The following is a 44,419-nucleotide window of genomic DNA, read 5'->3' on the forward strand; positions in this document are numbered from 1 at the left end:
CGACTGGTCGCAGGCTGCATTCATGGGTGACGACTGGCCGGACCTGCCGGTGATGCGCCGCGTCGCATTCAGTTGCGCCCCGGCCAACGCCCATGCGGAGGTCAGGGCCCTGGCCGCCCATGTCACCCAGGCCCGCGGCGGCGACGGCGCGGTGCGTGAGTTTTGCGATCTGCTCATGGTGGCCAGTGGCCGTTATGCAGACCTGCTCCAGGAGTACACGCGCTGATGGCTGCCAGCCCGTCCCTGGGTCCTGCCGCAGGCCCTGTGCCTGCCTGGCGCATTGCGCTGGACAAGGCGTCGCGGCTGTGGGAGCGCAGCGCCATCTACATTCCGGTGCTGTTGATGGGCCTGCTGGCACTGGGTACCTACTGGCTGGTCAGGAACACCCCTGCCTCCTTGTCGTCCGGAGGTGGCCAAAAAGCGGTCAGCGCCGAACCTGACTACTACATGCGCAAGTTCGGCATCAAGACCTTTGATGAAACCGGCCAGCTCAAGAGCGATGTTTCCGGTGCCGAGCTGCGCCACTATCCTGAGACCGACACGCTGGAGATCGACCAGGCGCTGATCCGCAGCTACAGCCTGGAGGGGCGGCTCACGACCTCGACCGGCGACCGCGCGCTCACCAACGCCGACGGCTCGGAGGTCCAGCTGATAGGCAATGCACGCGTGGTGCGCGACGCCACTGTGGACGCCACCGGCAAGGAGGTTCCGAGGCTCACTTTCCGCGGCGAATTCCTGCATGTATTTGTTAACGACGAACGCGTCAAATCCCACCTGCCGGTGGTCATCACGCGCGGCAGCGACGAATTTGCGGGCGACACGTTTGCCTACGACAATCTCGACCGCGTGGCGGACCTCAAAGGCCGCGTCAAGGGGATACTGATGCCGCGCAAGGCTGCGGGCGCTGTCCCCTGACACCATGCGCGCATGGGTTCACCTGACAGTGCTGACCGCGTTGTCCTGCCGTTAAAAAAGCCAGATCACCGAAATCCAGCCGGAGCGTTCCATGTCAAAACTCGTTTTTATCACCGGCGCCTCCAGTGGCATTGGCCAGGCTCTGGCCTTGCGGTTTTCCCAGGCGGGTTTCCGGCTGGCACTTGCGGCGCGCCGGACGGAAGAGGTTAAATCCTGGGCTTTGACGCACGGCATCAGCGCAGACAGCTACCAGATCTATAGCGCAGATGTTTCCAGCAGCGACAGCATCGTGGCAGCGGGGCAGGCCTGCATCACGGCGCAGGGCGTCCCTGATGTGGTCATTGCCAACGCGGGCATCAGTGTGGGCATGGACACCGCAGTGCGCGCGGACCTGGATGTGATGGCACAGACTTTTGCCACTAACAATATTGGCCTGGCGGCCACTTTTAACCCCTTTGTCGATGCAATGGTGCAGCGCGGTTCGGGCACGCTGGTCGGTATCGGCAGTGTTGCTGGCATACGCGGTCTGCCGGGACACGGTGCCTACTGCGCCAGCAAGGCTGCCGTGATCAGCTACTGCGAGAGCCTGCGTGGTGAGCTGCGGCCTTCAGGGGTGAAAGTGGTGACCTTGTGCCCAGGTTACATCGACACGCCGTTAACGCAGCAAAACCGCTACGCAATGCCCTTCCTGATGCAGCCGGCAGCCTTTGCCGACCAGGCCTTTGCGGCAATCCAGGCGGGCGCGAGTTACCGCGTGATTCCCTGGCAAATGGGCCTGGTGGCCAAATTGCTGCGACTGCTGCCCAACGCCGTGTTTGACAAAGTGTTGGCGGGCAGGCCGCGCAAACATCGCCAGCAAGCAGGTTAGACCCGTGTAGGGCGCTACTGGATTTATAGCTGCTCACGCCCGTGGATCGTGGGCTGCAATGCAAAAAGGCTTCAAAACCGAAGTCTTGAAGCCTTTTAAGCTGTCTTCAGCCAGAAGCTGAAGTGGCCGGGAGTCAGGGCTTAGTAGCCGCCGCGTCCACCGCCAGAGCCGCCGGAACGGCCACCGCCGCTACCGCCGCCGCCGTAAGGACTGCGGAAACCGCCGTCGCTACCGCCGCCGCCGGAACGGCCGCCGCCACCACCGTAGCCGCCGCCGCCGCCACCACCACCACCGTAGCCGCCACCACCACCGCCGCCGAAGCCGCCGCCAGTGCGGGGGGGACGTGCTTCCATTGGACGCGCTTCGTTGACGACAACGCTGCGACCGCCCAGAGGCTGGCCGTTCATGCCGGCAATCGCTGCCTGGGCTTCGGCATCACTGCCCATTTCCACAAAGCCAAAGCCCTTGGAGCGACCCGTGTCGCGTTCCATCATGACTTTAGCGCTGGTGACAGCGCCGAATTGGCCGAAAGATTGTTGCAAGTCTTCGTCGCGCACCGAGTACGGCAGATTGCCGACGTATAGTTTGTTGCCCATGAAGGGACTCCTCTAAAACACAATAACAAAAGCGATGGGGTCCCGAAAGCACAACAAATCTAACGTACCGCTGTAGCGCGCGAAACTGACCGATCACCTAACCTGTGTGGATGTTATCCACACCCGCATATTATGCGTCAGATATGCAGAAGACAAGCCGCCACTGCTGTTGGCAGACTGGGGCAAACCCGCGCCAATACTGATCAAACGGCCTGTTTTGCCCTTGAACGCGTTGCCCGGCGCGGAAATCACGCTTTCGAGGCTAGGGAAATAGACGGGTGTTTGCGGGAAGCCCCTTGTTTCGAAAGCAGAACGAGATAAGTTTGCGCACACTTTCCACTTAGGTTTTGTCGCGTGGTGCAAGGCGCAAAAACCAGAGGAGCACGAGAGTCAAACAAACACATTTTTACGCTTTAGTGCGAATACACGCTATTTTTGCAAACGGTGACATTTTCCGCTTTCGGGTTTGAAACCTGCGGTCCGGTCTTATTCAGGCGGTCTTGCGGCGGCCGGTATGACGTCCTCGCCACCGTCCGCGTAGCGGCGCCAGCGTTGCATCGCAAGTCGCATGGTGACCAGCTGGTTCTCAAATTGTGGGCAGGCCTTGCATGCCAGCAGGTGCAGGCGCAAGGCCACGGTGTTGGACAGGCCCAAGGCGCGATCCTCCCGCGCCACCAGCAATGCCGCGGCCTGCTTGCAGGTGCGCATCAGGGGAAGAGACTGCCTTTTCATGATGGCGATTCAATGGGTGTGTTGGCCAAACCAATGAATGGCCAGGCATTCGCGCAAACGCAGGCGGGCACGGTGAAGCTGGACATACAAGTTGGTCGGCGTAAGCGACAGTTCCTTACAGACTTCTTCGCAGGACAGCTCCAGCCATTCGCGCATCAGGAACAGGCGCCCCAAGGCTGGCGGCAGGCGCTCGACGCAGGCATCGAGGACCTTGAAAAACTGGCTTTGCGCCAGGGTTTGCTGCGGGTCGCCCCAGTCACCGGGCGGGTTGGCGAAGTGGCCATCGGCCTGGAAGGCGAGCTTGTCCAGTTCATCGGCTTCGTCGTCGGCCGCATGGTCGGGAAGCGAAACCTCACGGGCGTTGCTGCGGATCAGGTCGATCACCTTGTGCTTGAGTATGCCGACCAGCCACGTCTTGAGCTGCGAACGGTTGCCAAACGATTGCGGCTTGGACAATGCCGCTAGCAGGGTTTCCGAAACGGCGTCTTCCGCCCAGGCATCGTTGCGAAGCTGCAGCCTCGCAAACCGCATGAGGTAAACCCGGTGTTCAACCAGTTGCTCTTCAAAGGTGGCCATGGGTGGCAAGTCTAGCCGCACAACAGCGCGGGTGCGCAGAAAAAAAGCGGACAGGCGTGTAAGGATTCCGGCGGATAGGCGACCAACTGCTTTGCACTGTCTGCAGTTGCAGCCCACCAAGGACACCCCATGGACCTCGCTCATCGCGTATCGCCACCCGTCGGCGCTCTCCGCGTTTCCCCTTTCGGCCGGACGCGCTCTGGTTTTGCAGTGATCGCCTTTATCGTGCTAGGCATGGCTGCATCCTCGCAGGCGCAAACGCCGCCCACTTCTGTGAAGGCGGAAAGTGCTGCCGCAGCACCGCACATCGAAGGCAAAACGGTGGAGGGCAAGCCCTTCAGGCTCTCCTCGCTCAAGGGCAAGGTGGTGTTGCTGCTGTACTGGTCCACCGACTGTGCAGTATGCCGCGACAAGATGCCGGAACTTCGCAACAACTACGAGGGCTGGGCCGCGAAGCCTTTCGAAATGGTGGTCGTCAGCACCGACAAGCGCATGCAGGATGTGGTGGAGTACGAGCGCATCATTGCGCGCACGGTGCCCATCCGGCAGCGTTTTGTCCAGCTCTGGATGGGCGAGAGCAGCTACAGCGACAACCTGGGCAAACACGCCCAGCTGCCGGCGGCTTACCTGATCGACAAGTCGGGAAAAATTGTCGAGCGTTATGTCGGCCGGATTCCGCCCGAAGCCTGGGACCGCATTGCCGATTTGCTGTGACCCGCTGAAGCGCATAAAAAAACTGTAAGAAAGCCGGCGCGTACCGGACCAAGCTTTAACCAGACGGAAACACCACTGCGCTGGTTGGAGTTTTTTTAACCTGTTCGAATCAACTGGAGATTTTCAAATGAACCAACGCGCCCTGATTGCTGCAGCCGCAGCTTCCCTGCTGTCCACCATGCTGGTTGCCACACCCGCTGTTGCCCAGGAAAAAGAAAAATGCTATGGCATCACCAAAGCCGGCATGAACGATTGCGCCAATCTGAGCGGCACCCATTCCTGCGCCGGCCAGTCCAAGGTCAGCGACGACGCCAACGAATGGAAATACGTCGCCAAGGGCACTTGTGTTGGCATGAAAGGCATGACGGCAGACCAGGCCAAGATGAAGACCAAGCCGATGATGGACAAGCCCATGATGGACAAGAAAAGCTGATCGCCATTTGTGTTGTCTCATGAGGCGAGGCGGCCAATGCGCACTATGAACGGCTTCGCCCATGCCACTGACTCCCCGCCCGCCAGCATCGGCATCGGCTGGCGGCACCCGCACTATGCGGAGTTGCTTGAAACGCATCCTGCGCTCGATTTCCTCGAGGTGCATTCCGAAAACTTTTTCGCCGAAGGCGGCGCCGCGCTCGCGGTGCTGCAGCAGGCGCGCGCGGCCTACCCCGTCAGCCTGCATGGTGTTGGCCTGGCGTTGGGGTCTGCCGCCGGCGTGGATAACTGGCATCTTGAGCAGCTGGCGCGCCTGGCAGAACGCATCGAGCCGGTTCGCATCAGCGACCACGCCTGTTTTGCACGCGGTCTTGTCAACGGCCAGATCGCGCATGCAGCTGATCTGTTGCCCATTCCTTTCAATCAGGCGTCGCTCGACGTGTTCTGCAGCAATGTGCAGCAGGTGCAGGATCGGCTCCAGCGGCCGCTGCTGATCGAAAACCTGTCGGTCTACATCACGCTCGCCGGCAGTGACCGCAGTGAAACCGACTTCCTGACCGGGCTGGTGCAGCGCACCGGCTGCAGCCTGCTGGTGGATGTGAACAATATTTACGTCAATGCGCTGAACGCGCGTATGGCGAACGGGCCGGATGCCCCCGACCCGCTGAACGCTTGCCGCAGCTGGCTCGACCAGCTGCCTTTGAGGAGCGTGGGCGAGATCCATCTGGCCGGCCATTGCGTGATGGACGACATCGTCATTGATGACCACGGCAGCCGTGTGGCGGCGGAGGTCTGGCAGTTGTATGCCCATGCCATCGGGCGTTTCGGTGCGCTGCCTTCGCTGATTGAATGGGACACCGCCATCCCGCCGCTGCCGGTGCTGCTGGGCGAAGCCGATCGCGCGCGTTTGCTGACCCGGCAGACGGAGGCCGCGGCATGAGCGCGACATCCGCCCTGGCGGCACAGCAGCAGGCCCTGCTGCAGGCACTGTATTTGCCCCGCCATGCGGACGCTATAAAAATAGTAGCTACTCATGTCCGCCCGGAAAGGGCTGGAGGCCAGAATCATCTTGAACGCGGGTTGCAGGCCTACCGCAGCAACGGCCACGCGCTGGCGCAGCGGGTTTTGTCTGCAGCTTATCCGGTGTTGGCCCAGCTGATGGGCGAGGAAAATCTGGAGGGTCTGTCACGGCACTTCTGGCAAAGGCAGCCACCGACGCGCGGCGACATGGCGCAGTGGGGCGCCGGTTTTCCGGCTTTGCTCGAAACGCTTTCAGAACTCATGCAGCAAGAGCCTTACCTGGCCGATGTGGCGCGTGTTGAATGGGCCTTGCACGCGGCCGCCACGCAGGCCGACGGTCAAACCGACCTGCCCTCGTTCGCCCTGCTCGAAAGCCGAGATCCGACCGGCCTGGCGCTGGTGCTGAGCCCGGGTGCGCAGTGTCTGCCCAGCGTGTTTCCCGTGGTCAGCATTGTCCGGTCGCATCTGGCGGGCGAGCCCACGCTCGAAGAAGCCGGCGCGCGCGTACGCATGCAGATGGCGGAAACCGCGCTGGTCTGGCGGCAAGGCCTGAAGCCGGCATTGCGGCATGCGCAAGCCGGCGAAGCGGTTTTTATCGCCGCACTGCAAGAAAACCGCTCGCTGGCCGACTCACTCTCAGCCACACCCGAGCTCGACTTCCAGCAATGGCTTGTACCGGCAGTACACACCGGCCTGCTGTTGGGCGCTCGCGCCTTGTGACCCCATTTTGAGAGACAACACCATGAACACCCTCACTACCTCCCCGCTGAAAAAAGTGCTGGGACTCTGGAGTCGTTTCAGCGCCGCCCTGGACACGCTGCAGCCCGCCGCCGCATTGGCTGCCCGCATTTATCTCGCGCAGGTTTTCTTTCTCTCGGGCCTGACCAAGCTGCGCGACTGGGAAACGACGGTAGCCTTATTCACCGACGAGTACCAGGTGCCCCTGTTGCCGCCAGCCGCCGCCGCATTCATGGGCACAGCTGGTGAACTGGTGCTCCCGGTGATGCTGGTGCTCGGTCTGGGTGGGCGTTTCGCGGCGCTGGGGCTGTTTGTGGTGAACGCAGTGGCGGTCATCTCGCTGAGCGAGATCGCGCCTGCGGCTTTGCAGCAGCACGTTTTCTGGGGTTCACTGCTCGCCGGACTGGCGATCTACGGCGTGGGCCCCTGGTCGCTGGATCGCTGGCTGGCACCCAAAACACGGTGAGCCGGGCGCTTTCATGTGACAGAACGGGCCCCAGCTCAATAAACGCGGGCGTAAGTCGCTATCAATTCAGGAGTCAATTCGACTTGACCGCGTCACGCCGCGATATCTCATGGTCTTGAACCCCGCACGCTGGAGAAACGGTTCCGGGACAAGAGCGGTCACGCAGACTGGGTTGCTTGCCCTACGACGACATACCAGGCGACCAATGCGCCACAAAGCAAAGCTCCGGGCAGGTAGGCGGCCGTGCGGCGATAGGCAAATGTTGAGACGACCGCAACGATCGCCATCAGCGGAACGAAGTTGATGGAAATGATCGTACGTAGCGCATCGAACATGTGGAACTCGAGCATCCGATGCGTGCTGAGCAACAAACCGTACTGCACAGCGAGGAACAATACGAACCCTCCCGCCAGCGCGACAAAGGACACCAGGTACTGACCGCCGGCAGTTGCCACGTGCGACGTCAGGACGGTATGCAGTGAACGCAGTGCAACCATGAAAAAGACGGTGAACGCCAGGAAGTACACCGGGAAGGCAGCCGCCTGCCACCGACTCATCGGTTTGAAGGCGATGAACCACACCCGGAAGTCCACGTTGAAGACGAACTGAACTGCGGCGACAAGGGCGTAGGCCATCGCGAATGTGGTCGCAGCCAAAGCCGCAGCGCGCAGCGGTTGAACGAGGGCCGGCGCTTTCGGTGTCCCAGGTAAGAAGCCGGCAGCGAAGAGTATCGCCGCGTTGCACAGAGCCCAAAATGCAAGCTCATTCGAAAACAGTTGTGGTAGCAAGGGCGTCGCGGGCAGCAGCGCCCCCCCCCAGACGGCACAGTGGCAGGAACGTCACCGCAGGAACCAACGCGCCGATCACGAGCGACACCCACCATCGCGCGTTCCGCGGCGCAGCGGCGGGTACCGGTGCCTGAGCCCGCAGTGGGGCGAAGAAGGGAAGTGCAAGCAGCACCCCAAAAGCGCCTGGGATGAAGATAACAAGACCGATCAGTGCGACCAGCGTGCCCGCCTCCTTCCAATACCAGGTCTGATCGTCGGAAGGCCTTGGTGTGCCCCCTTGCAACGTGCGCTGGAACCAGTCCAGGCTGTGGCCGATCGCAGTGGGTGAAATGTGGTCCATGGGGTGTGTGATGGCCGGCGTGTACAACACGCGCGCCGTTCCAGCCTGGATGTCCCCATAGGTTTGGCCTGGCACAACCGGCGCATCCGTGCCAAAGACCTGCTGGAGTTTCTTGCTGTTCGCGACTCCGGCGGCAGTAGCAACCTGCCACATGATGCCGGGGAACTCGTCGTATTGACTGAACACCACCGCCAGGTTGCGCGGAAAGCTCGGCGAGCCTTCGGGGGCGAAGGGCTTTCCGGTGCTCGAACCTTCCAGGACAAGCGCCTTGTAGGCATCCGGCATTGCCGCCGCCGCATTCACAACGGTCCACCCACCCATACTGTGGCCTTCGAGCCCGACATTGTCCTTGTCGACCATGTCAAGGCTGCGCAAGTATTTGAGCCCATCGATGCCGCCAAACGCATTGGCGAATGCCGGTGGAGCGCTGTAGCCGTGCCCGGTCTGGTCCAGCGCAAGGACAACGTAGCCTCGACGGGCAAACTCGATGGCAAATCCGCTCTGGGCCTCGCGCGAGTTGAAGTATCCGTGTACCGCGAGGATCCCCGGCGCCGGCGTCTTGGCGGAAGCGTTTGGAGGAACATAAAGGTGTGCGCTCATCGGTGTGCCATTGGTGCCCGTGAAACGCACGTCCTGTATCTTGATGCCGCCCGCGGTCTGGATCCAATGCGCGAGCAGCGCCCCGAACAGAACAATAAGCAACCCGATCAGAACCAGCCGCCACCGTCCGCGCTCAGGCACGTGTTGTTGATTCATATAGTCTCCTCTTTGCCTCGTCAGAAGGCGTCGTTATGGATGGATTTGGATAGACGGGGCCACGTGAGTTCACTCGATTGGGATCCCTCCTTCAAATCTAGGTCCAACGCATTAGCGTGTCTTGACCAAAACAGACAGTTTGTACATTCGAGCCAAACTCGGTCCCGCCTTGTTCCAACACCCAGGGGTGCCGCCGCGGCACACTTGGGGTTCCAGAAGATTGCCGTCTGCTTGCTGTGGGACCTAGAATGAAGTGTTCTCGACATACGCCATGCACATCGCTCCTTTAATCGGACCCCATGGGCTCTATACGGTATCCGTATGGCCCCGGTCACTGCTTGGCAGCGAACGCGTTGGCTGGCAGGGTGCGTATTTTGCAGATGTCTACGGCGCCGCGGAAGGCATTGTTGACCACGGGCACGAGCGATATTGCATCCAGCGGGGGATGCACCACGAAGAACGGCGGTCGCTTGGTGCGCGTTCGTGGCGCAGCTTCGAAATGGGGTTCTCCGTCTGGACGCGCGAGGACGAGCAACGCTTCCACTGGCGCCGCGGGGGCCGGTCACAGTTTCTGTTCATTGCACCCGAGCATGTCCATGTGCTGCTTGGGGACACGCGGCCGCTCGCGGCCTTGGGGCAGCAAGCGGCTGCGCGCTCCCGAACACTGGCGCTTTTGTTCGATGCCTTGCAAGCTGATCTAGCCCAGGGCAGCCCTGCAGGCCCGCTGTTCGGCGAGTCGCTGATTGCGGCGCTGGTTGCCCACTTGTCCGGCATGGAAGCTCAGGCGGTCAATCGCCGCGAAGCTCGTGCATGCGACGGCGCAATTGATTTGATCGGTGCTCGTTTCGCCGAGCCAATTACCCTGAAGGAGCTTGCGGACACGGCCGGTTTGAGCATGCGCCAGTTCACACGTGCATTTCGCCAAGCCACGGGTCGATCACCCTACCAGTATGTTCTTCAGCGCCGTGTCGATGAGGCAAAGACTCTTATTGGCAGAGGTTTACCTCTTGCAGACGTGGCAGTGCAATGCGGCTTCACGGATCAAAGCCAGCTCAATCGCATGTTCCTCCGTCACGCGGCGGTGACGCCAGGTCAATATCGAAACAGGCTCTTGCTGTAATGAGGTCAAGGCCGAAGCGATATCATTTGGAGAGACCAGGCAATCTTGCAGCAATCGCCATGGGATGGCGTTTTGTCGGTCGCGCTTCTTCGCCGTGTTACCAGTTGACCTCGCGGTCGGGTGTGGAGCCAATGCGGTGAATTGACAGGTCAGCGCCTTCGTATTCTTCTTCCTGAGTCATGCGCAGCCCCATGGTGGCCTTGATCACGCCGTAGACCGCAAAACCAGCCAGCAGGGCCCAGCCGATGCCCATCACGGTGCCGATCAGCTGCGCACCCAAGCTCACGCCACCCAGCCCGCCCAGTGCCTTGCTGCCGAAAATTCCTGCGGCAATACCGCCCCAGGCACCGCACAGGCCGTGCAGCGGCCAGACACCCAGCACGTCGTCAATCTTCCAGCGGTTCTGCGTCAGTGTGAACATCACGACAAAAACCGCCCCAGCGACGCCGCCGGTAACCAGCGCGCCCAGCGGGTGCATCAGGTCTGACCCCGCGCACACGGCCACCAGGCCGGCCAGCGGACCGTTGTGCACAAAGCCCGGGTCATTTTTGCCGAAGGCCAGCGCGGCGAGCGTGCCGCCCACCATGGCCATCAGTGAGTTGACGGCAACGAGACCGGAGATCTTGTCTATGGTCTGCGCACTCATGACGTTGAAGCCGAACCAGCCCACAGTCAGAATCCATGCGCCCAGCGCCAGGAAGGGAATGCTGGAGGGCGGATGCGCCGAAATCCCGCCGTCCTTGCGGTAGCGGTTGCTGCGCGCGCCGAGCAGAATCACTGCCGGCAAGGCCAGCCAGCCGCCGATGGCGTGAACCACGATGGAGCCGGCAAAGTCATGGAACTCGGCGCCGGTCCATGCCTTGATCCAGGCCTGCACGCCGAAGTGCTGGTTCCATACAATGCCCTCGAAAAACGGATAGACAAAACCGACGATCACGGCAGTGGCCAGCAGCTGCGGATAAAAACGCGCCCGCTCCGCAATGCCGCCGGAGATGATGGCCGGAATGGCCGCGGCGAAGGTCAGCAGAAAGAAGAACTTGACGAGTTCGTAGCCGTTCTTGGCCGCGAGCTCTTCGGCACCGACAAAAAAGCTGGTGCCGTAAGCCACGCCGTAACCGACCACAAAATAGACCACGGTGGAGACCGAGAAGTCCACCAGGATCTTCACCAGCGCATTAACCTGGTTTTTCTTGCGAACGGTGCCGAGTTCCAGAAAAGCGAAACCGGCATGCATGGCCAAAACCATGATGCCGCCCAACAGGATGAACAAGGCGTCCGAGCCCTGTTTTAGTGCGTCCATAAGCTCCTCCTCGAATGATTTGATCTGTTTTAGTGCGAAAGCCGATTGCATGGCGCAACAGCACCAAAATCAAGCAAAAACTGCGCCAGACAGGTGCGCACCAATCTGGGTCTTGAGAAAACTTGAAAAGGAGGCGCGCGATGAGGCCCATCGGCAGCCGGTTGAACATCCATGAACAGCTCTTCGCCGAGCGAATGCACATCTGCCGACCCTGCTTGCGCTGTGGTCGTCTCGGTGATTGAACCGTCGAGGCGCGCATCGGCCATAAGCTTGATCCCACTCCCAAGGTCAGCAGTTGCCGGCGTAGTCCGGCTGTCTGTGCGGCTTGAGTTCAGGTATCTATCTCGATCAGGAGAATCCAATGGTCAGCAAAAATACGATTTGTCTCTGGTACGACGGCGCCGCGCTGGATGCCGCGACGTTTTACGCCGAGACCTTCCCGGACAGCGCGGTTGGCGCGGTCAATCACGCACCTGGCGACTATCCCGACGGCAAGCGGGGCAATGTCCTGACAGTCGAGTTCACGGTGATGGGTATTCCCTGTCTGGGCCTGAACGGGGGCCCGATGTTCAAGCACAGCGAGGCGTTTTCTTTCCAGGTTGCAACCGACAACCAAGCCGAAACGGACCGCCTGTGGAACTCAATCGTGGGAAACGGTGGGCAGGAAAGCGCGTGCGGCTGGTGCAAGGACAAGTGGGGACTGTCGTGGCAGATCACGCCGCGCGCCCTGACGGCCGCGATCACCGATCCTGATCGGGCGGCGGCCAAGCGCGCGTTCGACGCCATGATGGGGATGAAAAAAATCGACATCGCGGCAATCGAATCGGCGCAGCGCGGGTGACGCTATTTCGCCCGAGGCGGAAAGCCGGTCATTGTCGCGAGGGCTAACGAGGCGATGGGGCAGGTCAGCGATGGTCGAAAGCTCCGGCTGATCAGCACGAGGCCCATAAGCCGCGTTGGACAACTGCCGAGCAAGGTGGCGCACCACATTCGCTAGAATGGGTGCTTGTCATTGGGGAGTAGCCACCCTGCACTTCTGCAAGGGGCTTGCGTCAACAGACTTGTCCGGCCGCATGGCGGACATGGCGCAAGCGGCTCCAGGTACTGGAACCCAGCGAGACCTTTGACTGCACAGCCTCCGCTTCAGGCCGGGGACGCCGTGCAGTCATGGTTTACCGGCCGGAGTTCCTCATGCAAGCTTTCCTCGTTTCCACCGGCATCGTCGCCCTCGCCGAAATGGGCGACAAGACCCAGCTTCTCGCGCTGGTGCTGGCCGCGCGTTTTCGCAAACCCTGGCCCATCGTGCTCGGCATTTTTGTGGCCACCGTCGCCAACCATGCCATGGCTGGCGCCCTCGGTGCCTGGCTCACCGCCATGATCAGCCCGCAAACCCTGCGCTGGATTCTGGGCGTGTCCTTCATCGCCATGGCACTGTGGATGCTGATTCCCGACAAGCTCGATGAGGGCGACGCCGCCGGACGCCTGCCGCGCTTCGGCGTCTTCGGCACCACCACCATGCTGTTCTTCCTGGCCGAAATGGGCGACAAGACACAGATTGCCACCGTGATGCTGGCCGCCCGTTACGACGCCTGGTTTGCCGTGGTGGCCGGGACCACGCTCGGCATGATGCTGGCCAATGCGCCGGTGGTCTGGCTGGGCGCCCGTGTCACGCGCCTGGTGCCGCTGCGCGTAGTGCACATTGTTTCTGCCCTGATTTTTGCGGCATTGGGGCTGGCGGCACTGCTGTTCAAGGCCTGATCCTAAAAAACCACCAGCTTGCAAGTAACCGCAGGAGCGTTCCATTCCAGCAAGGGCCGCGGATCTGGCTCTGCCAGTCCGCAGGCGCAGCGGCCCCCTCGGGGGCGGGGCGCTACACGCAGTGAGCAACCGTGGGGGTATACTTTCTCTAGCGCCGATTTGCTCAGCTTGCGGGCGCTTAAAAAGTACGGCTAAAGACGAACATCCATGAACCCGGACTCGCTTTTAGCGATGCCGGGTTTTCTTTTGTTCGCTGTTTTTTGGGGTCTTCCATCTTGCTAGTTGCCACGCCGCAGTCCATGCATTTTGCCGACGTTTTGCAGTTGCAAAGCGGTGCATCCCTCCGCGCCTACGACCTCGCCTATGAAACCTACGGCACGCTCAATGGCGACAAGTCCAATGCGGTGCTGATTTGCCACGCGCTCAACGCTTCGCACCATGTGGCTGGCGTTTACGTTGATGAGCGGGGCGTCGCGCTGCCCAAATCGGAAGGCTGGTGGGACACCATGATCGGTCCCGGCAAGCCGGTAGACACAGATGTATTTTTTGTCATCGGTGTGAACAACCTGGGTTCGTGTTTCGGCTCGACCGGCCCGATGCAGGTCAACCCCGACAGCGGCGAGATTTATGGGGCTGATTTTCCCGTCGTTACCGTGCAGGACTGGGTTCATGCCCAGGCCAGGCTGCTTGATGCGCTAGGCATCCAGACCTTGGCCGCGGTGATGGGCGGCAGCTTGGGCGGCATGCAGGCGTTGAGCTGGACACTGCAATACCCTGATCGCGTGCGCCATGCCGTGGTGGTGGCCAGCGCGCCCAACCTGACGGCCGAGAACATTGCCTTCAACGAGGTGGCACGCCGCGCCATCGTGACCGATCCCGACTTTCACGGTGGCCACTTCTACCGTCACGGCGTGTTGCCCAAGCGCGGCCTGCGCATCGCCCGCATGATCGGCCATATCACCTACCTCAGCGACGACGTGATGAATGAAAAATTCGGCCGGCAGCTCAGGCAGGCGGTCGTGGAAACCGCCGGCCTGGAGACCGGTTCTGCGGAAGTGCCGGCGAGGGCGGGAAGCTATAGATACAGTACCCAGGACGTCGAGTTCCAGATCGAAAGTTATCTGCGCTACCAGGGCGACAAGTTCAGCGAATACTTCGATGCGAATACCTATCTGCTGATCACACGGGCGCTGGACTACTTCGACCCCGCCAGCGAACATGGCGGCCAGCTCACGAAGGCGCTGGCAACGGCCAAAGCCAGATTTCTGCTCGCGAGTTTCAAGACCGACTGGCGCTTTTCGCCGGCGCGCAGCCGCGAGATCGTCAAGGCGCTGCTCGATAACCAGCGCGATGTCAGTTACGCCGAGATTGACGCGCCGCACGGGCACGATGCCTTTTTGCTTGATGATCCACGGTACATGGGCGTCGTGCGCTCCTATTTTGAGAGCAAGGTGGCGCCATGAAGAAACCTGCTCCGGTGCTCTCTGCGGACCAGTTGCTGATTGCCCGCCTTGTCCCGCAAGGTGCACGCGTGCTCGACCTTGGTTGCGGTGACGGCGCCATGCTGGACCACCTGATTCGCGAGCGCGGCTGCACCGGTTACGGCGTGGAGATAGACGACGCCAACATCCAGGCCTGTGTGGCGCGCGGCGTCAATGTCATCCAGCTCAACCTGGACGAGGGCCTGGCCATGTTTGGTGACGCGAGTTTTGATGCGGTGCTGCAGATCGATACCCTGCAACACCTGCGCAATGCCGAGGTCATGCTGCGCGAAACGGCACGCGTGGGACGCACCGGCATCGTCGCCTTCCCCAATTTCGGCCACTGGCCGAACCGGATGGCCGTGTTGCGTGGTCGCATGCCGGTGACCAAGGTGCTGCCCTACCAGTGGTACGACACGCCGAACATCCGGGTTGGCACGCTGCGCGATTTTGCGGCGCTGGCGCAAAAAAACCGGCTGAACATCCTGGACAGTTTTGGCTTGCAGGATGGCCAGGAAATCCGCTTCTGGCCCAATGCACGTGCCAGCCGGGCGGTGTTCAAGTTTCAGCACGGTTAGGCGCTGGCTGGCGGGCGCCCGGCGCCAATGCTATTATTTGCGCATCGGGATTTCAGCCTCCCGACTCTTCACAGATAGACGGTGTCCCGTCCAAGCGCTGGCAACTCATAGGAGTATTCCGTGGACACCTCTGCCTTTTCCGTTCCCTTTTCCGTTCCTTCCATTTCACCGCAAGAACTCGCATCCCGCATGGGACGCGCTGACATGCCTTTGCTGCTCGATGTTCGCCGAGAAGGCAAATTCCTCGAAAGCAGGCGCTTGCTTGCAGGCGCCCAACGCTGCAAGCCGGAAGACATCAACGCATTCGCCGAGTCACAGCCTCGATGCGAGGTGGTGGTGTATTGCGTTTACGGCCACAACGTAAGCAGTGATGCGGTGGCCGTCTTGCGCGCCGCTGGCTGGAATGCGCGTTTATTGGCAGGTGGCATCGAAGGTGGTGAAGACGGGGTCGATGCACCGGAAGACATCGCGCGGTGGCGTGCAGCCTGCCTGCCCACCATCGCCAAACGGAGCGATTTGGGGGTCACCGGAGAGCACGCTTCGCGATGGATCACGCGCGACCGGCCCAAGATCGACCGCATCGCCTGTCCGTGGCTGCTGCGCCGCTTCATCGACCCGCGCGCCGAGTTTTTCTATGTGCCCGACGCGCAGGTTTTCGACGAGGCCACCCGCCTCGGTGCGGTCGCGTACGACATTCCCGCTGCGCCCATTTCGCACGAGGGTGAACGCTGCAGCTTTGATGAACTGCTGGCGGCGTTTGACCTGCGGGACGCGGCGCTGTACCGCCTGGCGCGCGTGGTTCGGGGCGCAGATACCAATCGCTTGGACCTCGCCCCCGAATCTGCCGGCCTGCTGGCGATGTCTCTGGGCCTGTCGCAGCTGCACACCGATGACCACGCCATGCTGAACGCCGCATTGCCGCTGTATGACGCTCTCTATGCCTGGTGCCGCAGCGCCGCTGCTTCAGTGTGGCAGGGAACCCCTTTAGAGACGCACAACTGGCCCCCCGAGGCCAAGGCTGCCGCATGACGCAGGCCCGCACCAACTTACCGCCGCAAGTCACGTTTCATGAAGCCTTGCGTTTCTGGCTCAAGCTCGGCTTCATCAGTTTCGGCGGGCCAGCCGGGCAGATTGCCATCATGCACCGCGAGCTGGTCGAGCAGAAACGCTGGATCTCGGAGAAGCGGTTTTTGCACGCACTCAACTACTGCATGATGCTGCCCGGGCCGGAAGCCCAACAGCTGGCCACTTACATTGGCTGGCTGATGCACCGCAGCTGGGGCGGCGTGATGGCCGGCGCGCTTTTCGTGTTGCCTTCGCTGTTCATCCTGATCGCCTTGAGCTGGGTGTACGTTGCCTTTGGCGACGTGCCGCTGGTGGCCGGGCTGTTCTACGGCATCAAGCCGGCGGTGGCCGCCATCGTCTTGCAGGCGGTGCACCGCATAGGCAGCAAATCATTGAAGAATCCGGTCAAAGCCCCGGTCCCCTGGGTGGTGGCAGCTATCAGTTTCATAGCAATTGCAATCCTCCACGTGCCTTTTCCCTGGGTGGTGCTGGGCGCTGCGCTGACCGGCTGGTTATGCGCGCGTTTTGCGCCCGGACAATTTGCCGCCGGTGGTGCCCACGGGGGCACGCTGGCAGCGCATGCGCCCACGATGATTGATGACAACACGCCCACACCCGAACACGCGCGGTTCAGCAAGGCCAGGCTGGCGAAGGTGTTGGCGGCCGGCGCCGTGCTCTGGCTTTTGCCGATGGCTGCGCTGATGGCCTGGCAGGGCTGGAACGGGGCGCTGACGCAGATGAGCTGGTTTTTCACCAAGGCGGCGCTCCTGACTTTTGGCGGTGCCTATGCGGTGCTGCCTTATGTCTACCAGGGCGCTGTTGAGCAGTTTGGCTGGCTCAACGGGCCGCAGATGATCGACGGCCTGGCGCTAGGCGAAACCACACCAGGACCCTTGATCATGGTCGTGGCCTTTGTGGCCTTTGTGGGCGGCTGGACGAAAGAGGTGCTGGGGCCGGACGCCTTGTTCCAGGGCGCCGCCCTGGCGGCGTTGCTGGTGACCTGGTTCACCTTTCTGCCGTCCTTCATTTTCATTCTGGCCGGCGGGCCGGTGGTGGAGTCCACGCACGGCAAGCTTCACTTCACCGCGCCGTTGGCGGCCATCACGGCGGCTGTGGTTGGCGTGATCGCCAGCCTCGCTCTGTTTTTCATAGCGCATGCCCTTTTCCCGACGGGGGCTTCAACCGGTTTTTCTTCAAGGATGGAATGGCCGGCGCTGCTTATCATGGTCGCGGCCGGGGTCGCGTTGCTGCGTTACAAGGTGGGCGTGATTCCGGTGATTGGCGCTTGCGCACTGGCTGGCCTGCTGCTGCGCCTGACCGGCCTGGTCTGAAACCGCACGGCGTCGCGTTATGCTTCCGCCATGCAAGGTTCTCTGGAAACAAGGCCCGTCGGCCCCGCGCTGAAGCTGGTGGAGCGCCTGTTCGGCAACTGGGTCCGCCAGGTCAGTGCGGCCACCCTGCGCGCCGACGCGATGGCCGCGGTGCTGGGCGCTGTACTGGTGTTGCCGCAGGGTATTGCTTTTGCCACGCTGGCCGGGCTGCCGCCTGAGTACGGCCTGTACACCGCCATCGTGCCCTGCATCATTGCGGCGCTGTTCGGCTCCAGCTGGCATGTGATGTCCGGGCCGACCAATGCCAATTCGCTGGCGCTGTTTGCCATGCTGTCACCGCTGGCGCTGGCTTTCAGCCCGGCCTACATCCAGATGGCGCTGGCCGTCACGGTGATGGTGGGTGTCATGCAGTGGCTGATTGGCGCCCTGCGGCTGGGCACGCTGGCCAATTTCATTTCGCCGGCAGCACTGTTCGGCTTCACTTCGGGCGCGGCTGTGCTGATTGCCATTTATGCCTTGCCCGACTTGCTGGGCCTGCCTGCTGCGGCGGCGCATGGGGCGGCGGCGGTGCTGCTGCACGTGTTTGCCCAGCTCCAGTCCGTGCAGCCGGCGGCACTGGCCGTTGCGGGAGCAACCTTGGCCACGGCCCTGCTGGTGCGGCGCCTGCGCCGCAACTGGCCCTACATGCTGGCTGGCCTGGTGGTCGCGACTGCGCTGGCCTGGGCCTGGACGTCTTACGCAGGCGCGGCGGCCGTGCCGCTTCGCACCATCGGCCAGATCGACACCCCCTGGCCGAAATTTGCCGTTCCGCATGTCAGCTGGGCAGCGCTTTCAGAGTTGCTGGGCCTGGCGTTTGCGCTGACCATCGTGGCGCTGGGGCAGTCGATCTCGATTGCCAAGGCGGTGGCCGTGCGGTCCGGCCAGCGGATTGATGCGAACCGCGAATTCCGCGGCCAGGGCCTGTCCAACATCGTGGGTGGTTTCTTTTCCTCCTACGTGTCCTGCGGCTCGCTGAACCGGTCCATGCCGAACCTGGAAGCCGGCGCGCGCACGCCGTTGGCGGCGGTGTTTTCTGCCGTGTTGCTGCTGGGCCTGGTCGCGGTCAGCGCGGGTTTACTGGCGCAGATCCCGATGGCCGCGCTGGCGGCGCTGCTGGTACTGGTGGCCGTGTCGCTGCTGGACCTTCATCGCTGGAAGCAGCTGTTCACGCTGAGCCGCACCGAGTTTGGTGTGGCGTTCGCCACGCTGGTGGCAACCGTCAGCATCCGGCTGGAAATTGCGATCTTGCTGGGCACGCTGCTGTCGCTGATGTCTTTTCTGTACCGCACCTCCAAACCGGCGATGCGCACCATGGGTTTTGACAGCCGGGCGCCGGACCGGCAGTTCGTGGTGATTGACGACAACGCCGGCCGCAGCGCCCCCTCCGAGGGCAGCGAAGCACACGCAGTGGCAGGCGTGAGGGCCTCTTCCCTATCAGCCGGGGCCGCGGAACCGGCTTCGCCGGGCCGCAGGCGCAGCGCCCCCTCGGGGGGCAGCGCAGTACGCGAAGCGACAAGCGTGGGGGCCATATTCCTTCCGGAATGTCCCCAGCTCAAGTTGCTGCGCATGGAGGGGGAGGTGTATTTCGGCGCCACGCAGCACGTGGCCGATACGCTGCACGCATTGCGCCATGCGCGGCAGCCGCAAAAGCACCTGCTGGTGATGGGCAAAAGCATGAACTTCATCGACCTGGCCGGCGCGCAGCTCTGGGAGGCCGAACTCAACGCGCGCCGCGCCATGGGGGGCGACCTCTACTTTCACCGGCCGCGTCCGGAAGTGATCCTGATGTGGCAGACCACGGGTTTCACGCGGCTGCTCGGCCCGGAGCACCAGTTTCCCGACAAGCGCAGCGCGATTGCCACAATTTTCACGCGGCTGGACCCGGCCATCTGCCGGCAGTGCACAGCGCGCATTTTTGAAGAATGCAGCACGGTGCCCGGGCCCGACCCGGCACCGGTGCCTGCCACGGCCAGCGCTTGAACGCCTCAAGCCGACGGCGGCTGGAAACCCAGCCGCTGCAGCAAACCCATGGCGGCCGCCGGTGCCCGTTCCTTGGCACCGTTGATGAAAAACATGAACACATCGCGCGGCTGGCCGGCTTTGGCTTTCGCCTCCACGCGCGGCAGATCCGCAGGTTCGCCGCCGTCGGCCCAGGTCCGGGCCGCCTGCGCCCAGATGTCCAGGGCTTTGGGCGCATAACCACTGCTCAGCCGGGCCTGGCTGCGCATCAGGCGGGCGTAGACGAAGTCTGCCGTCAGGTCGGCAAATGAAGGGTAATCGTTCGAGTCGCAGAACACCGTGGCGCATTTATATTTGCGCGCCAGCTTCAGGTAGTCTGCGGCCATGAAGCTGGCGTGCCGCACGTCCAGCACGTGGCGCAGGGCAAGGCCGTCCACCTTGCGGGGCAGCAGCGCCAGGAAGGCTTCAAAATCTTCCGCATCGAATACCTTGGTCGGCATGAATTGCCAGACAAGGGGGCCGAGCTTGTCGCCCAGCTCGCTGATGCCGCTGCCTGTAAAACGCTCAATCGACTCGCCCGCTTCTGCGAGCACGCGGCGGTTGGTCGTGAAGCGGCTGGCCTTGAGCGAGAACACAAAATCGGCAGGTGTTTCGTCGCGCCATTTGGCAAAAGTCGGTGGTTTGAAGGTACTGTAGTAAGTGCCGTTAACCTCAATGGCATTCAATTGCCGGCTGGCGTAGCCGAGTTCCTTGCTTTGCGGCAGGCCCGGGGGATAGAAATTCTTTCGCCAGGGTTCGTAGGTCCAGCCGCCTATGCCGGCGCGAATGCCCAAAGGAAAGGGTGTGGATTTTTTCAAGGCAGGTACTCCTGCAAATAGGGGATGAAGTTTCCGACATGGTCACAGAAGATGCCCTGTCGTGCAGTGGCTTCCAGACGGCAGGCTGGCAGGATATTTGTAGCACGGTTACAGTGACAGCTCGGCCGTCCCGCTCAGCTTCGCTTCTCCTCTCTTCTTCGGAGTTTATTCATGAATGCCCCCCTGCATCGCGAAATCCCCGCCGGCGTGCTTGATGACGCCCAGGCCTTGTCTCAGGTCAGCGCACAGTGGGATGGCGATATCGTCAAACAGATCACCGACTACATTACCATCCCCGCCAAGTCGCCGTCCTTCGACGCCGACTGGGCAGGCCACGGCCACATCGATACCGTGATGCGCAACGCCGCGGCCTGGGTCGAGGCGCAGAAGGTCGAAGGCCTCAAGCTCGAGATCGTGCGCCTCGAAGGCCGCACCCCCGTTCTGTTTTTCGAGGTGCCTGCGACCAAGACCGGCGCGACTGAAACCGTGCTGATGTACGGCCACCTCGACAAGCAGCCCGAGTTCACCGGCTGGCGCAACGACCTCGGTCCCTGGACGCCCAAATACGAAGACGGCAAGCTGTTTGGCCGCGGCGGGGCGGACGATGGGTATGCGGTGTACGCCAGCATCGCCGCCATTCAGGCCCTCAAGGCGCAAAACGTGCCGCACCCGCGCATCGTCGGCCTCGTGGAAACCTGCGAGGAAAGCGGCTCCTACGACCTCTTGCCTTATGTAGATGCCTTGCGCACGCGGCTTGGTGACGTGGGCCTCGTGATCTGCCTGGACTCGGGCGCCGGCAATTACGACCAACTCTGGCTGACGACCTCGCTGCGCGGCATGGCCAGCGGCGTGCTGAAGGTGGAAATCCTGACCGAAGGCGTGCATTCGGGCGACGCCAGCGGGCTGGTGCCTTCAAGCTTTCGCATCATGCGTCAGGTGCTGGACCGGCTCGAAGACAGCAAGACCGGCCGCTTGTTGCCGCAAAGTTTTCACTGCGAGATCCCGGCCGAGCGGCTGGCGCAGGCCAAAGCCACCGCGCAGATCCTGGGTGACCAGATTTACAAGCGCTTTCCGTGGGCGCATTACGACTGCGGCGGCGCCACGACCTTTGCCTTGCCGACCACCACCGACCCGGTGGAGGCGCTGCTCAACCGCACCTGGAAACCCACGCTGAGCGTGACAGGCGCCGACGGTTTTCCCGAGATGGGCAATGCCGGCAATGTGCTGCGGCCCTATACCGCTTTCAAGCTGTCACTGCGCCTGCCGCCGCTGGTCGATGCCGGCAGCGCGGTGCAGGAACTCAAGGCTTTGCTCGAGGACAACGCGCCCTACCAGGCGAAAGTGACCTTTGAAAGCGCCGGCGGCGCGACAGGCTGGAACGCGCCATCCACCTCGCCGTGGTTCCAGAAGGCGCTGGACGATGCCTCGCAGGCCTATTACGGCGCGCCATGCGGCACCATTGGCCAGGGCGGCACGATTCCGCTGATGAACATGTTGAGCCGGGGTTTTCCGAAGGCGCAGATGATGGTTTGCGGCGTGCTGGGGCCGAAGAGCAATGCACATGGCCCGAACGAGTTCCTGCATGTGCCTTACGCCAAGAAAATCACTGCGGCGGTGGCACATGTCATCGCCCGCATGCCCTGAGTCGCGCCAGCGCATGGACAGCCTGATGCTCGCGCCGTTCACGGCCCGCGATGGTGAGAACCTCGCGATGTATGAGTGGCCCATGGAAGCCTGGCAGGCGGACGAGGCCTTGCCCCCACGCGCAATGGTGCTGATTGTTCACGGCCTGGGTGAGCACGCAAGCCGTTATGCCCATGTGGCGCGGCAACTGCTTGACTGGGGCTTTGCGGTACGTGCTTACGACCAGCGCGGCCACGGCGAGTCGGGTGGCGTGCGCGGTGGCCTGTCCAGCGACGCCCTGCTGCTGGAAGACCTGGTGGAGGTGGTGGATGATATCCGCTCGCACGCGGCGCGTTTGCCGCGCCCAGCCGTTGACGGTATTGCCGGCCCCTTGCCGCTGATTTTGCTGGGCCACAGCCTGGGCGGCTTGGTGGCCGGCCGCTTTGTCTCGCTCAAGCTGCGTCCGGTGGATGGCCTGGTGATGTCTTCGCCGGCGCTGGACCCCGGGCTCAACGCGATTCAAAAACTGCTGCTGGCTACGCTGCCCGTGATTGCGCCCAACCTGCGGGTCAACAACGGTCTCAAACCCGAGTTCATTTCCCATGATCCCCAGGTCGTTCGGAAGTACCTGGCTGATCCGCTGGTGCATGCCAAGATTTCTGCGCGGCTGGCCAGATTCATTGCGACCGCAGGGCCGGCGACCGTGGCCGCCGCACCCACCTGGACCACACCCACCCTGCTGATGTATGCCGGTGCAGATAAGCTGGTCAACCCCGCCGGCAGCCGCGCCTTTGCCGAGGCAGCCGCGAGCAACGGTGCCGCCCAGGTCGTCACGGTGCGCTGCTTTGACGAGCTCTACCACGAGATCTTCAACGAGGTCGATGTTGCGCCGGTGTTTGCCAGCCTGAAGTCCTGGCTGGACGCCCGATTTTAAGCGAAATAGGCCTCCAGCCCTTATGTAGCGAGGATTGGAAGCTACTGAATATATAGCAATTCAGATCGCAGGAAGGCGGCGCTGCCGCAGCGCCAGCCACGCCAACGCGGCACCCGTCAGACCCAGAGGCAGCAGGGACCCCAGGTTCAGCAGCGTCCAGCCCTGCGTGGTGACCAGCACGCCGGAGGCCAGCGAAGACAGCGCCAGCACCGCGAACACGCAGAAATTCAGCGCACCCTGTGCCTTGTCTTTCTCCTCGGGGCGGTAGGCCGTCAGGGCCAGTGTGGTCGCGCCGGTGAACAGGAAATTCCAGCCCAGCCCCAGCAGGAACAGAGCCACCAGAAACTGGTGGAGTTCAACGCCGGACAGGGCCACCAGCACACACGCCACATTCAGCACCAGCCCCACCCCCATGACAGGCAAGGTGCCAAAACGCTTGATCAGGTGGCCGGTGAAAAAGCCGGGCGCAAACATGCCGATCACATGCCACTCCAGCACCAGTGCCGCGTCGGAAAACGGCAGGCCGCAGACCTGCATCGCAATCGGCGTGGCGGCCATCAGCAGGTTCATCACGCCAAAACCCAGGGCGCTGGCTGCCGCTGCAACAATGAACACCGGCTGGCGCATGATTTCGCCCAGCGGCCGGCCTCCGCTTGTGGCCTGTTGGGCCGGCGGCGGCGGGAATTGCATGAAGGCGAGCAGCGCCATCGCCAGCAAGGCCACGACGGCCAAAGCCAGGTAGGCGCCTGCAAACGGTACGGCGGTCAGGGTCCGCGTGCCTGCTGCCAGGTTGGGGCCGGCAATCGCGCCTATCAGTCCGCCGGCCATCACCAGCGACACCGCTTTTTCGCGAAAGGCCGGTAGCGCCAGCTCTGCGGCGGCAAAGCGGTAGAGCTGGGCATTGGCGTTGTAGTAGCCGGCTACCACGGTGGCGGTGACCAGCAGCCAGAAGTTCCGGCTGTAGGCCGCATAGCAGCACAGCAGCGCCGACAGTACCGCCACGAGCAAGCCAAATTGGAACGAGGTCTTGCGGCCGAAGCGTTTTTGCGTGCGCGCCACCAGCCCGGTTGACAGCGCGCCGCCCACGACGTAGCCCATCACCGGCAAGGTTGCCATCCAGCCCAGCGGTGCCAGTGCCAGCCCGACCAGGCCATTGATGGCAATGAAGGTCACGTTGTTGGTGAGAAACAGGCCCTGGCAGATGGCCAGCAGCCAGAGGTTGCGGTTCATGGTTGACTCATGGTTAGCAGGGCCAGGCAGGCGAGTGGCGCCGTTTCGGCGCGCAGGACACGCAGCCCCAGGTTGACGGGTATAAAGCCCTGGGCCAGCGCGGCGTCTTCCTCGGCGGCGCTGAGGCCGCCTTCCGGTCCGCTGAGCAGTGTCACGGCGGCGCTGCTGCCCCAGGTTGTCATGGCTTGCGCCAGCGTTTGCGTACCTGCCCGCAGCGACAGCAGCAGCCGGGGCTTCTGCTCTGCCGTGGTGGCGGTCAATGCGCGAATCCAGTCCCCGAAACTGGCGACTTCATGCAGCGCCGGCAGGCGGTTGCGGCCGCACTGTTCGCAGGCAGCAATGGCCACAGCCTGCCAGTGCGCGAGTTTTTTGTCGGCGCGGTCTCCTTTGAGACGCAGCACGGAGCGCTCGGCCATCAAGGGCGTGATACTGGCTGCACCCAGCTCGCTGGCTTTTTCCACCAGCCAGTCCATGCGCTCGTTGGCTGGCATGCCGAGCGCCAGGTGCACAGGCCGGCGCGTTTCGCGTTCAACCGGGTCATGCGCACCCACCATCACCTGCACGTCACTGCGACCCATGCGCTCAATGGTCGCTTCGAACTCGCCGCCCTCGCCGTTGAACAGCGTGATCGCATCGCCCGGCTGCAGGCGCAGCACCTGCACGTGACGCGCAGCCCGCTCCGGCAGGGCGAGCGAATCGCCGGTGCGCAGCGGCAGGTCGGCGTGGAAACGGGCCGTCATGGCGTGCTTTCTGCAGGTTGCGATCTGCTACCAAACAAGTAGCTGCCACCGCCCGTCCGTAAAGGGCTGAGAGACGATTTGATGCATGAAACAGGCGTCAAAACGTGTAGCCCACCCGGGTTTCGTTGCCCTCGATTTCGTCGAGCAACACCATCAGCGGACCAAGCTGGCGGTAGCGTGCGCAGGTGGCGCGGGCATAGCCGAAAAAACGCGGTGTGTCAGCCAGGTACTTGGGCTTGCCGTCGCGCAGGGTCAGGCGCGCAAAGATGCCGAGAATCTTCAGGTGGCGTTGCAGGCCCATCCATTCGACGGCACGGTAAAACTCGCCAAAATCATCTCCCACCGGCAGGCCCGCCTTGCGCGCCTGCTCCCAGTAACGCACGGTGATCTCGAGCACAAAGTCTTCCGGCCAGCTGATGAAAGCGTCGCGCATCAGGCTGGCGATGTCGTAAGTGATAGGGCCGTAGACGGCATCCTGGAAGTCCAGGATCCCAAGCGGCGAAGCGCTGTTTTCCGCCACCATCAGGTTGCGCGGCATGAAGTCGCGGTGCACATAGACGCGCGCACCGTCCAGTGACTGCAGGTTGCTGGCCCTGATCTGCGCGAACAGGCCGTCGAGCTTGCCTTGCAGGGCGCTGTCGATCACGATGCCGCGATGCTTCTGTATATACCAGTCGGGGAACAGCGCCAGTTCGCGTGATAGCAGGGCTTCGTCGTAGGGCGGCAGGACACCGGGCCGCGAGGCTTGTTGCCAGCGGACCAGTGCATCGACGGCCTCCCGGAACAAGGTGTAGGCGCGCTTTTCCCTGTCGGCCTCGGGTTGCTGTTCGATCACCTCGAGCATGGTTTGTGTGCCCAGGTCACTCAGCAGCATGAAGCCTCCGGCTTTGTCCCAGTCGAGCACGCGAGGGGCATTCAGCCCCGCACCCGCCATGAGCTCCGCAACCTTGGCAAAGGGGGCGCAGTCCTCGTGTGCGGGTGGAGCGTCCATGATGATGCAGCTGGCGCCTGCCTGGGTGCGAACCCTGAAATAGCGGCGAAAACTGGCATCGACCGAGGCCGGTTCAACGGTGTCGGGCCGCAAGCCATGGGCAGGGGCAATGGCCTGGAGCCAGAGGGCGAAGGCGCGGGCGCGGGCGGCGTCAGGCCAGGCAATAGGGGAATCGGTCATGCGGTCTCTCGGCCTGGCTCAAGCGGATACATCAAAAAGGTGAGAAAAACGGGCGGGTGGGCATAGGATAATCGGGCCTGCTTTCATAAACGGGTTTATCTCATACTTCCGATGCATCGCGCATCCCGCTCGCTTTTTATTCATTCTCCGGTTGCGCATGCCGTCCTCAGCCTGGTGTCCTGCACCGTGCTGAGCCTGGGGCATGCGGGCGCGGCTTACGCCCAGAGCCCTGCGCCATCGCAGGAGAAAGCGCAGGAGCAGCCCGTGCTGCCGGGTGTCCGGACCAGTGACGGATCGCCGGTGCAGCTCAGGAGCTCTTCCATGCTCGCGGAGCAGCCACCGGGCGGACCGGGCATTGAACTGCCGACTTTTGTCTATGGTGACCGCCTGTCCGGCCGTCCCGATCTTGAAATCATCATTGACGGAAATGCCGAATTGCGCCGTGGCGGCTCGGCCATACGTGCCAGCCGGATCGAATACGACCAGGCTACCGATGTCGTCAACGCCCGGGGCAATGTGCGCGTCAACAGCTCGGGCAACCTGTTCAATGGGCCGGAGCTCGAACTCAAGCTGGATACCTTTGAGGGATTTTTTACCCAGCCGGACTACAAATTCCTGCAAAACGGCGGCCATGGTGCGGCCGATCGCGTGGACTTTCTGGATGACAAACGCCTGACGGCCCACAACGCGACGTTTACGACCTGTGAACGCGGCGAAGGCCCGAGCTGGATGCCTGCCTGGATTGTCAAGGCGACCACCATCAAGTTTGACAAGGAGGCCGACGTGGGTGAGGCCTCCGGCGGCGTGCTGCGCTTCATGGATGTGCCTATCCTGGCGGCGCCCACTTTCAGCTTTCCACTCAGCGACAAGCGCAAGTCGGGCATCCTGCCGCCGACGATCGGCCTGGACAATGTCAGTGGATTCGCTGTCACCACACCCTATTATTTCGACATCGCGCCAAATCGCGATGCGACTTTTTCGCCGACGCTCATGAGCAAGCGGGGCGTGGACCTGGCCGGCGAGTTTCGTTATCTGGAGTCTGCTTATAAGGGCGAATTGCGCGCCAGCCTGATGCCCAACGACTCGTTGCGCAACAGCAACCGCTGGTCTTACAACTATGTCCACGGTGGGGGATTGAACACCGGGATTCCGATGATTGGCGGCGTGGGTCTTAGCCTGAATTTGAACCGGGTCAGCGACAACAATTACTGGCGCGATTTTCCACGTGCAGGCAACTCGCTGACGCAACGCCTGCTGGCCAACGATGCCAGCGTGACGTGGGGTCGAGGATATTTCACAACCTCGCTTCGTACGCTCAGCTACCAGACCCTGCAGGATGTCACCTCCACCATCATTCCGCCGTATGACCGGATGCCGCAACTGGTTGCGACCTACGCCCGTGTGAATGCTCCGGTAGCAGGGTTGAGCGGGTTGGATTATTCGGTTACCACCGACTACACCCGCTTTGAGTCTGACCGCACGCTGACCAGGCAGCCCAATGCCAATCGCACATTTGCGTTGGCTCAGGTGAGCCGACCCTGGATCCAGCCTGGAGGCTACATCACGCCCAAGCTGATGCTCAACACCACAACCTACCAGTTCGACGGTCCCATTGCCAACGGTGCGAGCTCCGCCTCGCGCACTGTTCCGACCTTCAGCCTGGACAGTGGTTTGACCTTTGAGCGCGATACCAGTTATTTCAGCCGGGCCTATACACAAACGCTGGAGCCACGCGCTTTTTATGTTCGCACGCCTTATCGCGAACAGAACCATTTGCCCAACTATGATTCGGGGGCGAACGACTTCAATTTCGCCACAGTATTTACTGAAAATGCCTTTGTCGGCAATGATCGAATTTCGGATGCCAACCTGTTGACCTTGGGCGTCACCTCCCGCCTGCTGGATCCCAAGACTGGCGCGGAGGCCATGCGCCTGGGTGTGGCCCAGCGTCTTCGCTTCGTGGACCAACGCGTCACTTTACCCGGAGGTTTGCCTGTGACCGATCGGTTCAGCGATTTGATGTTGGGGGCATCTGTCAATCTGACGCCAGTATGGGCGCTCGACACCACCGTCCAGTACAACCCGAAAACCAACATATCGGAACGCTCCACCATAGGAGGCCGTTACAACCCCAGCAACTACCGTGTCATCAACGCCGCCTATCGCCGCCAGCGCAATGTCAGCGAGCAGTACGATGTGGGCTGGCAGTGGCCGATCAACGACTTGTGGGGCGACAAAGGCAAGGACCTCGGCTCTGGTCGTGGCCAGGGTGCCGGGCGCTGGTACAGCGTGGGGCGACTGAACTACAGTGTGCCGGACAAGAAGTTTGTGGACATGGTGCTGGGGTTTGAGTATGACGGTTGCTGCTGGATAGGCCGGGTGGTCCTGGAGCGCAGCCAGCAAAGCGTTTCATCCAACAGCACGCGGCTCCTGTTCCAGCTGGAGTTCGTCGGCTTCTCGCGCATCGGGTCCAATCCACTTAAAACACTGAAAGCCAATATTCCGCGTTACCAGTACCTGCGAGAGCAGAGTGTGACGCCCAGCCGCTTTACCAACTATGACTAAATCCAGCCTTTCTTCATCACGCTTTTGTTTCCGCTCCTCCGTTGCGACGGCGTTGCTCTTGGCGCTGGCCTTTCCTGCCGCGCAGGTTCAAGCGCAGACCCTCAGGCTGCCGGGTCAGTTGCGTGCGCCCAGCCTGGGTGCCCTCGGCCTGGGTGGTGCTGCAGCGGCGCGGCAGCAGCAGGCTGACTTCATCGTGGCCGTGGTTAATTCCGAGCCCATCACCAACAACGAGGTGCGTGCGCGTATGTTGCGCACCGAACAGCAGATGGCGCAGCAGGGCGCGGCCATGCCACCCAGGAATGAACTGGTCAAGTTGCTGCTGGAGCGCATGATTGTTGAACGTGCCCAGTTGCAGCTGGCCCGGGAACAAGGGATGCAGATCAGCGACACCATGGTCGACGACGCCGTGCTCAACGTCGCCAAGCAGAACCAGATTTCGGTCGATGAGCTGCGCCGGCGCATGACGACCGAAGGCCTGGTATTTACGCAATTCCGGACCGATTTGCGCAATGAAATTCTTCTGAGCCGTTTTCGGGATCGCGAGCTGGAGCCCCAGGCCAAGGTCAGCGAGCGGGAGATCGATGAATACCTCCGCGAGCATGCGGCAGGCGGCAGCAATGCTGCACCCCAGGAGATCAACCTGTCTCAGGTACTGGTGGCTGTTCCTGAAAACGCCAGCGCCGAGCAGGTCGCCAGCCTTCAGGCCCGGGCGCAACTGGTAGCAGACCGCGCCCGCAGCGGGACGGACTTTGCGGCCCTGGTCAATGAATTCTCCAACGCACCGGGGCGCAGCGCTGACGGGCAGATGGGGCTGCGCCCGGCAGACCGTTATCCGCAATTGTTTGTGGATACGACTCAAAACGTTTCCGCAGGCGGTATTGCCGGTCCGGTTCGCAGCGGCGCTGGTTTCCATGTGCTCAAGGTGCTCGAGAAAAAAAGCGCAGGCATGCCGAGCAGCACGGTGGTGCAAACCCACGCCCGCCACATCCTGCTGCGTCCCAGCGCCCAGCTCAGTGAGGCGACGGCTGTTGCGCGGCTGGCCGATTACCAGAAACGCATTGCCGCAGGACAGGCCGATTTTGCGGCGCTCGCCCGCGAGCACAGCCAGGATGGTTCGGCCAAAGAGGGTGGGGACCTCGGCTGGGCAAGTCCGGGGCAATTTGTGCCCGAGTTTGAAGAGCGCATGAACAACCTGGCGCCCGGCCAGATCGGGGACCCTCTGGTGTCGCGTTTTGGGGTTCACCTGATCCAGGTGATGGAGCGCCGCACGACCCGTTTGTCATCGCGCGAACAGCGCGAAATGGTGCGTTCCCTGCTGCGCGAGAAAAAGCTCGAGGAGGCCTACATCGCCTGGGCGCAGGAAGTGCGCGGCCGCGCTTATGTGGAATACCGCGAAGCGCCGCAATGATGTGGCCCCCACGGTCGCGCACTGCGTATCGTTCCCTGCACCTTGCAGGCCGCCGCTTGCCAGAGGCTTCGCTTCTGTTGCCTGTCCAAACCTGCACAAGCAGGTTCGGAGCCGCAGGCAACAGCCCCGAGGGGGCCGCTGCGCCTGCGGGCCGGCAAAGCCGGACCCGCGGCCCCTGCTTGAAAGAGACGATTGGGACCGTTCAACTTTCGCCTCCGGGCTAGCGTGAAACACATCCCGCGCAAGCGGTTCGGCCAGCATTTCCTTACCGACCGCGCCATCATTGATGCCATCGTGCATGAGATCGCCCCTCGACCCGGGCAGGCCATGGTGGAGATCGGCCCGGGTCTGGCGGCGCTGACTCAACCACTGGCCGAACGATTAGGACACCTGACGGTGATTGAGCTGGACCGTGACCTTGCACAGCAGTTGCGGGCTCATCCGCAGCTCACCGTGGTCGAATCTGACGTGTTGCGCGTGGATTTCAAAGCCCTGGCTGCAAAGATGCGTGTTTCCGGGTCGGAGCCGGAAACCATAAAACCCGGCAAGCTGCGCGTCGTCGGCAACTTGCCTTACAACATCTCCACACCCATCCTGTTTCACTTGCTGGACGCGGTGGACGTCATCGAAGACCAGCACTTCATGCTGCAAAAGGAAGTGATAGACCGCATGGTGGCAGAGCCCGCCACCAGCGATTACGGCCGACTCAGTGTGATGCTGCAATGGCGTTATGCGATGGAAAACGTGCTGGCCGTGCCTCCGCAAAGTTTTGATCCCCCGCCTCGTGTAGACAGCGCGGTGGTGCGCATGGTGCCGCGCGCGGCGCCGGAAAAACTCGATGTGGGGCTTTTGAGCGAGGTGGTGCGGGTGGCATTCAGCCAGCGGCGAAAGTTGCTGCGCCACTCACTCGGGAGGTGGCTCGAGCAGCGCCCGGGCAGTCCGCCTTTTGATTTGCAGCGCCGTGCTGAAGAGGTGCCCGTGGCCGAATATGTGGCGCTGACCCAGGCACTGGAGAGCCGGGGCCTGTAAATACCGAGGGATTGAGGGCACTGGATCCGGTCGGCACCGGCCATGAAAAAAGAAAAAGCCCGCGGACAGCGGGCTTTTTAGCAAGTCTGCGATGGTCAGGCAGCGGCCAACCAGTAACCCGCGTTGAACGGGCTGCTCATGCGCAGCGCCAGGGGCGACACGTCGAGCAGTTTGTCGGTCGGCATCGGCTCTTCACCGTCTGCGCTGTTTGCTTGCTGGGCCTCATTCGCCCGATCCCCTTGGCCAATGTCTGGGGAGCGGGCTACAGAAAAGAATAGAAACATCTGAACGGTATCTTTCGATCCGCCCAGTAATCCGCGGCATCCCTGAAGATGTCCAGCAGCTGTTCGCGCGCCTCTTTGTCGAATTTGGCATGAGCTGGAATCTGCTCAAGCAAGACAATAAAGCCAGGTTGCGGTCCGGATTTGTGAACCAGGTCCGTCATGCAGTCGTACAGCGCATCAAAGTTTTTTCCAAAGTGCGCCGGGAATGTGTACTGTGCCGCGATCATGTCCAGCACATCCTGTTTGCTCTGGGCGTTGCCCAGGTTGGCATAGAGGAAGTGGTGGCCGAGCTGCGTGGCAGCCTCCTGCAAATCCTGGACGCGGAAAGCGCGTATGGATTGCACGATATTGGGTCTAACAGTACGAAGTGGCATGTCCATCTCCGTGTCTCTTTCTCTTAAGTCAATAACTCAAAGTTGACAATCACTGCTGAACCTTATTGAGCGATTCTGCGAAAACTCGCGTAGTGATCATCGGTGTAGTAACACGCATCGGGCGAGGCGGGTGCAAAGCCACCACAAACGATGCGCCGGGCGCCCCGACTGCGTTCACCTGGAGTTTTGACGGTGTACTCGCGGTAGTAACCGCGATTTTTGGCGGGAAGTATTCGTTCCCTGTTGCCAAACACCGCACCGTCCTTGTCGTACTTGAACGGTCCCCCCTGGTAAATCAAGCTGACCATATGGCGCCCCTGCTCTGGCAGGGAGGCAACCGGAACCATACTGATTTCGGCCCCTGGAACCGGCCCCTTGGCCTGGACGCTAGCTGGGCTGAATCCAGTGCTGAAAACAGCCAGAACGACCGCTGCGGCTAGCCGCCACCCAGCCCCATTTTTTCGCAACATGGAAAATCCGTTATTTTTCTTGAAACAGGGCTCGCCGGCAATTTTCGGGATTTGCCGGGTTAACCCTTAAATTTCAAGAGACAGAGTTTGACGCATCCGGCAAAAAAACGCAAGTACCTGCCCAAAATTCAGGCAATTTCTCTTGCTGAGCTAGGGCAATAAGTTAGTACTAGCTGTCTACACAAGGCCTATCGGGAAGCGTTGGCGTCCGCCACTGTTAAAGCAGTCATGTTGACAATCCGGCGTACGGTGGTGCTGGCGGTCAGAATGTGCATGGGTTTCGCCGCACCGAGCAACACCGGGCCGATGGCGATGTTGCCGCCTGCTGCCGTCTTGAGCAGGTTGTACGCAATGTTGGCCGCATCAATATTGGGCAGAACGAGCAAATTGGCCGCACCGGCCAGAGTGCTGTTGGGCATGACGGCCGTCCGGGCTGCGGCGTCTAAGGCCACATCGCCATGCATCTCGCCGTCCACCTCCAGCCAGGGAGCTTCGTCGCGCAGCAACTGCAAAGTGTTGCGCATTTTCAGGGCGCTGGGCAAATTGGACGAACCGAAATTTGAGTGTGACAGCAGCGCCGCTTTGGGCTTGATGCCAAAACGCATCATTTCCTCGGCCGCCAGCGTTGTGATCTCGGCCAATTGTTCTGCCGTGGGATCGTAATTCACGTGGGTATCCACCAGAAACACCTGGCGGTCCGGCAGCATCAGCCCATTCATGCAGGCATAGGTGCACACGCCGGGACGCTTGCCGATCACCTGATCGAGGTAATTCAGGTGGTGGGCGGTGGTGCCCCAAGTGCCGCAAATCAGGCCGTCCACATCACCTTTGTGCAGCAGCATGCCGGCAATCAGCGTCAGCCGGCGGCGCATTTCGATCTTGGCCATCTGCACCGTCACGCCCTGGCGCTCCAGGAGGCGATGATAGGTTTGCCAGAAGTCCCGGTAACGATGATCCTGCTCGACGTTGACCACGTCGTAATCGAGTTCTTCTTTCAGACGCAGGCCGAACTTCTCAATGCGCTGGGCGATGATGGCGGGCCGGCCTATCAGTGTCGGGCGCGCCAGGCCTTCGTCCACCACAATCTGGCAGGCGCGCAACACGCGTTCTTCTTCGCCCTCCGCATAGGCCACGCGTTTTTTGGCGGCTTTTTTGGCGCTCGCAAAAATCGGCTTCATGGTCGTGCCCGAGGCATAGACAAAGCTCTGAAGCTTCTCGCGGTATGCATCCATGTCGGTGATGGGGCGCAAGGCCACGCCGCTGTCCGCCGCCGCCTGCGCTACGGCCGGCGCAATTTTCATCATCAGGCGCGGGTCGAAAGGCTTGGGAATCAGGTATTCCGGCCCAAAGGCGAGTTTCTCGCCCGTGTAAGCCGCCGCGACGACCTCGCTCTGCTCAGCCTGGGCCAGCTCGGCGATCGCGTGCACAGCTGCAATTTCCATTTCGACGGTGATCGTGGAGGCGCCCGCATCCAGCGCACCGCGGAAGATATACGGGAAGCACAGGACATTGTTGACCTGGTTCGGGTAGTCGGTGCGGCCCGTGGCCATGATGGCGTCGTCACGTACCGACTTGACGTCTTCCGGCGTAACTTCAGGGTTCGGGTTGGCCAGCGCAAAAATGATGGGTTTGGCCGCCATCTTTTTGACCATGTCTTTTTTGAGCACACCGCCGGCCGACAGGCCGAGGAAGATGTCGGCGCCTTCGATGACATCGCTCAATGTGCGGGCGGAGGTTTTCTGGGCGAACTGGATCTTGTCTTCATCCATGAGTTCGGTGCGCCCTTCGTAGACCACGCCAGCCAGATCCGTGACATAGATGTTCGAACGCGGAATACCCAGTTTGAGCAGCAGGCTCAGGCAAGCCAGCGCTGCCGCACCCGCGCCCGAAGTCACCAGTTTGACCTGCGACGGGTGTTTGCCGACAACCTTCAGTGCATTCAGGATCGCCGCACCCACGGTGATGGCGGTGCCATGCTGGTCATCATGGAACACGGGGATCTTCATGCGTTTGCGCAGCTCGCGCTCAATATAGAAGCAGTCGGGCGCCTTGATGTCTTCCAGGTTGATGGCGCCAAAGGTAGGCTCCAGCGCGGCAATGATGTCAACCAGCTTGGCCGGGTCCTTCTCATCGATCTCGATGTCGAACACATCAATACCGGCGAACTTCTTGAACAGGACGCCCTTGCCTTCCATGACCGGCTTGGAGGCCAGCGGGCCGATGTCGCCCAGGCCCAGCACGGCCGTGCCGTTGGTGACGACCGCCACCAGGTTGCCGCGGGCGGTGTATTTGAACGCGGCGTTCGGGTCTTTGACGATTTCTTCGCAGGGAGCTGCTACGCCGGGAGAATAAGCCAGTGCCAGGTCGCGCTGGTTGATCAGCTGCTTGGTGGCCGCGATAGAGATTTTTCCTGGCGTCGGAAATTCGTGGTATTCCAGCGCGGCGCGGCGCAGCTCGTTATGTTTTTCCTGGCTATCGGGAGCGGCTGGCACTGCGGGCATCAAATTGTCTCCTGGACGGCGGCCCCGGCAGGGCCGTCAAGTTCTTGTAAGGTCTGCGATTGTAGGCCGTTCAAGGGGAAAACCCTAGTAGGTGAATCTACGCAAAAAACAGCACAACGGCTTTGCCTGTTTGAGGAAACAAGCAGTTTCAATCGCTTGTACGCGTGTTAAAAGAAGTTGGCGTAAATAGGCCGATGATGGTGAGGCAAGGTGTCTGCTGGGGGGAGCTTTGAATGGGTTAATCCAAGCGTTTTGCGTCGGGCCACTTGGCGACACGCGTATCTGTTTCCAAGCCTCAGTGATTCTGCATATGCCGTTCGTGAAAAAAAAGCATTTGTTGCTGTTGATATGACCTGTTTAGGTTGTTTTTATTCATACAGCGTATCTAGCTGTTGACTAAAGACCAAATAAATGGTTAATACAATTTGTTGCAATTGGCAAATATTAACCATGAATTTGTTTTGAAGCGCCCCACCTTTTCCCTCTCTGTTCCTATTTGTTGCACGGCACTTTTGAGTTTGGGCTGCTTTTCAGCGCAGGCCCAACCGGTCCAGCGACCAGACGCCGGTACGCTGCAGGAACCACAGCGGCCCATCCAGCTGCTGCCCCAGCCGGGCGCGCCAGCTATCAGCTTGCCTCCTGAAAAACCAGCTGTGACTGGAACAGCGGCAGTGCGCATGAGGCCGGCCGCGTTCCATTTCGAGGGCAACAGTGTTTTTGATGAAAAGACGCTTGCCGCCTTGCTGGCAAATCGTGTCGACCGGCCCACCGATCTCGCCGGCCTGATCGAAGCGGCAAGCGCCGTCAGCCAGTACTACCGGACCCAGGGCTACCTGCTGACCGAGGCCTATTTGCCGGAGCAGGCCTTTCAGGCCGCAGGAGGAACGGTCACCATCGCCGTGATCGAAGCTCGGGTTGGCAGGGTCCAGGTACAGATCGACGGCGAAAGCGGGTCGGCCTCTTACGCGCGGCGCGTGGTGCACGCGAATCTCCAGTCAGGGGCCTTGATAAGCGAATACCTGCTGGACAAGCCCGTGCTGCTTCTTCGCGACCTGGCAGGCGTGCATGCCACTGCTACGGTGGAGCCCGGGCAGAAGCCGGGCCAAGCCGATGTCACGGTGACCGTCCGTTCCCAGGGGTTGGCCGTTGATGGGTCGGTGGGCATGGACAATTTTGGCGCACGTGCGGCCGGGCCTTTGCACGTGTCCGGCAACCTCAACGTCGGTAATCTCCTGGGGACCGGCGACGTGTTCAGCGCGCGCGCGCAGCTCAGCGACGCGTCGCGCAGCCAGCTTTATCGCCTTGCCTACGCCCTGCCGGTGGATACAAGCGGAACTCGCCTGACTCTGAGCGCTGCGCGCACCGACTATGCCCTTGGCGAGCCCTTCACCGCACTGGGAGCCACCGGCCAGGCGGAGGTCCTGGGCCTGGCGCTGACACGGCCGCTGATCCGAGCGCGCGAGGCCAATGTGTACGGCCTTCTGGACCTCGAGGACAAAAAATTCAGCGACCAGCTCACCACGCCGGTTAACGAAAGCGACCGTCGCATCGTCGCTGCGCGCGTTGGCCTGCTGGGCAACTTCACGGATGAACTCGCCGGTTCAGGGGCCGCCAGCAGCTATGCGGTGACGGGAACCCTGGGCCGTACCCGGCTGGACGCCCTGAGCCTGGGTTTCGACCAGGGCCCCGGTGGGTTTCGCACGGCCGGGGGCTTCGGCAAACTCAACCTGGAATTCCAGCGCGCGCAGTTTTTCAATAATCCTTCCAGCATTCATATGAACCTGCAGGCACAAATGGCGTCCAGGAATCTGGCGTCTGCGGAAAAAATGGCGCTCGGCGGCCCCAACGGTGTCCGGAGCTATCCAGTTGGCGAGGGCATAGGCGATGCGGGGCTGCTTTTTAACTTTGAATACCGGTACCAGCTTTCCGCACTCGTCGCGCTTGCGGGTGAGCGGGTTAGCCTGGCCGTCTTTTACGACTACGGAACGGTTCGGGTGAATCAGGATGATTCGGCGTTGCCCGGCGGCACCAATCGGGTTTCTCTGGGCGCCGTAGGCGTAGGCGCGCTGGCGGGCCGGGTTAACAATTTCCTGATCACTACCTATCTGGCCTGGCGAACCACCCGCTCAACTCCCTTCACCGGTGAACCCGACCGTTCGCCCCGCGCATGGGTCTCTGCCCAGAAATGGTTTTAACAACATGACGCAAACAATCCCCCTGAAAAGCGCCACCCGCCGCCAGGGCGCCTACCCGGCCTGGGCCGTGCGCACGGTGGTGGTTCGACTGTCGCGCAAGCTGACCGCCACTTACCGTTTACGCGTCGGGCGGCTGTTGTCCCGCTTGCTGGTCACCATGCTGGCGGGTTTCTCGACGTTGGCAGCCGCGTTGCCCGAGGGCGCCAATGTGGTCGCCGGGCAGGCTACCGTCAGCACGCCAGGCGCCAATTCCATGGTGGTCACGCAGGGAAGCGAGAAAGCCATACTGAACTGGCAGAGCTTCAACATCGGCGTCGGCCAGTCCATGCAGTTTGTTCAGCCCAGTGCAGCCTCCGTCGCGCTCAATCGGGTGGTGGGTGCCAATCCGTCGTCCATCTACGGCTCGCTCAGCGCCAACGGCCAGGTGTTCCTGATCAATCCAGCAGGTGTCATGTTTGCGCCCGGTGCCCAGGTCAATGTGGGTAGTCTGGTTGCTACAACGCTCGCCATCAGCAACGAAGACTTCATCGCCGGCCGGTATACCTTCAGCGGCGACGGCAACACGGGCAGTGTGACCAACGGAGGGGTCATCAATGTCGCGCGTGGCGGCTACGTCCTGCTGGCGGCGCCCTCCGTAAGCAACAGCGGAACGATCAACGCAGACGCAGGTTCGGTCGGACTGGTGGCAGCTTCGCGGGTTTCGATTGATAAAAGCGGCGCCGGATTGGTCCGGTTTTCAATGGATGCTGCTGCGACGAACGCGGTGGCGGCCAACAGCGGCGTGATCACTGCGCAAGGCGGCTATGTGGCCGTGCTGGCCAGCGCCCTGGGTGATGCCATGGCCACGGTCATCAACCAGTCCGGCGTGATACGGGCAACTTCCGCAACCGAGCGCAACGGCATGATTGTGCTCAGCGGGGGCTCCGAGGGCGTGGTGCACGTATCGGGAACGCTGGATGCCAGCGGCACGGCCACGGGCCAGACCGGTGGCACGGTTCATGTGCTGGGCGACAAAGTGGCGCTGGAAGCCGGCGCTTCCATCGATGTATCCGGCTCCGCAGGCGGCGGCACGGCATTGGTTGGCGGTGATTACCAGGGCAACAACACGGCGATCCAGAATGCCTCGCGGACCAACATCGCGGCGGGCGCCACTGTGCGTGCCGACGCTACGGAAAACGGCAACGGTGGCAAGGTGATTGTCTGGGCAGATGGCGATACCCGGCACAAGGGCGCCGTCAGCGCGCGCGGCGGTGCGGCGGGAGGGGACGGCGGCTTTGTCGAAGTGTCCGGAAAGCAGCAGTTGGACCTGCAGGGCAGCATTGATGTTGCCGCGACCGCCGGGACCGGCGGCAGGGTGCTGCTTGACCCACAGGACATCCTTCTTAACGCAACGGCACAGCCCTCGCCACCGAACAACCCCAACGGAACGCCGGATATCGCTTTTGCCGACGCGCCCGCGGCCGGAACTTACACCATTCAGGTCGCTGATGTAACAGGCTACAGCGAGTTGCACCTACAGGCCACGCGCGACATTACTCTGGTCAGCGCACTGGCGATGACCTCGGGCAACAGCGTGAAATTCGAAGCAGGCAACACCATTGCCGTCAATGCCGCGCTCACCGCCTCGGGTGGTGTCAGCCTGTCGGGTGCGAGCGTCACCAGCACGGCTGCAGGAACGATTACCAGCACCGGGGCCGGCAATACCAACGCGGGTAATGTCAGCATCAACGCAACGGGAAGTGTCAACCTGGCGGGCAATATTGTGGCCAGTGGTGGCGCGGCAACTGCAGGCAATCCGGGCCGAGATGGCGGAGCCATCAGCATCACGGGCGCAGGGGTCGCGCTGGGTGCGGCCACACTCACCGCCAACGGGTCTACAGGCTCGGGAGCAGACCAGTCCGGTGGCACCGGCGGAACCATCAGTGTCACATCCACGAATGGTATCTCGGGCACGGGCGCCTTCACAGCCAGTGGAGGCTCAGGGGGAACGGGTAACGCGGCAGGAGGTGACGCAGGCACGATAACGGTAAACAACAGCGGCAGCGGCAACATCGTGACAGGGGCACTAACAGTCCGCACAGGTGCTGCAATCGGCACAGGGGCGGGCGGTGCTGCAGGCAGCATCAGCGTGAGCAACACGGTAGGCGACGTCACCACCGGGGCGGCCTTGACGACCGGCCTTGCGATGGGGCATGGCGGCAACGTATCGCTCAGCGCTGCGGGAAGCGTAACGACGGGCACCATCACCACCACTGGCGGCGGCGGCCTGGGCGCCAATGCCGGACGCAACGCCGGCACCGTCACCATCACCGGCGCGGGCATCAACCTGGGCGCCGGCAGCATCACGGCCAGCGGCGGCGCAGCTGCGGCAACTTCAAACCAGGCCGGCGGTAGCGGCGGGACAGTCACCTTGACATCGACCGGGGGCGCAACCCGCACGACAGGTGGCGCCATCACAGCCAGCGGCGGGAGTGGGGGCACCACCGACGGCGCTGGCGGCAACGCCGGCAGCATCGTGGTGGACAACAGCGGGACAGGCGACATCGCCCTGGGTGCCCTAACCGCTAAAACCGGGGCGGCACTGGGCACAGGCATCGGCGGCACAGCGGGCAGCATCGCCGTAACCAACACCGCAGCTGGCGCCAACCTCGCGACACTGGCGATAGATACCAGTGGCAGCGCGGGTGGCAATGGCGGGGCAGTGACGCTGGCCTCGCAGGCCGGGGTCACGGTCACCGGCACGCTGAACACCAGCGGCATCGCGCTGGCGGCAGGCACACGCACAGGAAGCAACGCGGGCAACGTCACCATTACCGGTATCAATCGCTCCATCACCGGCAACGTCACCGCCAGCGGCAGCGCAGCCAATGGCGCCAACCAGGTCGGCGGCAGCGCCGGAGCGGTGAGCATCTCCGGCAGCGGTACCTTGAACACGGCTGCTATCGCTGCACTGACCGGCGCGGCCACCGGCGCCGGAGCCGGCGGCATTGCCGGCAGCATTGAACTGACCGGCACAACAGTCACGGCGGGCGCCATCACCACCACAGGCGGCAGCAATGGAAATGGCGGTACGGTAAGTCTGACGTCAAGCGGCAACCTCAGCGCAGGCGTGATCACGGTGAGTGGAGGCGCGGCGCTGGCCAATACCGCCGGGCGCGATGCCGGAACGGTGAATATCACGGCCGGCGGCGCCATCACCGCGCTGGGCGTGGTCACTGCCAGCGGCAGCGCTGGCACGACGGCAGGCAACGGGGGTAACGCTGCGGCCGTTTCCATTACCTCGGTCGGCGGCCTAGCCGGTGCGGCCATCACAACCACGGGTGGTGCTGGCGTGGGCACCGACATGGCCGGCGGCAACGCCGGCAGCATCACGGTGTCCAATAGCGGCTCTGGCAATATCGTGCTCGGCGCCCTGGGCGCCTCCACTGGAGCAGCCACAGGCACAGGTGCGGGCGGCACCGCCGGCAGCATCTCGGTTACCAACAGCGCAGTGACGGGCGACCTCACGACGGGCACTGTCACCACCGCCGGCGGTACCAAGGGCCACGGCGGCAACATCAGCCTGACCGCGTTGGGCGCACTGTCCACAGGCGCTGCAGGCAACATCAACGCCGCCGGCGGCACCACCATCACCGGCAACACCGGGCGCAACGCCGGCAGCATTACGCTCAGCGGCGCCAGCGTCAGCACCGGTACCGGCACCATCACGGCCAGCGCCACGGCCGGACTGGGCACCAACCAGAACGGCGGCAACGGTGCCGACGTTCAGATCACCAGCAACGGCGCCATCACCACCGGAGCGATCAGCAGCGCCGGTGGCAACGCAGTGGGCGTGGCCGGGCCGGCCAACGGCGGCAACGCCGGCAACATCACCGTGACCAACAACTCCGCCGCGACCGGCGTCATCGCGCTGGGCGCACTCACGGCCAACAGTGGCGCGGCCTTTGGCACTGGCGCAGGCGGCACGGCGGGGACGGTGCAGGTGACCAACAACGCAGCCGGATTGGCTTTGAGTACAGGTGCAATCAACGCCAATGGCGGCACCAACAGTAACGGCGCCAGCGTTACGCTGGCCTCGCAGGGCAACGTAGCGGTCAGCGGACTGATCAACACCAGCGGCGGTGCACGTGGCACCGGCAGCGTTGCAGCGGGCACCAGTGCGGGCAACGTCACGGTCACCGGCGTGAACCGCTCAGTCACGGGCATCATCACCGCCAGCGGCGGTGCCGGACTGGGCACCGACCAGGCTGGTGGCAATGCCGGGGTGGTGAGCGTCACCGGCAGCGGCACCTTGAATATGTCGACCATCACGGCACAGACCGGCGCGGCCACGGGTACCGGAGCCGGCGGCACCGCCGGCAGCATTGCACTTGGCGGCAGCAACCTCCTCATTGGTGCGCTGAGTACCGCCGGCGCAGCCAACAGCGATGGCGGCAGCGTCAACCTCAACGCCACCGGAACGCTCGGTGTCGGAACCATCGCCACGGGTGGCGGGGCAGCCACCGGCATGGCGGGACGCAATGCGGGCAATGTCACCCTGGCTGCGGCCGGCATCACGGCGGTGGGCAATGTGACAGCCAGTGGCGGCACCGGTGGTGCGGGCCTGGCAGGCGGAACGGGCGCAACCGTCAGCATCACCAGCACAGGCGGGATCGCCATTGCACCGGCGACAAGCATCACAGCCAGCGGCGGCTCTGGCGGAACAGGTAACGCGGCAGGCGGCGGCGCCGGCTCGATATCGGTCAACAACAGCGGTAGCGGCAATATCGTGACGGGGGCACTGACAGCTCGCACAGGTGCTGCAATCGGCACAGGCGCCGGAGGCACTGCGGGCAGTATTTCGGTGAGCAACACTGCGGTGGGTGCCGATCTGGGCACCGGAGCCATCAGCACCGCAGGCGGCGTGGGCGGCGCCGGCGGGGCGGTGACGCTCGCCGCACAGGCCGACGTCACGGTGACCGGCACGCTCAATACGAGCGGCGCTGCGCTGGCCGCAGGCACACGCACAGGTAGCAACGCAGGCAACGTCACCATTACCGGTATCAATCGCTCCATCACCGGCGCCATCACCGCCAGCGGCAGTGCGGCCAACGGAACCAACCAGGCCGGCGGCAACGCCGGGGTGGTGAGCATCACCGGCAGTGGTACCTTGAACACGGCTGCTATCGCTGCACAGACCGGAGCAGCCACGGGCACCGGCGCCGGAGGCGCGGTGGGGAGCATCACGCTCAGTGCCAGCAACGCCACGGTGGGCGCTCTGACCACCGCAGGCGGCAGTAACGGTGTGGGAGGCAATGTCAGCGCAACGGCAAGCACAGGATTGTTCAATGTGACAGGTGCCATCACCACCAGCGGGGGTGCGGCACTGGCCAGCACGGCGGGTCGAAGCGCCGGTACGGTGACATTGGCAGGCAATTCAGTCACCACCGTTGCGATCACTGCCAACGGTAGTGCGGGCAATGGCGCGAACATGGCTGGCGGCAGCGGCGCTGCGGTGGAGGTGACTGGTAGCGGTGGCAATGTTTCGGTCGGCGCCATTTCGGTGACCGGAGCCAATGCGGGAACAGGCAACGCCAACGGCGGCAATGCCGGCACCATCACGCTGGATGCGGGTGGTGGCGTGCCTCTCATTACGCTCAATGGCAACCTCACGGCCATTGGCGGCAACCGGATTGGCACTGGCACGGCCGGTAGCGGCGGGCAGGTCTGGGTCAAGGACGCGGTGACACAAACTGCGAACCTCATCGTTAATACCACCGGCGGCACTACCGGCGGTGTGGGTGGCGCCATCCGGCTGGACGGCGCCTTGAATGAAGACGCCACGGCGCGTACGTTGACCTTGACCGCGGGTACCGGGGCCGTGACGCTGGCCGGTGGTACCGCGACCAGTGCCGTGACTTCGTTAAGCGCGACGGGCGCCAGCATTACGCTGGGTTCGGTGCAGACCAAGGGCACGCAAAGCTATACCGGCGCCACCACGCTCAACGGCAATCTGGCGACACTGGGCACGGCAGGCGCAGATACCATCGCCTTCAACAGCCCCGTTACTCTGACCGGCAACTCGTCGATCACGACGGCCGGCGGCGCGGGCGACAACATCGTCATCACGCAAACCATCAACGGCGCCCACAACCTCACGCTGAATGCCGGCGCCGGCGGCGACATCACCACCACCGCCGGTATCGGGCAAACCACGGCGCTTGGCAGCTTCAGTGCGACGGGCGCCGCTGTCAACCTGGGCGCGGTTCGCGCGGCAGGCATCCTGGCCCAAAGTACCGCTGGCAATCTCACGCTCAATGGCGTTCAGACCGCCACGGGGGGCGGGGATTCGGTGGTGCTGGTGGCCAAGCAGAATTTCGTCAACAACGCTGGCGCTGCCGCCATCAATCCTGGGACGGGCCGCTGGCTGGTCTATTCGAGCGACCCGACAGCCGACACCCGTGGCGGCCTGGTCGCTAACTTCAAGCAGTACAACGCCACCTACGGCGACGCCATTCTTGGTACTGGCAATGGATATGTCCACACGGTGGCGCCGACCGTTACCGCAAGCCTCATCGGTACGGTAACCAAGGTGTATGACGGCAATACCAACGCCACGCTGACGGCCGGTAACTACAGCAGTTCCGCCGGCATTGATGGAGACGTGGTTGTCCTGAGCAACCCGACCGCCGGCAATTACGCCGACAAGAACGTGGGTACAGGCAAGTCCGTCAGCGTATCGGGCATCACCGCAAGCGCCTCGAACGGGGCCACAACCGTCTACGGCTATCAGGTGGCTGGCGGCGGTGCCGCCAGCGGAAATATCGGGACTGTCACGGCGCGCGCCTTGACGGTCAGCGCCACAGGCACCAACAAGGTCTACGACGCCACGACCAACGCAGTGGTCACCCTGGGCGACAACCGGGTCGCAGGTGATGTGCTGACAGCCAGCAACACATCGGCCACGTTTGGAGACAAGAATGTGGGCGTTGGCAAGGCGGTCAACGTGACGGGCATCAGCGTCACCGGCACCGACGCAGGCAACTACAGCTTCAACGCCACGGCAGCAACCACTGCTGACATCACGCAACGTGCACTGACGGTGGCGGCCACAGGCACCAACAAGGTCTACGACGCCACGACCAGCGCAGTGGTCACCCTGGCCGACAACCGGGTTGCCGGCGACGTGCTGACAGCTAGCAACACATCGGCCACGTTTGGAGACAAGAACGTGGGCGTTAGCAAGACGATCAACGTGACCGGCATTAGCTTGACCGGTACTGACGCAGGAAATTACAGCTTCAACACCACGGCAGCGACCACCGCCGACATCACTCAACGCGCATTGACGGTTACGGCTGCCGGGGCGGCAAAAGTTTACGACGGAAACACCACGGCAACGGTCGCCCTGGGCGACAACCGGGTCGCAGGTGATGTGCTGACGGCCAGCAACGCGGCGGCGAGCTTCGCCGACAAGAACGTGGGCG

General features: G+C 62.5%; 36 protein-coding genes, 1 pseudogene and 1 riboswitch. Of the genes and pseudogenes, 23 read left to right on the plus strand and 14 right to left on the minus strand.

Features of this window, described 5'->3' with window-relative positions:
• The 3 genes and pseudogenes from ABI660_RS11190 to ABI660_RS11200 form a co-directional block, all read left to right on the plus strand.
• Window positions 1–226 (plus strand): annotated as a pseudogene (locus ABI660_RS11190) (3-deoxy-D-manno-octulosonate 8-phosphate phosphatase); the annotation flags it as partial.
• The gene (gene lptC / locus ABI660_RS11195; protein ID WP_348067928.1) at window positions 226–915 is read left to right on the plus strand and encodes an LPS export ABC transporter periplasmic protein LptC; all 690 of its coding nucleotides are present in this window, start codon (window positions 226–228) and stop codon (window positions 913–915) included. The pseudogene ABI660_RS11190 and the gene lptC, both read left to right, overlap by 1 nt.
• Before the next feature lie 91 nt (window positions 916–1,006).
• Window positions 1,007–1,783, plus strand: coding sequence for an SDR family oxidoreductase (locus ABI660_RS11200; RefSeq protein ID WP_348067930.1), 777 nt, complete (start codon window positions 1,007–1,009; stop codon window positions 1,781–1,783).
• Window positions 1,784–1,923: 140 nt separating this feature from the next.
• On the opposite strand, the gene ABI660_RS11205 is transcribed toward ABI660_RS11200, so the two are convergent.
• From ABI660_RS11205 to ABI660_RS11215, 3 genes are all read right to left on the minus strand, one after another.
• Complete coding sequence (locus ABI660_RS11205; RefSeq protein ID WP_348067932.1) at window positions 1,924–2,379, minus strand: RNA-binding protein; 456 nt, start codon at window positions 2,377–2,379, stop codon at window positions 1,924–1,926.
• A gap of 486 nt (window positions 2,380–2,865) precedes the next feature.
• Entirely contained in the window at window positions 2,866–3,111 is a 246-nt protein-coding gene (locus ABI660_RS11210) for a zf-HC2 domain-containing protein (protein ID WP_348067934.1), read from the minus strand.
• 9 nt (window positions 3,112–3,120) lie between these two features.
• Complete coding sequence (locus ABI660_RS11215) at window positions 3,121–3,687, minus strand: sigma-70 family RNA polymerase sigma factor (RefSeq protein WP_348067936.1); 567 nt, start codon at window positions 3,685–3,687, stop codon at window positions 3,121–3,123.
• Between the two features lie 129 nt (window positions 3,688–3,816).
• Between ABI660_RS11215 and ABI660_RS11220 the strand changes: the two genes are divergently transcribed.
• From ABI660_RS11220 to ABI660_RS11240, 5 genes are all read left to right on the plus strand, one after another.
• Window positions 3,817–4,401, plus strand: coding sequence for a TlpA disulfide reductase family protein (locus tag ABI660_RS11220; RefSeq protein WP_348067938.1), 585 nt, complete (start codon window positions 3,817–3,819; stop codon window positions 4,399–4,401).
• A 127-nt stretch (window positions 4,402–4,528) separates the two neighbouring features.
• Complete coding sequence (locus ABI660_RS11225; protein ID WP_348067940.1) at window positions 4,529–4,834, plus strand: DUF2282 domain-containing protein; 306 nt, start codon at window positions 4,529–4,531, stop codon at window positions 4,832–4,834.
• Window positions 4,835–4,879: 45 nt separating this feature from the next.
• On the plus strand, window positions 4,880–5,773 hold the full coding sequence (locus ABI660_RS11230; RefSeq protein ID WP_348067942.1) for a DUF692 domain-containing protein: 894 nt from the start codon (window positions 4,880–4,882) through the stop codon (window positions 5,771–5,773).
• Window positions 5,770–6,573: a DNA-binding domain-containing protein gene (locus ABI660_RS11235; RefSeq protein ID WP_348067944.1), complete on the plus strand. Its 804-nt coding sequence runs from the start codon at window positions 5,770–5,772 to the stop codon at window positions 6,571–6,573. Before ABI660_RS11230 ends, ABI660_RS11235 begins: the two co-directional genes overlap by 4 nt.
• A gap of 22 nt (window positions 6,574–6,595) precedes the next feature.
• A complete protein-coding gene (locus ABI660_RS11240; protein WP_348067946.1) occupies window positions 6,596–7,057 on the plus strand; it encodes a DoxX family protein in 462 nt (153 codons plus the stop codon).
• A gap of 158 nt (window positions 7,058–7,215) precedes the next feature.
• Here ABI660_RS11240 and ABI660_RS11245 read toward each other — a convergent pair whose 3' ends face one another.
• Together ABI660_RS11245 and ABI660_RS11250 are read right to left on the minus strand one after the other, a co-directional pair.
• Entirely contained in the window at window positions 7,216–7,692 is a 477-nt protein-coding gene (locus ABI660_RS11245; RefSeq protein ID WP_348067948.1) for a hypothetical protein, read from the minus strand.
• A gap of 127 nt (window positions 7,693–7,819) precedes the next feature.
• Window positions 7,820–8,941, minus strand: coding sequence for an alpha/beta fold hydrolase (locus ABI660_RS11250; RefSeq protein ID WP_348067950.1), 1,122 nt, complete (start codon window positions 8,939–8,941; stop codon window positions 7,820–7,822).
• A 271-nt stretch (window positions 8,942–9,212) separates the two neighbouring features.
• Here ABI660_RS11250 and ABI660_RS11255 point away from each other — a divergent pair, with 271 nt between their 5' ends.
• Window positions 9,213–10,061, plus strand: coding sequence for an AraC family transcriptional regulator (locus tag ABI660_RS11255; protein WP_348067952.1), 849 nt, complete (start codon window positions 9,213–9,215; stop codon window positions 10,059–10,061).
• A gap of 97 nt (window positions 10,062–10,158) precedes the next feature.
• Here ABI660_RS11255 and ABI660_RS11260 read toward each other — a convergent pair whose 3' ends face one another.
• The gene (locus ABI660_RS11260; protein WP_348067954.1) at window positions 10,159–11,361 is read right to left on the minus strand and encodes an ammonium transporter; all 1,203 of its coding nucleotides are present in this window, start codon (window positions 11,359–11,361) and stop codon (window positions 10,159–10,161) included.
• 29 nt (window positions 11,362–11,390) lie between these two features.
• Entirely contained in the window at window positions 11,391–11,627 is a 237-nt protein-coding gene (locus ABI660_RS11265) for a hypothetical protein (protein ID WP_348067956.1), read from the minus strand.
• A gap of 95 nt (window positions 11,628–11,722) precedes the next feature.
• Between ABI660_RS11265 and ABI660_RS11270 the strand changes: the two genes are divergently transcribed.
• The 7 genes from ABI660_RS11270 to ABI660_RS11300 all read left to right on the plus strand — a co-directional run bounded on the left by ABI660_RS11270 (window position 11,723) and on the right by ABI660_RS11300 (window position 19,593).
• On the plus strand, window positions 11,723–12,202 hold the full coding sequence (locus ABI660_RS11270; RefSeq protein ID WP_348067958.1) for a VOC family protein: 480 nt from the start codon (window positions 11,723–11,725) through the stop codon (window positions 12,200–12,202).
• A 161-nt stretch (window positions 12,203–12,363) separates the two neighbouring features.
• Window positions 12,364–12,548, plus strand: a riboswitch (yybP-ykoY riboswitch).
• A gap of 4 nt (window positions 12,549–12,552) precedes the next feature.
• Window positions 12,553–13,119: a TMEM165/GDT1 family protein gene (locus ABI660_RS11275; RefSeq protein WP_348067960.1), complete on the plus strand. Its 567-nt coding sequence runs from the start codon at window positions 12,553–12,555 to the stop codon at window positions 13,117–13,119.
• 272 nt (window positions 13,120–13,391) lie between these two features.
• A complete protein-coding gene (locus ABI660_RS11280) occupies window positions 13,392–14,582 on the plus strand; it encodes a homoserine O-acetyltransferase (RefSeq protein ID WP_348067998.1) in 1,191 nt (396 codons plus the stop codon).
• Window positions 14,579–15,178, plus strand: a complete 600-nt coding sequence (gene metW, locus ABI660_RS11285; RefSeq protein WP_348067962.1) for a methionine biosynthesis protein MetW — start codon at window positions 14,579–14,581, stop codon at window positions 15,176–15,178. The genes ABI660_RS11280 and metW overlap by 4 nt, the downstream gene beginning before the upstream one ends.
• A 120-nt stretch (window positions 15,179–15,298) precedes the next feature.
• Window positions 15,299–16,207: a chromate resistance protein ChrB domain-containing protein gene (locus ABI660_RS11290; RefSeq protein ID WP_348067964.1), complete on the plus strand. Its 909-nt coding sequence runs from the start codon at window positions 15,299–15,301 to the stop codon at window positions 16,205–16,207.
• Window positions 16,204–17,574: a chromate efflux transporter gene (gene chrA, locus ABI660_RS11295; protein ID WP_348067966.1), complete on the plus strand. Its 1,371-nt coding sequence runs from the start codon at window positions 16,204–16,206 to the stop codon at window positions 17,572–17,574. Before ABI660_RS11290 ends, chrA begins: the two co-directional genes overlap by 4 nt.
• Before the next feature lie 30 nt (window positions 17,575–17,604).
• Window positions 17,605–19,593 (plus strand): SulP family inorganic anion transporter, encoded by a 1,989-nt coding sequence (locus ABI660_RS11300; protein ID WP_348067968.1) that lies wholly within the window; start codon window positions 17,605–17,607, stop codon window positions 19,591–19,593.
• Window positions 19,594–19,598: 5 nt separating this feature from the next.
• Here ABI660_RS11300 and ABI660_RS11305 read toward each other — a convergent pair whose 3' ends face one another.
• Window positions 19,599–20,429 carry a DUF72 domain-containing protein gene (locus ABI660_RS11305; protein ID WP_348067970.1) on the minus strand — a complete coding sequence of 277 codons (831 nt, stop codon included), beginning with the start codon at window positions 20,427–20,429 and terminating at the stop codon, window positions 19,599–19,601.
• Between the two features lie 171 nt (window positions 20,430–20,600).
• On the opposite strand from ABI660_RS11305, the gene ABI660_RS11310 reads away from it, so the two are divergent.
• Together ABI660_RS11310 and ABI660_RS11315 are read left to right on the plus strand one after the other, a co-directional pair.
• Window positions 20,601–22,073, plus strand: a complete 1,473-nt coding sequence (locus ABI660_RS11310) for a M20 family metallopeptidase (protein WP_348067972.1) — start codon at window positions 20,601–20,603, stop codon at window positions 22,071–22,073.
• The gene (locus tag ABI660_RS11315) at window positions 22,051–22,986 is read left to right on the plus strand and encodes a lysophospholipase (protein WP_348067974.1); all 936 of its coding nucleotides are present in this window, start codon (window positions 22,051–22,053) and stop codon (window positions 22,984–22,986) included. The genes ABI660_RS11310 and ABI660_RS11315 overlap by 23 nt, the downstream gene beginning before the upstream one ends.
• A 60-nt stretch (window positions 22,987–23,046) precedes the next feature.
• Here the strand turns inward: ABI660_RS11315 and ABI660_RS11320 are convergent, their stop codons facing one another.
• The 3 genes from ABI660_RS11320 to ABI660_RS11330 all read right to left on the minus strand — a co-directional run bounded on the left by ABI660_RS11320 (window position 23,047) and on the right by ABI660_RS11330 (window position 26,127).
• Entirely contained in the window at window positions 23,047–24,216 is a 1,170-nt protein-coding gene (locus ABI660_RS11320) for an MFS transporter (RefSeq protein WP_348067976.1), read from the minus strand.
• The gene (locus tag ABI660_RS11325) at window positions 24,213–24,956 is read right to left on the minus strand and encodes a 16S rRNA (uracil(1498)-N(3))-methyltransferase (RefSeq protein ID WP_348067978.1); all 744 of its coding nucleotides are present in this window, start codon (window positions 24,954–24,956) and stop codon (window positions 24,213–24,215) included. Before ABI660_RS11325 ends, ABI660_RS11320 begins: the two co-directional genes overlap by 4 nt.
• 97 nt (window positions 24,957–25,053) lie before the next feature.
• Window positions 25,054–26,127, minus strand: a complete 1,074-nt coding sequence (locus ABI660_RS11330; protein WP_348067980.1) for a phosphotransferase — start codon at window positions 26,125–26,127, stop codon at window positions 25,054–25,056.
• A 111-nt stretch (window positions 26,128–26,238) separates the two neighbouring features.
• Between ABI660_RS11330 and ABI660_RS11335 the strand changes: the two genes are divergently transcribed.
• The 3 genes from ABI660_RS11335 to rsmA all read left to right on the plus strand — a co-directional run bounded on the left by ABI660_RS11335 (window position 26,239) and on the right by rsmA (window position 31,129).
• Window positions 26,239–28,692, plus strand: coding sequence for an LPS-assembly protein LptD (locus ABI660_RS11335; protein WP_348067982.1), 2,454 nt, complete (start codon window positions 26,239–26,241; stop codon window positions 28,690–28,692).
• Between the two features lie 58 nt (window positions 28,693–28,750).
• Window positions 28,751–30,100, plus strand: a complete 1,350-nt coding sequence (locus ABI660_RS11340; protein ID WP_348067984.1) for a peptidylprolyl isomerase — start codon at window positions 28,751–28,753, stop codon at window positions 30,098–30,100.
• 225 nt (window positions 30,101–30,325) lie between these two features.
• The gene (rsmA, locus tag ABI660_RS11345; protein ID WP_348067986.1) at window positions 30,326–31,129 is read left to right on the plus strand and encodes a 16S rRNA (adenine(1518)-N(6)/adenine(1519)-N(6))-dimethyltransferase RsmA; all 804 of its coding nucleotides are present in this window, start codon (window positions 30,326–30,328) and stop codon (window positions 31,127–31,129) included.
• Between the two features lie 262 nt (window positions 31,130–31,391).
• Here rsmA and ABI660_RS11350 read toward each other — a convergent pair whose 3' ends face one another.
• The 3 genes from ABI660_RS11350 to ABI660_RS11360 all read right to left on the minus strand — a co-directional run bounded on the left by ABI660_RS11350 (window position 31,392) and on the right by ABI660_RS11360 (window position 34,758).
• A complete protein-coding gene (locus tag ABI660_RS11350) occupies window positions 31,392–31,793 on the minus strand; it encodes a barstar family protein (RefSeq protein ID WP_348067988.1) in 402 nt (133 codons plus the stop codon).
• A 56-nt stretch (window positions 31,794–31,849) separates the two neighbouring features.
• Window positions 31,850–32,257, minus strand: coding sequence for a ribonuclease domain-containing protein (locus ABI660_RS11355; protein ID WP_348067990.1), 408 nt, complete (start codon window positions 32,255–32,257; stop codon window positions 31,850–31,852).
• 188 nt (window positions 32,258–32,445) lie between these two features.
• Entirely contained in the window at window positions 32,446–34,758 is a 2,313-nt protein-coding gene (locus ABI660_RS11360) for an NADP-dependent malic enzyme (protein ID WP_348067992.1), read from the minus strand.
• A gap of 677 nt (window positions 34,759–35,435) precedes the next feature.
• Here ABI660_RS11360 and ABI660_RS11365 point away from each other — a divergent pair.
• Together ABI660_RS11365 and ABI660_RS11370 are read left to right on the plus strand one after the other, a co-directional pair.
• Window positions 35,436–36,953 (plus strand): ShlB/FhaC/HecB family hemolysin secretion/activation protein, encoded by a 1,518-nt coding sequence (locus tag ABI660_RS11365; RefSeq protein ID WP_348067994.1) that lies wholly within the window; start codon window positions 35,436–35,438, stop codon window positions 36,951–36,953.
• Between the two features lie 4 nt (window positions 36,954–36,957).
• On the plus strand, window positions 36,958–44,419 hold a 7,462-nt coding region (locus tag ABI660_RS11370), incomplete at its 3' end, for a YDG domain-containing protein (protein ID WP_348067996.1).

This window comes from Polaromonas sp., assembly GCF_039930745.1.
In the GTDB taxonomy this organism is placed as follows: Bacteria; Pseudomonadota; Gammaproteobacteria; order Burkholderiales; family Burkholderiaceae_C; genus Polaromonas.

What these genes read in the sequence shown, in the direction of transcription:
- ABI660_RS11255 (WP_348067952.1), top strand. Translation starts at nt 9,213, where the DNA reads ATGCACATCGCTCCTTTAATCGGACCCCATGGGCTCTATACGGTATCC.
- ABI660_RS11225 (WP_348067940.1), top strand. Translation starts at nt 4,529, where the DNA reads ATGAACCAACGCGCCCTGATTGCTGCAGCCGCAGCTTCCCTGCTGTCC.
- ABI660_RS11335 (WP_348067982.1), top strand. Translation starts at nt 26,239, where the DNA reads ATGCATCGCGCATCCCGCTCGCTTTTTATTCATTCTCCGGTTGCGCAT.
- ABI660_RS11365 (WP_348067994.1), top strand. Translation starts at nt 35,436, where the DNA reads ATGAGGCCGGCCGCGTTCCATTTCGAGGGCAACAGTGTTTTTGATGAA.
- lptC (WP_348067928.1), top strand. Translation starts at nt 226, where the DNA reads ATGGCTGCCAGCCCGTCCCTGGGTCCTGCCGCAGGCCCTGTGCCTGCC.
- ABI660_RS11310 (WP_348067972.1), top strand. Translation starts at nt 20,601, where the DNA reads ATGAATGCCCCCCTGCATCGCGAAATCCCCGCCGGCGTGCTTGATGAC.
- ABI660_RS11320 (WP_348067976.1), bottom strand. Translation starts at nt 24,216, where the DNA reads ATGAACCGCAACCTCTGGCTGCTGGCCATCTGCCAGGGCCTGTTTCTC.
- ABI660_RS11300 (WP_348067968.1), top strand. Translation starts at nt 17,605, where the DNA reads ATGCAAGGTTCTCTGGAAACAAGGCCCGTCGGCCCCGCGCTGAAGCTG.
- chrA (WP_348067966.1), top strand. Translation starts at nt 16,204, where the DNA reads ATGACGCAGGCCCGCACCAACTTACCGCCGCAAGTCACGTTTCATGAA.
- ABI660_RS11360 (WP_348067992.1), bottom strand. Translation starts at nt 34,758, where the DNA reads ATGCCCGCAGTGCCAGCCGCTCCCGATAGCCAGGAAAAACATAACGAG.
- metW (WP_348067962.1), top strand. Translation starts at nt 14,579, where the DNA reads ATGAAGAAACCTGCTCCGGTGCTCTCTGCGGACCAGTTGCTGATTGCC.
- ABI660_RS11325 (WP_348067978.1), bottom strand. Translation starts at nt 24,956, where the DNA reads ATGACGGCCCGTTTCCACGCCGACCTGCCGCTGCGCACCGGCGATTCG.
- ABI660_RS11250 (WP_348067950.1), bottom strand. Translation starts at nt 8,941, where the DNA reads ATGAATCAACAACACGTGCCTGAGCGCGGACGGTGGCGGCTGGTTCTG.
- ABI660_RS11270 (WP_348067958.1), top strand. Translation starts at nt 11,723, where the DNA reads ATGGTCAGCAAAAATACGATTTGTCTCTGGTACGACGGCGCCGCGCTG.
- ABI660_RS11220 (WP_348067938.1), top strand. Translation starts at nt 3,817, where the DNA reads ATGGACCTCGCTCATCGCGTATCGCCACCCGTCGGCGCTCTCCGCGTT.
- ABI660_RS11205 (WP_348067932.1), bottom strand. Translation starts at nt 2,379, where the DNA reads ATGGGCAACAAACTATACGTCGGCAATCTGCCGTACTCGGTGCGCGAC.
- ABI660_RS11260 (WP_348067954.1), bottom strand. Translation starts at nt 11,361, where the DNA reads ATGGACGCACTAAAACAGGGCTCGGACGCCTTGTTCATCCTGTTGGGC.
- ABI660_RS11275 (WP_348067960.1), top strand. Translation starts at nt 12,553, where the DNA reads ATGCAAGCTTTCCTCGTTTCCACCGGCATCGTCGCCCTCGCCGAAATG.
- ABI660_RS11230 (WP_348067942.1), top strand. Translation starts at nt 4,880, where the DNA reads ATGAACGGCTTCGCCCATGCCACTGACTCCCCGCCCGCCAGCATCGGC.
- ABI660_RS11315 (WP_348067974.1), top strand. Translation starts at nt 22,051, where the DNA reads ATGTCATCGCCCGCATGCCCTGAGTCGCGCCAGCGCATGGACAGCCTG.
- ABI660_RS11235 (WP_348067944.1), top strand. Translation starts at nt 5,770, where the DNA reads ATGAGCGCGACATCCGCCCTGGCGGCACAGCAGCAGGCCCTGCTGCAG.
- ABI660_RS11350 (WP_348067988.1), bottom strand. Translation starts at nt 31,793, where the DNA reads ATGGACATGCCACTTCGTACTGTTAGACCCAATATCGTGCAATCCATA.
- ABI660_RS11200 (WP_348067930.1), top strand. Translation starts at nt 1,007, where the DNA reads ATGTCAAAACTCGTTTTTATCACCGGCGCCTCCAGTGGCATTGGCCAG.
- ABI660_RS11215 (WP_348067936.1), bottom strand. Translation starts at nt 3,687, where the DNA reads ATGGCCACCTTTGAAGAGCAACTGGTTGAACACCGGGTTTACCTCATG.
- ABI660_RS11330 (WP_348067980.1), bottom strand. Translation starts at nt 26,127, where the DNA reads ATGACCGATTCCCCTATTGCCTGGCCTGACGCCGCCCGCGCCCGCGCC.
- ABI660_RS11210 (WP_348067934.1), bottom strand. Translation starts at nt 3,111, where the DNA reads ATGAAAAGGCAGTCTCTTCCCCTGATGCGCACCTGCAAGCAGGCCGCG.
- ABI660_RS11265 (WP_348067956.1), bottom strand. Translation starts at nt 11,627, where the DNA reads ATGGCCGATGCGCGCCTCGACGGTTCAATCACCGAGACGACCACAGCG.
- ABI660_RS11240 (WP_348067946.1), top strand. Translation starts at nt 6,596, where the DNA reads ATGAACACCCTCACTACCTCCCCGCTGAAAAAAGTGCTGGGACTCTGG.
- ABI660_RS11245 (WP_348067948.1), bottom strand. Translation starts at nt 7,692, where the DNA reads ATGGCCTACGCCCTTGTCGCCGCAGTTCAGTTCGTCTTCAACGTGGAC.
- ABI660_RS11355 (WP_348067990.1), bottom strand. Translation starts at nt 32,257, where the DNA reads ATGTTGCGAAAAAATGGGGCTGGGTGGCGGCTAGCCGCAGCGGTCGTT.